Source organism: Streptomyces sp. NPDC107528 (assembly GCF_055639295.1).
The window spans coordinates 225,565-280,432 of record NZ_JBVKAV010000001.1; the positions used below are offsets into that span (position 1 = coordinate 225,565).

A 54,868-nucleotide genomic window follows, 5' to 3' on the forward strand; every position below is an offset into this window, starting at 1 on the left:
CGACGGGGCGTCGCGTCCCGCTGGACCGTGACCGGGTCTACGCGGCGACGAACTACGCAGTTCAGTCGACTGCCCGTGACGTGCTCGGTCAGGCGCTCCTGACGATGCATGACCAGGGGCTGACGGAGTACCTGCTCCTCCCGATCCACGACGAGTGCCTCGGGTCGGCTCCGGTCGATGTCGTGGAGGACGTGGCGCGTCAGGTCGGTCAGGCAATGGCGATGGACTTCTTCGGAGTCCCGCTCGACACAGACCCCGAAGTCGGGGGTCGTTCTTGGGGGTCGCTTTACATGAAGGATTCGAGCGGGAAGTACGACGAGGAGCTCCGTCAGCGCGAAGACGAGTGGTACGCACGAGTGGCGCTTGCCGCATGACGCCCGCCCGACTCACACCAACCCCCATGCGGGCGAGCGGAGTTGTTCGGCTCGTGGCGCAAAACCGCCCCGTCGCCGACCGTGCCGTGACTCGTCCACTCCGCACCACACCCACCTTGCGCCCCCCAACTTCCCCCGACGGCCCGTCGCGTCGTGACGTTCTGCGACTGTGGGAGGAGCTGGATGTCTGGTCCTGTGCCTACTGTGACTCGGACTTTGGGCAAATGGTTGTAGCGGAAGTGGACCACGTTCTCCCACTTGCGCGCGGTGGGCTTCACGAATGGTCCAACTTGGCCCCCGCGTGCCGCACTTGCAACCGTGAGAAATCAGACCTGGACATCGACGTGTGGCTAGCGAACACCACTGGTCAAGGCTTTACCGGGAGCGGCGCCTCCGCTACGGAGCGGTTCACGAGCCACCTCGCGGCCCGTTCACACGGCCTTCACAAGGTAACGAGTTGATAACACCGAAGCACAACGGTGAAACCTGTGTCGACCGACATAACCCCAGGTGAGATTGGGCGGCCGACACAGGCCATACCGCGTGACCGGTTATGAAGGTCGGACAATCCCCCTCAAACACGCCAGTGAACGCGCTCTCTTCCGGTCATCTGGCAATTGCCCGTGGAGGTTCAGTGACTTACAGTCCTGATCACGTCGCAGACGGACAACGTCTGATCGAGTTTGTCGCCGCTCTGGAACGCGGACTGATCGAGCTCCGACAGATGGCGGCTGTATACGACGACGCAGTAACCATGCCAGGCCGCCGACGGCCTGGAGTGGATGCGGACGGAGGCCGGCAGGCGACGCACGGACCATCCCGCCCGACCGAAGCAACGGCATTGGACCCACGTCGTTGTTCTCTTCAAGAAGAACTGAAGAACGGCGCTATATGGCTTCCGCGAGCGATCGCGATCGTCGTCGGCGTCACCGCATCCATGGACCGCGCCCTTTCCAGATGGGAGGGGGAGGACGCGGACGACGGTCCCCGGGGGGCTCATCAGTGATCATCATAACGGGGCCGCAAGGCACTGGCGCACAGCGCGGGCAACTCGACGAGATGGCGGGGTTGTTGGGCGCTCACACCGTGTCCGGTGGGGACGTTCCTTGGGCGGACGTGACTGATCTGTACTGCCTCGACGGTTGGGAAACCTGCCCGCTCGCCGTGGCTGACGTGAAGATTGGCGAGCTCTTCGGCCTGACGGTCACCCGCCTGTCCAACTGACCTCCGTAAGTCGACTTACGGAGCTAACCGCACACGGATCTGTGGCCCCCGTTCCTACGAGGGACGGGGGCTTTCGTGTATCCGCACCCACCTGTAGCGGTGTGGTCCAGGTCACAAACAATCTCGCGTCACATCGCATCCAGATTCCCCCAGAACTCATCTGTAAGCCACTCACGGAGGAGAACGGCATGAGCCGCATCGAAGTTACGGACGAGCAGATCAAAGCTGCGCAGGCTGGCGACTCTGACGCCATGTGGCAGATCGTGAGTGCTTTTGACTCCATGCTGAAGGGCGTCATCCGGAGCGTGGCACCCGGCGCGACCACGGAGGACGCGGAGGACTACCTTCAGGAGGCACGCGCGGTCTTGATCCAGCACATCCGCGACTACGACTCGTCGTCCTCGTCGGCCCAACTCTCCACCTATGTCTACCGTGCCGCCCGCCGTGCCATCGCGGAGGCGGACGTCATGAACCACGCGGCTCTCACCATCGACCCGACGCAGGCACTCCGTGTACGACGCGCGCTCGCTGAGAACGGCGGCGACGTCGAGGCGGCATGGGCGACCTTCCGTGACGCCGACCAGCCGACGAAGCGCATGTCTCGGGAGCTCTTCCTCGCCATGCTCGACGCGCTGATGACCACTGAGCGGCTGGACGCTCCGGTCGCGGGGGACGACGGCGACGGCCTCACTCTGACCGACGTCATTGCCGACCCCTCCGCGGAGGTGAGCGACACCGCGGAACGTCGCGAGCTCACCCGATGGCTCATGGCGAAGATCCCGCAGCGCCAGTCCCTCGCGCTCCGTGCCTTCTACGGCGTCGGCATGACCCGCCAGGACGACGCGGAGACTTGCGCCGACATGGGCATCAAGGCTGCCGCCCTCCGCAAGCTCCGCAGCAACGGCCTTACTTCGGCTCGACGCGTTGCCGATGCACACGAGCTCTCTGCGTAAGTCATTCGCTCTCAACTGAACTGGAGCACCGACCATGAACCGACTTCCCTCTCTCGACGACTACGACGTCCAGGGCGTGAACCTCGACGAGGCCGCTCTTTGGGACGACGACATCAGGTACGCGGTGGAGGCCCGTTCCGACTCAACGTCGCTCGAAGGTTTCTCGATCGAGCAGCTCTGACGGACCTCCGTGAGTCGACTTACGGAGCTACGCGAACCCGAGACACACGAGGAGAGACATGACTGAGTACACCGCGCAGTGCCGTTGGGCGCGCAAAGACCGCATGGTGGCGCGCGTCTGCGGTGACAGCGTCCACATCGACGGCTTCAGTAACGACACCATCGAGTCGGATGTTGCCCTGACCTGCGACGCCGCCCGCACCTTCGCCCGCGGCATCCTCGCCCTGGCCGACGAGATCGACGGGGGAGAGGCGAAGGAGGAGGCGCCGAAGCGGGAGATCGAGGTCGGCGACACCATTCGCATCCTGGAGGACCGCGCGCAGGGCGCTGGGGTGTACGTCGGTGAGACCTACACGGTTCGTGCAGTGACCGACGATGCTGCCAGTGACTTCAACGGCCCGATCAAGGTGGACGGCGAAGGGTGCGACGACTACTGGCACCTGAGCCGCGAGAGTGTCGAGCTCGTCGACGAGCCGGAGCCCCTGGCCGACTGGGAGCGCGAGCTCCTGGAGTCGACGCCGGCCGACGAGCCCGCTCCCGCCCGCAGCTCCCGCGCGAAGTACGTCGAGGAGGCGCGCGAGCTCCTTGGACGCCTCGCCGGCGCCGACGACATCATCCGCCTCGCGGAGTTCCTCGCCGACGGCGAGTAGCGCGAAGCGACCCACGGACCATCAACCACACACGAGGAGAGAACATGACCACAGTCACCCTGAACTGCCGCATCGACGAGGACGACTACGTGAAGGCGTTTGTCGACAGCGACGGCGACGTCCGGATCGAGATGCGATCCGTCGTCGAGAACCACATCTATGCCACCCCCGAGACGGCCGCGGAGTTCGCGCGCGGCATCCTGCGGCTCGTGGGGGAGCGGACCGACAACGACACGGACTTGACGGTCGGTGACCTCGTCGAGGTGACGAAGGACCGCGACTACAACGCGGACTGTGTCGGTAGGCGCGGCGTCCTGAAGGTCATCGACGACGACTCCATTCCCTACCTCGTCGAGGGCGTCGGGTGGGTCATGGAGGTCCGCAAGGTGAAGCAGGCTGACGCCTCGTCGTCTTTCGCCACCCACGTCGACGAGGCGAAGCGGCTCCTCGCCTCCAACTCTCCGACAGCCGCGGACATCGTCGCCCTGGCGCGCGAGCTCGCCGACCGGGCGTAGCTCCGTAAGTCAACTTACGGAGGTTGGCCGATAGGGATTGTGTCGGACGACATAACCGTGCCATAGTCGGGGCAACGCAAGGCACACACGGGGCGCTCCGCACCGGGGCGCCCCAGGGGAGGGGATGAGATGAACAGCATTCGCGAAGCACTGGAGTCCATGGTCGACCGCGAAGGCATCAGCCACGTGTGGCGATTCCGTAAGGGGCTTATTGAGCTCCCGGAGGGTATGCGGGCGGCGAATCACGACACGGTTCTCCGCGAGACGGAGCTGTTCGTCGAAAGCGCGAAGCGCGCAGCGCTGTCCAACTAGCCGAAACGCCCTCCGGGGCGTCGCGCGGGAGATGGCCTCCCGCCCTGATGAGGCAGGCCGCAGGAGGAGAGATGGAAGCCGTCGTCCGAGAGATAAGGCATGAGGTCCGAATAGACCTCACGGAAGCCCCGCCGATTACCAACCTTGTAGGCCGCACGCGAAAGCCTGTCGGCCTGCGGATCACCTACGGTCGGCGGCCGGACATCGACCGCGTGGACCTCGTTGTCGAGTACCGAGATGAAGCGGAGCTGTGGCCTCCTGTGCATCCGACACCGGAATGGGTCTGCGACCTTATCGAGCGGCACCAGCCGGCGGACGTTGACGCGCCCCACGAGTTCCGTAGTTCCGGTATGGGCGGCTGGCGTCAAGCCGCTTGAATGCCCGCCCCGCATAGGCAAGCCCGACCACGAGGTACCCCCAGTACCTCCGGGCGCGCGGTTCGAATCCGCGGCGGGGCACTTCCCACCGACTTCCCTGACTAAGGAGCACTCGTGATCTACAAGCTCACCGACGGCATCCGCGTCCGGACACACCATATGGGCGACGACTACGGGACGGTGGAGTTCGAGCGGTACCGCTACACCCCGGAGAAGGAGACGCTGAGCGTCTCCTACCTCAACGGGGAGGACGCGAAGGCCTACATCCGCGCCCTGGCCGTGCTGGACGCGATCCGCTACGGGCAGGAGTTCAGCTCCCGACCCGAGCAACTCGCCCACACCGGTCTCACCGAAGCCGCCCGCGCGACCATCCTCGGAGCAACCGTCGTCGCCGTTGCAACCGTCGGCCTCGTCGTCGCCCCCGACGCGCATGCGCCGTCCCGTCCACTCCTGCGCGACGTCACCTCTGCTCCCGTCGTGACGCCCTCTCCGAACTCCCCATCGCCGTACCGCCCGGAGCCCCGGGAGACGAGGCGGACGGACCGGAGCGGGGAGCGCGAGACACTGGCGCCGTCGCCCTCCCCGACTGTGGCGAAGCCCTCGACGACGCCGACGACGAAGCGCCCAATACCGAAGCCTCCGGCGGACATTCGGATCAGCTTCTACCGCGACTGCACGGGCTACGCACAGCAGTGCATCGACGCGGGCTCCCTGACCCTGTACGCCGGGCGGATCCTCGCCGGCCACAACTACATGGGTTATCAGTGGCTTTCGCGCGTCGCCGTCGGCCGCACGGTGCGCGTCATCTCCGGTCCGATGGCGGGGACGTACAAGGTGTACGGACACCTGACGATCCCGCGCCAGGGCGGAGCGATCCCGGCGTTCTCCGGTTCGCCTGCGCTCGTCCTCCAGTCGTGCGAGGGGAGCGGGACGGGGTTCTCGCTGCTGCGTCGAGTATGACTTTCCGCTAGTCACTTGCGTTGCCACCTGAACAGAGCGTCGAGGAGGACTTTGAACATGCCTCCAGTGGCGCGGATGATTGCGGGGCGAGCGGCCTCCGATGTGCCGCGTAGGGCGTAGCACGCGACGAGCACAGCGCCGGCGACGACGACGAGGATTACGAAGAGCACCACGATGGCGGCGAACACCCACGGGGCCAGGCTGTCGGCGGACACAACTCTCCTCTCAAAGCTGCTGCCTTCGAGAGGGCACCACCCTTTGGCGGCGCTACAACCTCAACGAAAGACAGTTTCCTGCCGACGCGGTGCCCGCTGAACCGCGCTCCGCCGAAGCGGATGTCGTTGAGGCCGAATGTGTGTTCGACGCTCGGTACTGCTCGGTACTGCTCGTTGCGGGCGAGCCGACACGGCCACCGGGCCGGCTCTCATGGGGCGTTCAGAAGCCCCGCACGTCCCTGAGGTCTCACTAGCACAGGAACGGGATACGTCTCTTACTCGTGACGGCGCCTTGGCGGCGACGCCTTCCTTGTCGTAGAGGAGTTCAGCACGGCGCGGGGGATTGCGCCAACTCCCTGCGGTTGGGGGAGCCGACGCTGTATAAGGCAGGGCCGTCCTCCGTAAGTCGACTCACGGAGCCCACTCAGAGGTGTTGTGTCGGCCGACATGTGTGTGTCATAGTCGCTTCACGCAAGGAACTCACGGAGGGGCCATCATGCAGACGATCCCCACCGCCGAAGACATCAAGGCGCGCCGTGTGGTCCGGTTCGCCCGTGGGCACCTTGCTGAGCACACCGATTGGACGGGCACGCTAGTCGGCTACAACACCCTCTACGACACGGTGCACGTCTATGTCGACGCCCCGGGTAACCCGGAGTCCGGCAGTAAGATCACGTACAGCCGGAAGGATGTCGAGTGGGACTATGCGGCCACCGCTGAGGAGCCGGCTGTCGAGACCATCGCCCCCACCGTTGAGCACCGCGAGACCCTCGTCCGTGCCGCCGGCGTCGAGCGCGTCATCCGCACGGAGATTGGCGGGAAGGTCCGCACCGTCAAGCAGCTGGAGACCGCGCACACGAAGGCCGTGAAGGCGGCCCTCGTAGAGATGCGCCGCGCCAACCTCCCCGCTTTCAAGGAGGCCGCACGTACGGCGGAGGAGGCCGTGAAGCGGATCGGCCGTCGCTGGATCGAGGAGGAGGCCGCGAAGCGGGCGCGCAACATCGTTCGACGCGTGGAGCGCGGAACGCTGCACTCCCACGGCACTTACGACGTCGCTTCGATGTGCAAGCCGCACCCGCCCGTCCGCTTCATGGAGGCCGTTCCGGAGTACCTCGTCGAGGTCGAGCCGGGCCACTACGCGACCGAGGAGGCCGCGGAGTCGCTCGCCCTGTTCTAGTCCCTTGGAGCCCCTGCGAATTGCGGTCGCGGGGGCTCCTCCAATAGCGCTAGTCACGCATGGAGGGGTCATGACTACGTTCACCACCCAGCAGCACATCACCGCCCGTCAGATCCGCGGAGGCGACGTCTTCGTCCTCCACGGTCACGAGCGCACGGCCGCCTGTAGCACCTGGCCGACCGCGCTGCGCGGACACGTGCACATCAGCTTCGTGGGCGGGGGAAACGCCGTCATTCCCGCCGACCGTCCGCTCACCGTCACGCGCACCGTGGCGACGGCATGACGTACCGCATCACGCTCCAGTGCGGAGCGTCCGGTGTCGTCAACGAGCTCACCAGACGCCGGCTTCTGCGTCAGGCGGACGCCGGCGGGTGGGAGCGGACGAGGGTCCGGGGAGGGGACGTGGTGACGCTGCCTGAGGGGAAGCTCGTCGCGATCCTGCGAGCTCCGTAAGTCGACTAACGGAGCTCGCGACGGGGTTGTGTCGGACGACATGGGTGTGCCATAGTCGAGTCACGCAAGTAACTCACGAAGGAGACATCATGACGCTCACGCTCACCCCCGTCGTCAAGTCCATCCCCGCGACCGACCTGAAGAAGCACGACGTCCTGTGCGGAGACGACGGGAAGCCGTTCGCGGCCATCGAGACCGTCTTCGCCGACGCCCTGGGCGGCATCGTGGTGGCGACGTACAGCCTGGACGACGGCGCCACGTGGCTGCCCGTGGACTTCCCGGCGGGTACCACCGTCGTTGTCCTCGACGAGGAGTCCCCGACCTTCACGGACGTCATCCTCGTGACCGGCCAGGATGGCGTGGAGCACGCCTACCCGGTCTGCGCCGACGACGATTGCACGGACACCGTCGTCGAGCAGCAGGAGGAGGCCGACCCCGTGACGGTGAGCGGCGTCGCCCGACGACTCGGTTCGGCCACTTGCACGGTGTGCGGCAAGCGCGCCTAGTACTACCCGCGGAGCCCCTGCCAATTGCGGTGGCGGGGGCTCCTCCGTAAGTCGACTCACGGAGCTCACTCTCAGATGTTGTGTCGGCCGACATATGTGTGTCATGCTTACGGCACATAGAGAGGCACTCACGAAGGAGCCCGACATGAACGCCGCCGACGCCCGCCACTTCCCCCTCAGCTTCCGCGCCTACCGCATGTGCCGGATCATCGTCGACCACTTCTTCGCCATCGGCCACCACGAGGAGATCGTTTACGGCGACCACCCGTTTCTTCACCGCGTGATGATCGACCTCACGAAGGAGCTGGGGGAGTACGACGACTACGAGTCCGACGGGGGCCGTCGCTACGGCGCTCTCTTCTTCGCCGTGGACGCGATGAAGGCGTACCACTCCGACCCCCGCGACATCGGCTTCTTCATGCCGAAGTGCTAACGCTAGGCACCCTCGGAGCCCCTGCCAATTGCGGTGGCGGGGGCTCCGGCTTATCAACCACTCACACCCCACGCACACTTACGAGGAGCCATGTCCAGACTGCGTGACCCGTTGCTGCTCCAAGCCGTCATCGCGGCTGCACTCTCCTTCGCCCACATCCACGACATCGCGGAGGCTGCGGGACAGACCGGTTGGAAGGCGTGGGCCTACCCCGTGTCTGTCGACGTCCTGCTGGTCATGGCCTGGAAGCGTGTCAGAGAGGCAGAGGAGGGCGAGTCCGTCGCGGCTCCGCGCCTGTGGTTTTGGCTGTCGCTTGCAGCGTCCATGAGCGCCAACATCGCGACGGCCGGCGTCATCGACCTGGAGCACCCCCCGACGGCGCTCCGTGTCCTCGTTGCTGCCTGGCCCGTGCTCGCATTCTTCGGTGGCTCGCTCCTCGTCCATTCGCGCAAGCCGCGCGCGGAGGTGGCACTCTCGGAGCCACAGACGGCCCGTCAGGAGCCTGCGGGGGAGCCGGAGGAGGAAGAGGCCCCGGAGCCCGTGAGCGCCGCTCCACGGCCCAACCTCGTGACGTACGCGGAGGCTGCGACTGAAGCCGGCGTCGAGGACACAACTATCCGCGGAGCAGCGAACGGCCCCCGCGCGCGGCTGACGAAGTACAAGACGAACGAAGGCCCGCGCGTCGACCTGGACGAGGTCCGTAAGGTCTACAGCAAGCGCCCCGTGGGCGTGTGAGGAGAGAAGCTTCGAAAGAGATTGTGCAGGACCTTACGAGCCTTTACACGAACGCGCGGGAAGATCAGGGAGAGTAATGCTGAGTCCCGACGGATACCAAACCCTGTCCCTGCTGGAGCTGACGGGTGACGCCCCGGTCACGGCCGTCACCCGACGTTCCGCGGTACTGCTGAGGTACCTCGTCGACGCCGGGTACGTGACCACGTATGGGGGTCCCGACCCCGTCAGCGGCGAGACACACGCCATGATGACGATCACCGACGGGGGACGGTCGGCCCTGGCGGAGTACCGAGCAGCACAGACAAGCGAGTGACACCGAGCCCCCGTCGAACACACTGGCGGGGGCTTCGTTGTGTCCGAAATGACATAATCAAGCGTGTGAACGAGTTGCCCCCGGATCCTGCGCGCCTCCGTCTCATCCTTCGGCACCTGGAAGGGGCGGTAGCCGAGAACGCGACCGTTCACGTGTACCTCGACATTCAGCGGAGCAAGGTCGCTGATGCCCTGAAGGCTGCGGAGGAACCGGACGGGCGGAAGCCGTCACCACCGACGGCCGACGCTTGACACAGCCCCCGTCGGACGTCCCGGCGGGGGCTTTCGTGCGTCCGGAGTCGGACTCATCCACGACTAGATCCGGCCATGCCGCGCACGGAGTTCTATGCACTCTTGACGCCCGGTGTCGTCGGGCTCATGGTCGTAGAACATTGCGCAATCCGCGTGACGACGGAGGACACCATGGCTCTACGATCATTCGGCAAGGACCCCGAGACCAACGGCGACCACTGCCCGACGGTGTGGTTGAACGAGGAGAAGCAAGAGCTCGTGTTCCAGGGATGGAAGGCGGACGAGGCTCTCCAGGCAGAATGCCTTGTGACGGGACCTATCCCCGACAGTGAGGCAGTCGTCCGGCTGCCCGTACGCATGGCGCAGCAGATCAGGGAGGCCCTCGATGCCGCAGAGCGTTCCGCCGTTCGCTGAGCTGCTTGCAGGGTGCTCGCGTTCCGCCGTCCACCTGGAGACGCGGGACGTCTACGGCGTCGTCGAGGAAGACGAGGACTTCGCCGCCTGGCGCGCGGGGCACCGGTACGACCTCGCCGACCGCTCGTCATGGTGGAACGGCTTCCACGACACTGTGGCGGACGCTGTGCGCCGCGGAGTCGTCATGCGTCGTGCTCGCGTCGTATCGGAGCCCGTGAGCGACTACATCCGCTACGAGCACTCGTGTACGCCGCAGAACCTCGCGGCCGGCGAAGACGTCCGGTGGCTCCCGCGCCGTCTCGCGTCGGACCTCCTGCTCCCGGGCAACGATCTGTGGATCTTCGACGACCGACTGATCCGGTTCAGCCTGTTCGCTGGTGACGGCCGGTTTGTCGAAGATTTCATGGAGGACGCCGAAGACGTCGTAAAGCGTCACGCGGAGGCGTTCGAGGCAGTCTGGGACCGCGCCATCCCGCACGAGGACTACCGGATCTGAGCGACGCCCACTGATGCAGTCTCCCTACCCGTCCACGGCACTTGACGCCGCCCGCCGCGCCATCGCGGAGCAACTCCGCGAGATCCGACGTGACGCCGGCTTGTCGGGTAGGGAGGTTGCGTCGCGCGCGGGGTGGCAGCCCTCGAAGGTCTCCCGCCTCCAGAGCGCCACGACGCCCCCGTCCGACGAGGACATTCGCGCATGGTGCCTGGCGTGCGACGCCACGGACCGGATCCCGGATCTCCTCGCCGCGAACCGCACGGCCGATTCCATGTACCTGGAGTGGCGCCGTGTCCAACGCACCGGACTCCGACGGCTCCAGGAGTCCCGCATCCCGCTGTACGAGCGAACGCGACAGTTCCGCGTCTACAGCTCCACCGTGATCCCGGGGTTCCTCCAGACGTATGAGTACGCCTTCGCCCTCCTGGGGAGCATCGCGCGCGTCCACGGGGCACCGGACGACGTAGCCGACGCCGCCTCTGCACGCGTCGAGCGCTCCCACATCATCCGCGAAGGTGACCACCGGTTCGCGATCCTCCTGGAGGAGTCCGTCCTCCGCCACGTCGTCGGCGACTCCGCCACGATGGCGGGGCAACTGGGTTACCTCCTCTCCGTCATGGCGTTGCCAGCCGTGTCCGTTGGCGTCGTGCCCGCGGGGCGGCAACGGGACATGTGGACGCTGGAGACGTTCACCGTGTTCGACGAGGAGCGCGTTCACGTGGAGCTGCTGACGGCAGCAGTGACCGTCAACACGCCCGGAGAGATCGCTCAATACACCCACGCATTCGAAGAGATGACGGCTCTTGCGGTCTATGGGGCGCCGGCCCGGTCACTCATTTCCGCGGCGATTGACTCGCTCGACTGAAGTCGCATAGAACTTCGTAGAACTCTGTGGAATGCGCCCCCGCCGCACGCCTAGTTTCGAGGCATTGAAGCCCGTGGCGGAGGTGGAGGAATGGCGGCACAGACGACGCAAGAGAAACCGGTGGAGCTTCCGTGTCCGACGTCCGTCGAGCCGAATCCGGCCCCCGGGTGCGATGTGTGCGGAGCGTGTCTCCGACAGTGGAAACAGGCTACGGATCCCAACAGCCCGGCCTATGACCCGTCGCATGCCTCGGACCTAGCAGTCGAGATCCGGCGTCATCCGCACGAGTGGAAGAAGGCTCGACGGTGACTCCGCAACCGTTTCCGCTGATTAACTCGCTCCTCGATCTTGACCGCGTTCGCCCGCGAGAGTGGACCGAGTGCGTGAAGTGCGTGGAGATCCAACGCACTGACGACCCTTTGGCACCCGACGTATGGGCGTGGTGGCACCTGAAAGCCAACCCGGGGCACGACAAGTTCCGGACCGTCAGTCAGAAGAACTTCCGCGTGTCGGACGACGGCCCTGTCCCGGGTGTTGAACCTGACGCCTGCGGCGCGACGACCAAACTCCCGGCTGAGTTCGTTGACGTCGAGCGGCGTGTAGTGGGTCTCGACTGGTCCGCTGTCGTGGTGACGTGCAACGCGGAGCCGCACGAGGACGACGAGCACAGCGGGCCACTGACCCTAAGAGGCGCTCCGCACGGGGTCTACTTCTGGTCCGCGCCCACCCCATAGACCCGCGGACTGGCGCCCCGTGCGCCGGCTCGCGGTGGGGCGGCAGGAGTCTGTGAGGTCGGCACTTCGCGACTCCTGCCCGCTCCGAATCCCTCTCCGCCCGGCTCAGCCTCCCTCCATGCCTTCGGAGGGTGCGGGCGGAGGGGGAGACCTCCCGGTCGCAAGCGAACGACCGACGTTGACCAAACTCAGCAGCTTTCCCGAAGGGGGACAGCTATGCGCAGCATGCTCGGAGTCGTCTGGACGTGGCCTCCCCAGCCGAAGCCCGACGACGACCCGCCCACTCCTCCGCCCAACGACTAGGAGAAGGTGCTCATGGCTCCCATCGGCCGCAACCGCATCCCGACTCAGAAGGATCTTGATCGAGAAGACTGGGTCGTCAACCAGGTCGGTGGCCGTAGGTACTGCCTCGCCCACCCGACTCAGGAAATGATCCCGATGGGTGCCGTGGACATGTGCCCGCTGCCTCACGACGAGCACGAGCGGCCAGCCGAACGAAACGCCAGTCAGAAACCGTAAGGCCCCGCGCCCTTGGGTAGTGCTTGTTAGGGTGCGGTTCACGAGCCCCGTTCGCTTCCTCCCCCGTGGAGGCGGACGGGGCTTCGTGGTGTTTTCGCAGGTCAGGTCATATGATAGACTAAAGTAGCAACTAGACCGGATCTTCCGGTCCGACCACTATCTGAAGATGGGCTCCGGGGACGGCCTGCCCGGGCCCACCGACGCCTGGATCACACTTGCCGGTCTCGCACGTGAGACCAAGCGCATTCGCCTCGGCACCCTGATGACCGCCGGCACCTTCCGGCTGCCCGGCGTGCTTGCCATCCAGGTCGCCCAGGTCGACCAGATGTCCGGCGGCCGCGTGGAACTCGGGCTGGGTGCGGGCTGGTTCGAGGAGGAGCACAAGGCGTACGGGATCCCGTTCCCGAAGGAGAAGTTCGCGCGGCTGGAGGAGCAGCTCGCCATCGTCACGGGGCTGTGGGCGACCAAGGCCGGCGAGACCTTCGACTTCCACGGCAGCTTCTACGACTTGACCGAGTCGCCCGCCCTGCCCAAGTCCGCCCAGGACAGGATTCCGGTTCTGATCGGCGGGCACGGCGCCACCCGTACTCCGCGGCTGGCCGGCAAGTACGCCGACGAGTTCAACATGCCGTTCGCCTCGGTCGAGGACAGTGAGCGGCAGTTCGGGCGAGTGCGTGCCGCCGCCGAGGACGCCGGGCGCAAGGGCGACGACCTCGTCTACTCAAACGCCCTCGTGGTGTGCGTGGGCAAGGACGAGAAGGAGGTCGCCCGTCGTGCCGCCGCGATCGGGCGGGAGGTCGACGAGCTCAAGGTCAACGGCCTCGCCGGGTCTCCGCACGAGGTCGTCGACAAGATCGGCCGGTACCAGGAGATCGGCTCCCGGCGGATCTACCTCCAGGTCCTCGACCTGGACGACCTGGACCACCTGGAGCTCATCTCCTCCCAGGTTCAGTCCCAGCTGTCGTAGCGCCTGACCTGCCTGACCCCTTCGCGGCCCCCGAGAGCATGACTTCCGGGGGCCGTCGTGATTCCGCGCCTCACACCTCCGGTGTCGCCCGTTCCTCCAGGGCCGACATGGTGGCCCGGGCCCTCGTGCGCAGTCGTTCGTCGGCGTGGATGATCCCGTCCTCCAACCCGAAGTTCACGACCCGGCGGTCCCCGTCGGCCAGGGCTGCCAGGCGGTTCAGGTGCGCGTCCGTGAGGGTGGGGAGGCCCAGGGACAGGAGTGCGTCGAGTGCCGTGTCCGGGTCGGCGTTGTGTTCCGCCGCGGTCAGGACCGGATCGGGCAGCGTCCTGCGCAGCTCTTCCTCGATGCCGGTCGTCAGCAGGGCCAGCACGCAGGCCGGTGCGTGCAGGGGCGTCGCGAGCATGCGCTCGAGTGGTGGGCGCAAGGGCGCCGCGGCGGGGCCGAGCCGGGCCGCCAGGCGCGCGGCGCGGACTCCCGTCCAGGTGAACCAGGGCCCGTCGGACTCCGCGAGCACCGCGTCGAGGATCCGTACTGGTTCGGTGGCGTCACCGGTGATCTTCCAGAGCGCCTCGGCCAGTTCCACGTCGGCGTCCAGCTGCGGCGTGGTCCGGGGCTGGGCGGGGTCGCTCAGCGCTGCGCGTATGTCCGGCAGCAAATCGGCTGCCCTCGTGCCGAGTTGGGCGCAGCGTCTGGCGGCGTCGAGGACGTCGTAGGCCTTGCCGGCGAGGCCGGAGCGGATGGCGGTGTGGAGCGCGGACGCGTCGCCGGTCAACTCGTGCAGCGCGTGCGCGGCGGCCGGGCGGCCCTCCTCGGGGCCCTTGCGGGCTGCCTTGCGCAACTCGTCCTCGATGCGTTTGCGGATCCGGCCCTCGGTGGGGCACGCGGCTGCCAGTGCCCCCGGTCCGGCGAGCGGAATGCGGGGTAGGGCGTTGAGCAGTTCCGGGACCGCGGGCGAGGCCTGCGTGCCCCAGGAGGTCAGCAGGAGGGCGAGATGGATCGGTTCGTTGCCGCTCACCTTCGGGTCGGCGAGACGTCGGCGGACCGCGTCGAGGAGCGCGGGCTCGAAGGGCAGCGTCGCCTCGCCCGTCGCACCGAAGCCGCGCGCACCGGCCGTGACAGCCAGTGCTCGTGGGCGCCGCGGCAGGTCGGCCGCGAGCAGACGCGCGGCCCGTTCGGGAGCCAGGGGCACGAGTGCCGCCAGGGCGCTGTCCGCCGTGTCGTCGCCGTGGACGGCGAGGCGGGCGAGGGCGTCGGTGAGAGCGGCGTGAGCATCGTGCGCTGTGATCGACGGCACGCCCGTGATCTTGCCCAGCAGGCTCAGGACACGCGGCGCGGACGACGGATCGTCGAGGAGCGGGAGCAGGCGGGGGAGCAGGCGTCCCGGGGCGGCACGCGAGATCATGCAGGCGTGGTCGGCGGCCCACACCGCTTCCGCGCGGATCTCCGGCTCCGGAAGCGCCAATGCGGCGGCCAGGAGACCGAACGCGGCCTCGCGCTCCTCGTCCGTGTCCCGGCGCAGCAGCGTGTCGACCACGGTCTGCAACGGCTCGCGCTGGTTCTCGTCGAACCGTTCGGCGACCAGGTCGTCGGCGGGGAGTATGGACAGGAGCGTGTCGTGGCAGGTCGCCGTCCATGGCAGGCCCGCGTCCAGGCAGGCCAGCACGGCGGCGAGGCGCAGTTGTGCCGGGCCCGTCGGCTCCAGTGCCGCCGTGGCCGTGTCCGCGCTCGCTCCCGGATCCAACCTGGTCATCGCGGCCAGCAGTTCCGCCCGGACGACCGGCTCCCCTTCCACGGCCCAGCGCCGCTCCAGCGCCGGCCAGGTCTCGTCCCGCGCCTCCGTGTGTCCGGCCATCCAGGCCGTGGCCTGGCGCACCTGTGCATCCCCGTCGTCCAACAACGGGAGGAGCAATGGAAGTTGGGCGGCCACCGCGGCACGGCATGCGCCGCGGGCCACCTCGTGCTCGTCCTCGCTCTCGGCTATGGAACCCAGCAGTACCAGCACGTCGGCGCTCCGACACCCGCCCGCTGCCAGCCGCGCCAGGAACGGCACCACCTCCACCGTGGCCTCATACACCGTCCCCTGGTGCCAGATGTTGCCGTAGAGCTCGTGCAGTGCCTGTCCGGCCACCTCCGAGTCGCCGGCCGTCAGCGCACGCAGCACGGCAGGTACGTCCTCCGCGCTGCCGTACGCATGCTGCAAGGTGGCCCAGGGCCGGTCGTCGAGCCCGACGAGAGCATCTGCGAGATCCATGGCCGGATCCTGACATAGGGCACTGACAATCGGGGTCGCGGGGCGACGGGACGAAAACCCCGGGTGGTTGCGGCGTCTGCTCTGTACGTTGTACTGGCGGCGCACATGCGCAGCTCAGACCCTATTCAAAGGCCGACCCACCGTGTTTCTGACCATCACTGCCACCGGCACCCCAGAACGCCCCGCCACCGATCTCGGTTTCCTGTTGCACAAGCATCCCGAGAAGGCGCAGGTGTTCTCCACCTCGTACGGCAAGGCGCACGTCCTCTACCCCGAGGCCGATGCCGAGCGCTGCACTGCGGCGCTGCTGTTGGAGGTCGACGCGGTGGCACTGGTCCGGCGCGGCAAGGGCAAGGGGCGGGGCGGCGCGCCCGACGCGGCGCTCGCGCAGTACGTCAACGACCGGCCGTACGCCGCCTCCTCGCTGCTCGCGGTCGCGCTCAGCGGTGTGTTCTCCAGCGCGATGCGGGGTGTGTGCACCGCCCGTCCTGACCTGCCGGCTCAGCCGCGGCCGCTGCGGATCGAGGTGCCCGCGCTTCCGGCCCGGGGCGGCCCCGATCTCGTACGGGGCCTGTTCGAGCCGCTCGGCTGGGCGGTGACCGCCGAACCCGTGCCGCTGGACGTGCAGTTCCCCGAGTGGGGAGACTCGCGCTATGTGCGGCTCGTGCTGGAGTCGGAAGCGCTGACCCTCGCCGAGGCCCTGCGTCACCTCTATGTCCTGCTGCCCGTCCTCGACGACGCCAAGCACTACTGGGTGTCCTCCGAGGAGGTCGACAAGCTGCTGCGGGCCGGTGAGGGCTGGCTGGCGGAGCACCCGGAGCAGAAGCTGATCACCAGCCGGTATCTGTCGCGCCGCTGGTCGCTGACCCGGCAGGCGATGGAGCGGCTGGAGCTGGTGCGGCTCGCGGAGGCCGACGACAGCGAGGTCGAGGACATCGACAACGCGGTCGAGGCGGAGAGCGAGGCCGAGGAGAAGCCGACGCCGCTCGCCGTGCAGCGCCGGGACGCGATCATGGCCGCGCTGAAGACGTCCGGTGCCGCGCGCGTGCTCGATCTCGGATGCGGACAGGGGCAGTTGGTGCAGGCGCTGCTCAAGGACCCCGCGTACACCGAGATCGTCGGCGTGGACGTGTCGATGCGGGCGCTGACCATCGCCGGGCGGCGGCTGAAGCTGGACCGGATGGGGGAGCGGCAGGCCTCGCGCGTGCAGCTCTTCCAGAGCTCCCTCGCCTACACCGACAGCCGGCTCAAGGGCTACGACGCCGCCGTGCTCAGCGAGGTCATCGAGCACCTCGACCTGCCGCGGCTGCCCGCCCTGGAGTACGCGGTGTTCGGTTCCGCGCGTCCCCGGACGGTTCTGGTGACCACCCCGAACGTCGAGTACAACGTCCGCTGGGAGTCCCTCCCGGCCGGCCATGTCCGGCACGGCGACCACCGGTTCGAGTGGACGCGCGAGGAGTTCCGGGCGTGGGCAGAGGCGGTGGCCGAACGGCACGGGTACGGCGTGGAGTTCGTACCCGTCGGGCCGGACGACCCGGAGGTGGGGCCGCCCACGCAGATGGCCCTGTTTGAGCTCAGCACAGCCGGCATGAAGAGCAGTGTGAACGACGAGAAGGAGGCGAAGGCGGCATGAGCGAGAACACCCAGGCGACCAAGGGACGGGTCCTGCCCGTCACCGACCTCTCCCTCGTCGTGCTCGTCGGCGCCTCCGGCTCCGGCAAGTCCACCTTCGCCCGCCGGCACTTCAAGCCGACGGAGATCATCTCCTCCGACTTCTGCCGCGGCCTGGTCTCCGACGACGAGAACGACCAGAGCGCGACCCGGGACGCCTTCGACGTCCTGCACTACATCGCGGGCAAGCGCCTGGCGGCAGGCCGCCGTACGGTCGTCGACGCCACCAGCGTGCAGCAGGACTCCCGGCGGCAGCTGATCGAGCTGGCCAGGCAGTACGACGTGCTGCCGATAGCCATCGTGCTCGACGTGCCGGAGGACGTGTGCGCCGAGCGCAACGCGGGCCGCACCGACCGGGCCGACATGCCGCGCCGGGTCATCCAGCGGCACACCCGTGAACTCCGCCGGTCCCTGCGGCACCTGGAGCGCGAGGGTTTCCGCAAGGTGCACGTCCTGCGAGGGGTGGACGATGTCGAGAGCGCGTCCGTCGTCACCGAGAAGCGCTTCAACGACCTCACCCACCTCACCGGGCCGTTCGACATCGTCGGTGACATCCACGGCTGCGCGTCCGAACTGGAGTCGCTGCTCGGCAAGCTGGGCTACGTCGACGGTGCGCACCCGGACGGCCGTACGGCCGTCTTCGTCGGCGACCTCGTCGACCGCGGCCCGGACAGCCCGGGCGTGCTGCGCCGCGTGATGTCGATGGTGAAGTCGGGCAACGCGCTGTGCGTGCCGGGCAACCACGAGAACAAGTACGGCCGCTACCTCAAGGGCCGCAAGGTCCAGCACACGCACGGACTCGCCGAGACCATCGAGCAGATGGAGGGCGCGAGCGAGGAGTTCCGCGCCGAGGTGCGGGAGTTCATCGACGGGCTCGTCAGCCACTACGTCCTCGACGGCGGCCGGCTCGTGGTCTGCCACGCCGGTCTGCCGGAGAAGTACCACGGCCGCACCTCGGGGCGGGTGCGCTCGCACGCGCTGTACGGCGACACCACCGGGGAGACCGACGAGTTCGGGCTGCCGGTGCGCTACCCGTGGGCGGAGGACTACCGGGGCCGGGCGGCTGTGGTGTACGGCCACACCCCGGTGCCGGAGGCCACGTGGCTGAACAACACCATCTGTCTGGACACCGGTGCCGTCTTCGGCGGCAAGCTGACCGCGCTGCGCTGGCCGGAGCGGGAACTGGTCGACGTACCGGCCGAGCAGGTCTGGTACGAGCCGACCAAGCCGCTGCGGACGGAGGCGCCGGGCGGGCACGACGGACGGCCGCTCGACCTGAACGACGTCCACGGCCGCAGGGTCGTCGAGACGCGGCACGCCGGGCGGGTGTCGGTCCGTGAGGAGAACGCGGCCGCGGCCCTGGAGGTCATGAGCCGCTTCGCCGTCGACCCGCGCCTGCTGCCGTACCTCCCGCCGACCATGGCCCCCACGGCGACCAGCCACATCGAGGGCTACCTGGAGCACCCGGCGGAGGCCTTCGCGCAGTACGCGGCGGAGGGTGTCGAGCGGGTCGTGTGCGAGGAGAAGCACATGGGCTCGCGGGCCGTGGCACTGGTGTGCCTGGACGCGGAGGCCGCCCGCAAGAGGTTCGGGGTTGGGGGCACCTCCCGCTCGAGCGTAGCCGAGAGTGGGGGAGGTCCCACCGGGTCGCTGTACACCCGCACCGGTCGACCGTTCTTCGACGACGAGTCGGTGACGGAGGCGATCCTGGAGCGGCTCCGGACCGCGGTCACCGAGGCGGGCCTGTGGGCCGAGCTGGAGACCGACTGGCTGCTGCTCGACGCGGAGTTGATGCCGTGGTCGCTCAAGGCGCACGGTCTGCTGCGGTCGCAGTACGCCGCGGTCGGCGCCGCCTCCGGGGCGGTGTTCCCGGGTGCGCTCGCCGCCCTGGAGGGTGCCGCGGCGCGCGGAGTCGACGTGTCCGACCTGCTCGCCCGCCAGCGCGGACGGGCCACGGACGCCGCCGCGTTCACGGAGGCGTACCGCCGGTACTGCTGGACCACGGACGGCCTGGACGGTGTACGCCTGGCGCCGTTCCAGATCCTGGCGGTCCAGGGCCGCAGCCTGGCCGCGCTCCCGCACAACGAGCAGCTCGCCCTTCTCGACCGGCTGGTGGAGCACGACAGCACCGGCCTGCTGCAGACGACCCGGCGCCTCTACGTCGACACCGGTGACCCGGAGTCGGTGCAGGCCGGTGTCGACTGGTGGCTGGAGATGACGGGCCGCGGCGGCGAGGGCATGGTCGTCAAGCCGGTCGGCGCGGTGGTGCGATGGGGGTCCCCCCGCTCGAGCGAAGCCGAGAGTGGGGGAGGGGAAGGGCGCCTGGTCCAGCCCGGGATCAAGTGCCGGGGCCGGGAGTACCTGCGGATCATCTACGGTCCGGAGTACACGCGGCCGGACAACCTGGCCCGGCTGCGGCAGCGGTTCCTCAACCACAAGCGGTCCCTCGCCATCCGCGAGTACGCGCTGGGCCTCGAAGCCCTGGACCGGCTGGCGGAGGGCGAGCCGCTGTGGCGGGTGCACGAGGCGGTGTTCGGGGTGCTGGCGCTGGAGTCGGAGCCGGTCGATCCCCGGCTGTGAGCCGGGGGAGCGGCTTCAGCCGACCAGCCGCAGCCGCTCCCGGCACACGCCGACCCGGACCGTCTGCCCCCAGGTCAGCTCGACCGCGTCCGTCTCCATCCCGTCCCCGAAGGCGACGAGCCGCTCGGACTCGACGGTGAGGTGGAGACGGGCCGCGGCGGCGAGTTCTCCGGCCACCCGTGACGTACCGGTGGCCGGGGACGGCCAGGCCTCGCGGACGTACCAGAGCAGGCGTTCCTCTGTCGGGGAGGGCAGCCGCAGCTGCCCTCCCCGCTCCTGCCACACCGACCGGATCCAGCCGGTCGCCCCCGTCCCGGTGCCGATCAGCACCCCGGACGAGGCCTGGGCCTCGACGACACCCCCGTCGTCCTCCAGGCCCAGGCGGTATCGGGCCGTCTGGTGTCCGACGGCGCCCAGGTAGATCTCGTTCAGCGCCACGAGCCGCTGGGTGTCGTCGGCCACGGCCTCGACCATGGTGAGTTCGTCGAAGGTGCCCCTTGCGGATTGCGCCGCGGCGAGCAGCGGGCCGGTGTTCTCGGGGCGGTGGCGCACCAGGACGCCCGGGTTTCGGCCTGGATCGCTGTTGATGCCCAGCACCGGTTGTCCCGCGAGGTACTTGGCCACGTTCGCGACCAGGCCGTCCTGCCCGACCACGACCACCACGTCCTCCGGTGCGAACAGGAATCGGTCCAAGTCGGCCCGTTCGACCCGGCTCTGACGCCAGGTCAGCGGAATCGCCGACGTCACGTCCGCCAGGGCCCGGCGCGTCCGGTGGTGGCGTTCGGCGACCTCCGCGATGTCCCGGCCCCGGGAGGCGAGGAAGAAGGCGGCCTGGCCGTGCGTGCCGTGCCGGGCCACCAGCTCCTCGTACTCCGTGGTGCGATGGACGAGGACGACCCGGGGAGCGAGGCTCACGCCTGCTCCTGGGTACCGAGCCTGGCGAGCAGCCCCGTCAGCACGTCCGGCGACACCGTCACGCTGTCGATCCGCGGCAGGTTCTCCGCGAGCCGTGTCCCGGTGAGGGCGTGCAGCGTCGCCACGTCGACCTCGCCGTGCACCCGCAGCCAGGCGGCCTGCGCCTGGGCCCGTGCTTCACCGACCTCGCGCGCGCCCTCGGCCTCCGCCCGGGCCAGCCGTACGGAACGAGCCGCCTCGGCGTCGGCCAGTCGTACCGTCCGTGCCGCCTCCGCCTCGGCCCGGACCGCGTCGGCCGCCGCGTGCTCCTCGGCCTCCCGCCGCGCGTTCGTGCCCCGCTGGTCCACCAACTGTTCCTCGCGGCGGGCGAGTTCGATCTGGCTGGCCAGTTCGTTCTCGGCGATCGCGCGTTCCCGCTCGACGGCCACCGCCCGGCGCTCGTACGTCGCCCGGTCCGCCTCCTGCTGGATCTGCTCGCGGGCCGGGGTGCGCAGCGCCCGCTCCACCTCCGGTTCGGGGCGCAGCGCCATGACGCGTACGGCGACCACCTCGATGCCCGTCGACGGGAGCCGCGGCTCGCCGGCCAGGCCCGCCGCGATCCGCTCCCGCACCGCCGTCACGCCGTCGACCAGTGCCGCCGACAGCGGCGTACGGGACAGGACGTCCAGCGCGTGCTGCTGGGCCGTCTCCGTCAGGAGCGTCCCCAACTGCTCCAGCGGCGTGCCCCGCCACGCGCCCGTGTCCGGGTCGATCGAGAAGTCCAGGCGCGACGCCGCCACCGCCGGGTCACTGATCCGGTAGGTGACCGTCGCCTGTACGGCCACGTCCTGGAAGTCGGACGTACGGGCATGGAAGGTCATCGCCAGCTCCCGGTCGTCGACCGGCACTTCGGACAGCGCGGCGGTCAGCGCCCGGAACCAGAAGCTGAGGCCGGGACCGTCGTGCAGCAGCTTGCCGCCGCGGTGGTGGCGGATGTGCGCCGTGGGCGCGCCGCGCAGATGGCGCCAGCCGAGGCGCCGGGTGATGTCGGCCATGGGGACCCCCTCGCTTTTCGTCATGTAGACGATAATCGCGATACCTTCTTGTCGTCAAGAGGACGAAAACGGAAACGGTCAAGCAGGGGGTGAACCCGGTCGGCGATGGTCAGGATGGAGGCATGGGATTCCATGTCGACTCCGAGGCCGGGCGGCTCAGCCGCGTCATCCTGCACCGGCCCGATCTCGAGCTCAAAAGGCTCACCCCCAGCAACAAGGACGCCCTGCTCTTCGACGACGTGCTGTGGGTGCGCCGGGCGCGCGCCGAGCACGACGGGTTCGCCGACGTCCTGCGCGACCGCGGGGTCACCGTCCACCTGTTCGGCGACCTGCTCACCGAGGCCCTGGAGATCCCGGCGGCCCGGAAGCTCGTCCTGGACAGGGTCTTCGACGAGAAGGAGTACGGGGTGCTGGCCACGGATCATCTCCGTGCGGCCTTCGAGGGTCTGCCCTCGCCCGAACTGGCCGAAGCCCTCGTCGGCGGCATGACCAAACGGGAGTTCCTGGAGGCGCACTCCGAGCCGATCTCCGTGCGCTTCCATGTCATGGAGCTGGACGACTTCCTCCTCGCGCCTCTGCCCAATCACCTCTTCACCCGGGACACCTCCGCCTGGATCTACGACGGCGTCTCCGTCAACGCCATGCGCTGGCCTGCCCGGCAGCGCGAGACGGTCCACTTCGAGGCGATCTACCGGCACCACCCGCTGTTCCGCGACGAAACGTTCCACGTCTGGTCCGAGGGGCAGGCCGACTATCCCTCCACCATCGAGGGCGGGGACGTCCTCGTGATCGGCAGCGGGGCCGTGCTCATCGGGATGAGCGAGCGGACCACGCCCCAGGCCGTCGAGATGCTCGCCCACAAGCTGTTCGCCGCCGGGTCGGCGCAGACGATCGTGGCCCTCGACATGCCCAAGCGGCGCGCCCTCATGCATCTCGACACCGTGATGACGATGGTCGACGGCGACGTCTTCACCCAGTACGCCGGGCTCGGCATGCTCCGCTCGTACACCATCGAACCGGGCGCCGGCGACAAGGAGCTCAAGGTCACCGACCATCCGCCGGAGCACATGCACCGCGCGATCGCCGCCGCGCTCGGCCTCAGCGAGATCCGAGTCCTGACCGCCACCCAGGACGTCCACGCGGCCGAGCGCGAGCAGTGGGACGACGGCTGCAACGTGCTGGCCGTCGAGCCGGGTGTGGTCGTCGCCTATGAGCGGAACTCCACCACCAACACGCATCTGCGCAAGCAGGGCATCGAGGTCATCGAGATCCCGGGGAGCGAGCTGGGGCGGGGGAGAGGCGGGCCGCGGTGCATGAGCTGTCCGGTCGAGCGCGCGGCCGTTTAGACCGAGAGCCGACTGTATAGAAATGCCTATAGTCGTATAGACTTCCAAGGTCCCTGTTCACGTACCTCTGGAGCGCCCCCATGGCGACTGTCCCGACCGCCCTCGCCGGCCGCCACTTCCTCAAGGAGCTCGACTTCACCGGGCAGGAGTTCCTCGGGCTGGTCGAGCTGGCCGCCGAACTGAAGGCCGCCAAGAAGGCCGGGGCCGAGACGCAGTACCTGCGGGGCCGGAACATCGCGCTGATCTTCGAGAAGACCTCGACGCGCACCCGCTGCGCGTTCGAGGTCGCGGCCGCCGACCAGGGCGCCTCGACGACGTACCTCGACCCGTCGGGCTCGCAGATCGGCCACAAGGAGTCCGTGAAGGACACCGCACGGGTGCTGGGGCGGATGTACGACGGGATCGAGTACCGCGGGGACAGCCAGGCGAACGTGGAGGAGCTGGCGGCGTACGCCGGCGTGCCCGTCTTCAACGGTCTGACCGACGACTGGCACCCGACGCAGATGCTGGCCGACGTGCTGACGATGACGGAGCACAGCGGCAAGCCCCCGAAGGAGATCGCCTTCGCCTACCTGGGCGACGCCCGCTTCAACATGGGCAACTCGTACCTGATCACCGGGGCGCTGCTCGGCATGGACGTGCGCATCGTCGCCCCCCAGGCGTACTGGCCCGCGCAGGCGATCATCGAGCAGGCCCTCAAGCTCTCCGAGACCAGCGGTGCCCGCATCACGATCACGGAGAAGGTCGACGAGGGGGTCCTCGGGGCGGACTTCGTCGCCACGGACGTCTGGGTCTCCATGGGGGAGCCCAAGGATGTGTGGGACGAGCGGATCGCCGCGCTGGCTCCGTATGCCGTGACCATGGACGTGCTGCGGGCCACCGGGAACCCGGCCGTGAAGTTCCTCCACTGCCTGCCGGCGTTCCACGACCTGGGTACGAAGGTCGGGCGCGAGATCTTCGAGCGGCACGGCCTGGAGTCGCTGGAGGTCACGGACGAGGTCTTCGAGTCGGCGCACTCCGTCGTTTTCGACGAGGCGGAGAACCGGATGCACACGATCAAGGCTGTTCTGGTGGCGACCCTGGCCTGAGGTGGTTACAGCGGGCGGCGCTGAGCCGGCACGACCGGCAGTCTGAACCAGACCGCCTTGCCGGAGTCCGTCGGTCGGTGGCCGCAGGACGAGCTCAGGGTGCGGATCAGGAGGAGGCCCCGGCCGTGCTCCTGCCAAGGGTCGGGCTCGCCCCTGGTGGGGCGGGTCAGGTCGCCGGGCGGCGCCGGGTCCGGGTCGTGGACCTCGACCTGGCAGCCGGACGGCAGCAGCTCCACCACCAGCTCTATCGGGCCTTCGCCCGCAGTGTGCTCCACGGCGTTCGCGACCAGCTCCGCCGTGAGCAGTTCCGCGGTGTCGCTGTCGGCGGCGTGCTGCAGCTCGGCCAGCGCCGTACGGACCAGGGCACGCGCGACGGGCACGGCCGCGACCGTGTGCGGCAGCGCGATACGCCAGGAGGCGGAGGCTGAGGGGCGATCTTGCAAGGCGGGTCCGTTCATGAGCAGGCTGTCCTGCTTTCAACCTTATGAATGGTACGGCGCCACCCGGCGAAGGGCCTGCGAAGGGCACCGTTCGGAACCTTCGGCCCCGACTGCTGGGCGACTTACCCAGGTGAACGGCGGCCCTCGCGCGGTTGATCCCGTCGTTACCGGGGTGTCGACGAGCCGTGACGGATGTGACGGAGCAAGGTCACACCCGGTTGGCTTATTGCGTGCTCGTGACGACGGTCAAAGTTGAGTGATAGTTTCGAGGGGTAGAGCTCGGAGGGTAGAGCTCAGCGAGGCAGTGCCCGCCGTCCGCCCGAGGAGGCCGCACGTCATGAGTCCCTTCACCGGCTCCGCCGCCCGCACCCCCGACTGGAAACATCTGCGGGTCGAGCAGGCCGACGGGGTCGCCACCGTCACCCTCGCCCGCCCCGAGAAACTCAACGCGCTCACCTTCGGCGCCTACGCCGACCTGCGCGATCTGCTCGCCGAGCTGTCCCGGGAGCGGGCGGTGCGGGCCCTGGTGCTGGCCGGGGAGGGCCGCGGCTTCTGCTCCGGCGGCGACGTGGACGAGATCATCGGCGCCACCCTGGCCATGGACACCGCCGAACTCCTCGACTTCAACCGGATGACCGGGCAGGTCGTGCGAGCGGTACGGGAGTGCCCGTTCCCGGTGATCGCGGCGGTGCACGGGGTGGCGGCCGGGGCCGGGGCGGTACTGGCACTCGCGGCCGACTTCCGGGTCGCCGACCCCACCGCCCGCTTCGCCTTCCTCTTCACCCGGGTCGGGCTGTCCGGCGGCGACATGGGCGCCGCGTACCTGCTGCCCCGGATTGTCGGCCTCGGCCACGCGACCCGGCTGCTGATGCTGGGCGAACCGGTCCGGGCACCGGAGGCCGAGCGCATCGGCCTGATCAGCGAGATGACGGACGAGGGCAAGGTGGATGAGGCCGCGCAGGCACTCGCCCGCCGCCTGGCCGAGGGCCCGGCTCTGGCGTACGCCCAGACGAAGGCCCTGCTGACGGCCGAGCTGGACATGCCGTTGGCGGCATCGGTGGAGATGGACGCGTCGACGCAGGCGCTGCTGATGAACGGCGAGGACTACGCAGAGTTCCACGCGGCCTTCACGGAGAAGCGCCCGCCCAAATGGCAAGGGAGGTAGGGGGATGCTCTCGGCATCGGACCCGCGGCCGCCCAAGTCGACCGACCACCCCCAAAGAGTCGCCGTCATCGGCGGCGGCCCCGCCGGCCTCTACGCCGCCGCCCTCCTCAAACGCCTCGATGCCACCCGAGAAATCACCGTCTGGGAACGCAACGCCCCCGACGACACCTTCGGCTTCGGAGTGGTCCTCTCCGACGAAACGCTCGGCGGCATCGAACACGCCGACCCCCACGTCTACGCCGCCCTCCAACAACACTTCACCCGCTGGGACGACATCGACATCGTCCACCGCAACACCCGCCAGACCTCCGGAGGACACGGCTTCGCGGCACTCGGCAGGAAACGCCTCCTGGAGATCCTCCACGACCGCTGCCGCACCCTCGGCGTGGAGCTCCGGTTCCGCGCACACGCCCCGGACCCGGCCTCGCTGGCAGAGACGTACGACCTCGTCATCGCCGCAGACGGTGTGAACAGCACCACCCGCGAGGCCTACGCCCATGTGTTCCGCCCCCATGTGGCCACGCACCAGTGCCGCTACATCTGGCTTGCCGCCGACTTCGCCTTCGACGCCTTCCGCTTCGAGATCGCGGAGACCGAGCACGGCGTGATGCAGCTGCACGGCTACCCCTACGCACCCGACGCCTCCACCGTGATCGTCGAGATGCACGAGGACGTGTGGCGAGCCGCCGGATTCGACGAGCTCGACGAGCAGGAGTCGATCGCCCGCTGCGCCAAGATCTTCGCGGACGCGCTCGGCGGACGGTCCCTCAAGTCCAACAAGTCGGCATGGACGACCTTCCGCACGGTCGTCAACGAGCGCTGGTCGCACGACAACGTCGTCCTGCTCGGCGACGCCGCCCACACCGCCCACTTCTCCATCGGCTCCGGCACCAAGCTGGCCGTCGAGGACGCCCTCGCGCTCGCCGCCTGCCTGGAGGAACAGCCCGACATCCCCGCCGCTCTGAGGGCGTACGAGGAGGAGCGCAAGACCGTCGTGGCCTCCACGCAGCGCGCCGCCCGCGCCAGCCTGGAGTGGTTCGAGAACCTCGGCCTCTACCTCGACCAGCCGCCGCGCCAGTTCGCCTTCAACCTCCTCACCCGCAGCCGCCGCGTCACGCACGACAACCTGCGCCTGCGTGACGCCGGTTTCACCGAGGCCGTGGAGCGGGACTTCGGCTGCCCGGCCGGCACGCCCCCGATGTTCACCCCGTTCCGGCTGCGCGGCCTGACCCTGCGCAACCGGGTCGTCGTGTCCCCGATGGACATGTACTCGGCCACCGACGGCGTCCCCGGCGACTTCCACCTCGTCCACCTCGGCGCCCGCGCCCTCGGCGGGGCCGGCCTGGTGATGACCGAGATGGTGTGCGTCAGCCCGGAGGGCCGGATCACCCCCGGCTGCACCGGCCTCTACACCGGAAAGCAGGGGGAGGCCTGGCGGCGGATCGTCCAGTTCGTGCACACGCAGGCCCCCGGCACCGCGATCGGTGTGCAGCTCGGCCACAGCGGGCGCAAGGGCTCGACCAGGCTCATGTGGGAAGGCATGGACGAGCCGCTGGAGGACGGCAACTGGCCGCTCGTGGCCCCGTCCCCGCTCCCCTACAAGCCGTACAGCCAGACCCCGCGCGAGCTGACGCGGTCCCAACTCACCGACATCCGCGAGCAGTTCACCGCTGCCGCCTGGCGCGCCGCCCGCGCCGGATTCGACCTCCTCGAACTCCACTGCGCGCACGGCTATCTGCTCTCCGGCTTCCTCTCCCCGCTGACCAACCGACGCACCGACGCCTACGGCGGCTCCCTGGAGAAACGGCTCCGCTTCCCGCTCGAGGTCTTCGACGCCATTCGGGCCGTCTGGCCGGAGGAACGGCCCATGACCGTCCGTATCTCCGCCACGGACTGGGCCGAGGGCGGGACGACGGCCGAGGACGCCGTCGAGATCGCCCGCGCTTTCGCCGCGCACGGCGCCGACGCGATCGACGTGTCGACCGGGCAGGTCGTGGCCGACGAACGGCCGGAGTTCGGGAGGTCGTACCAGACGCCGTATGCGGACCGGATCCGCCACGCCACCCGCCTGCCGGTGATCGCGGTCGGTGCGATCTCCTCCTGGGACGACGTCAACTCCCTGATTCTGGCGGGCCGTACGGACCTGTGCGCCCTCGCCCGACCTCACCTCTACGACCCGCACTGGACCCTGCACGCGGCGGCCGAGCAGGGCTACGACGGCCCCGGTGCCGTCTGGCCGGCGCCGTACCGCGCGGGCGGCCGGCGTCCGCAGACGGGGCGCACGGACGCACCCAAACCCCGGCTCAGTCTGGGGAGTTGAGCTCGGCCATACCGGCGGTCAGCGTCGTGCCGTCCACCGGGTCGATCAGGAGGAGCGCGCCGGTGCGCCGGGAGACCGCGTAGTCGTCGAGGGCGAGCGGCTCGGCAGCGCGCAGGGTGATCCGGCCCAGGTCGTTGGCCCTCAACTCGGCTGCCCCGCCGAGATCCTTGACGACGGCCGTCACGGTTCGGGTGGTGTGCCGGACCAGTACCAGGCCGCCGACCCTCAGCGGGCGGTCGGCCAGGTGGCACACGGCCGCCCGGACGTACCGGGTGAGCGTGGGGACGTCGACGCCCGTGGTGAGCAGGTCGCCTCGCGAGACGTCCCGCTGGTCGGCGAGGCGCACGCTGATCGACTGCGGCGCGTACGCCACGTCGACGTCCCGGCCGAGTACGTCGATGCCGGTGATCTCGGACGTCGCGCCGGACGGGTGCACGGTCACCCGGTCTCCGACCCGCAGCCCACCCGACGCCAACTGGCCCGCGTAGTGGCGGGCTTCACCGTGCCGGATCACGTACTGGACGGGGAAGCGGGCAGGGGCGTCGGCGGGATCGGTGCCGACCGGGACGTTCTCCAGAAACTCCAGGAGCGCCGGGCCGCCGTACCAGTCCATGTGGGCCGAGCGGTCCACGACATTGTCCCCGACGAGCGCCGAGACCGGGATCGGAGTGAAGCCGGGCAGCCCCAACTCCGCTGCATGGCCCGCAAAGTCCTCGACGATCGCGTCGAACTCCCGCTCCTCGTACCCGACCAGATCCATCTTGTTGACGGCGAGGACCACATGGGGAACCCGCAGCAGTGCGGCGATCGCGGCGTGCCGGCGGGTCTGCTCGACCACCCCGTTACGGGCGTCGACCAGGATCACCGTCAGCTCGGCGGTGGAGGCGCCGGTGACCATGTTGCGGGTGTACTGCACGTGGCCGGGGGTGTCGGCGAGGATGAACCGGCGCCGGGGGGTGGCGAAGTAGCGGTAGGCCACGTCGATGGTGATGCCCTGTTCCCGCTCGGCCCGCAGACCGTCGGTGAGCAGTGCGAGGTCGGGGGCGTCCTGGCCGCGGTTGCGGGAGGCGTGCTCCACGGCCTCCAGTTGGTCGGTCAGGACTGATCTCGAGTCGTGCAGCAGGCGTCCGACCAGCGTCGACTTGCCGTCGTCGACGGACCCTGCGGTGGCGAACCGAAGCGTGTTCACGGTCATGCTCAGAAGTACCCTTCGCGCTTACGGTCTTCCATCGCGGCCTCGGACATCTTGTCGTCGGCGCGGGTGGCGCCGCGCTCGGTGAGCCGGGACGCGGCGATCTCGGTGATCACCTTCTCGATGGTGTCGGCGTCGGAGTCCACCGCGCCGGTGCACGACATGTCGCCGACCGTGCGATAGCGGACCTGACGCTTCTCGACGACCTCGTGCTCGCGAGGCCCGCCCCACTCACCCGCCGTCAGCCACATCCCGCCCCGCCGGAACACCTCACGCCGATGGGCGTAATAAATCTCCGGCAGCTCGATGCCTTCGCGGGCGATGTACTGCCATACGTCCAGCTCGGTCCAGTTGGAGAGCGGGAACACGCGCACGTGCTCGCCGGGAGCGTGACGGCCGTTGTAGAGGTTCCACAGCTCGGGCCGCTGGCGGCGCGGGTCCCACTGCGAGAACTCGTCCCGCAGCGAGAAGACGCGCTCCTTAGCCCGTGCCTTCTCCTCGTCCCTACGCCCGCCGCCGAAGACCGCGTCGAACCGCTCGCTCTGGATCTTCTCCGTCAACGGCACCGTCTGCAGAGGATTCCGTGTCCCGTCGGGACGTTCGCGCAGCACACCCCGATCGATGTAGTCCTGTACGGAGGCCACATGGAGGCGCAGCCCATGGGCGGCCACCACACGGTCGCGGTACTCGATCACCTCGGGGAAGTTGTGCCCGGTGTCCACATGCAGCAGCGTGAACGGCACCGGCGCCGGCGCGAACGCCTTCAGCGCCAGATGCAGCATGACGACGGAATCCTTGCCGCCGGAGAACAGGATCACCGGCCGCTCGAACTCACCCGCCACCTCACGGAAGATGTGAACCGCCTCGGACTCCAACGTGTCCAGGTGCGAGAGGCCGAACCCGTTCACACCAGCCCCCGTTCCGCCAGTACGGCGTAGACGGCGGCGGCCGATTCCTGGGGTGTCTGGAGCTGTGTGGGAAGGACGAGGGAGGGGGCCTCGGGCGGCTCGTACGGGTCGTCGACACCCGTCAGTCCGGACAACTGCCCCGCGGCATGCCGGGCGTACAGCCCTTTCACGTCCCGCTTGCTGCACACGTCCACCGGGGTGGCGACATGCACCTCGATGTACGGCGTCCCGCTCGCCTCGTGCCGCTTGCGCACCGCCTCGCGGCTGTCGGCGTACGGGGCGATGACCGGGACGACGGACAGCACGCCGTTGCGCGCGAGCACCTCCGAGACCAGACCGATGCGCTGCACGTTGGTGTTCCGGTCCTCCCGGGAGAAGCCGAGGCCGGCGGAGAGGAAGCGGCGGATCTCGTCGCCGTCGAGGACCTCCACGCGATGTCCCTCGCCCTTCAGCCGGTCACCGAGCCGGCGGGCGATGGTCGTCTTGCCCGCGCTCGGCAGCCCCGTGAGCCAGACGGTGGCTCCCTGAGCCCTTGGGCCTGCCTTTCGGGCCGTGGTGGTCATGCGCAACAGTCCTCATCTCTTACCCTCGTCCTACTTCGCGACGACCCGATGGACGCTAGGTAAGAAACTTGAGAGGAGACGCAGAGGAACCTGAGGGTTCTGTTAGTGGCTCATGGTGCGCCCGAGGTCACAGACCGGCGTAGCCGGCTCCCGCGTCCCGCAGACGCTCGTGCAGCCCCCGGAACACGGCGGCCGACCGCGCGCCCGGCCAGTCCGCGGGGAGCAGCCGGGCGGGCAGGCCCGGGTCGGTGTAGGGGAGGTGGCGCCAGGAGTCCAGGGCGAGGAGGTAGTCGCGGTACGCCTCCTCGGCAGGAGTGTCGTGCCGCTGCTCCCAGTCGGCCAGCACGCGCGCGTGGCGGTCGAGGAACGCGTCGTGCTCCTTGGCGATCGCGGCCAGGTCCCACCAGCGGGCGACGGCTTCCGCGGTCGCCGTGAAGCCGAGATGCTCGCCGCGGAAGAAGTCGACGTACCCCTCCAGGCGCAGCCGCTGAAGAGTGTGCCGGGCCTCCTCGTACAGCCGTGCCGGTGCGATCCACACGCCCGGGGCGGCCGTCCCGAAGCCGAGGCCGGCCAGCCGGGAGCGCAGCACATGGCGCTTCTGCCGCTCCGACTCCGGGACCGAGAACACCGCGAGCACCCAGCCCTCGTCGTCGGGCGGCGCGGTGGCGTAGATGCGCCGGTCGCCGTCGTCGAGCAACTGGCGGGCGTCCTTGGAGAGTTCGTAGCCCGCCGCGCCCTGTGCCGTGCGGGCCGGGAGCAGCAGCCCGCGCCGCTTCAGCCGCGACACGGACGAACGTACCGAGGGAGCGTCCACGCCGACCGCGGCCAGCAGTCTGATCAGCTCGGCGACCGGCACCGGGCCGGGCATGTAGCGGCCGTAGGCGCCGTAGAGCGTGACGATGAGAGACCGTGGTGCATGCTGGTCGGACACGTTGATCATCTTAGGTCGTACGGATCACTGCTGGTCACCCGGCGGGTCACCACCGTCGCGCAAACGGAAGCGCTGGAGCTTGCCGGTCGCCGTGCGTGGCAGGGCGTCGAGGAAGACGATCTCGCGCGGGCACTTGTACGGCGCCAGCTCGGCCTTCACGAACGCGCGCAGCGCCTCGGCGTCCTGGCGCGCCCCGTCCTTGAGCACCGCGTATGCCACCACGACCTGTCCGCGCGCCTCGTCGGGCCGGCCCACGACCGCCGTCTCCAGCACGTCCGGGTGGCGCAGAAGCGCCTCTTCGACCTCGGGACCCGCGATGTTGTAGCCGGCCGAGATGATCATGTCGTCCGCGCGGGCGACGTAGCGGAAGTAGCCGTCACTCTCCCGGACGTAGGTGTCGCCGGTGATGTTCCAGCCGTGGCGCACGTACTCGCGCTGCCGTGGATCGGTGAGATAGCGGCAGCCGACGGGCCCGCGCACGGCGAGCAGACCGGGCTCCCCGTCGGGCATCTCCCGGCCCTCGTGGTCGACCACACGTGCCTGCCAGCCCGGCACCGCCACCCCTGTCGTCCCGGGCCTGATGTGCTCGTCGGCCGCGGAGATGAAGATGTGCAGCAGCTCGGTGGCCCCGATGCCGTTGATGACGCGCAGCCCGGTCCGCTCCTGCCAGGCCTGCCAGGTGGCGGCGGGCAGGTTCTCGCCCGCCGAGACGCAGCGGCGCAGTGAGGAGATGTCGTGCGAGTCGAGTTCGTCGAGCATCGCGCGGTACGCCGTCGGCGCGGTGAACAGCACGGACACCCGGTGCTCGGCGATCGCGGGCAGCAGCTGCTTGGGCCCGGCCTGTTCGAGGAGCAGGGAGCTGGCGCCGGCCCGCAGCGGGAAGACGACGAGGCCGCCGAGGCCGAAGGTGAAGCCGAGCGGGGGGCTGCCGGCGAAGACATCGCCCACATGTGGTCGCAGCACATGTTCCGAGAAGGTGTCGGCTATCGCGAGCACATCCCGGTGGAAGTGCATACAGCCCTTGGGGCGTCCGGTGGTCCCGGACGTGAAGGCGATGAGGGCCACGTCGTCGGCCGCGGTGTCGGCGGCGTCGTACGGCGTGTCGGGCGCCGGGCGGTGCAGCAGGTCGTCGGGGGCGTCGCCGCCGAACGTCGCGATCCGCAGCCCGGGTATCTCGGCCTTGGCGAGGTCGTCGACGGCGCGGATGTCGCACAGCGCGTGCCGCACCTGCGCTATCTCGCACATGGTCTTCAGCTCGTGCGGCCGCTGCTGGGCCAGCACGGTGACGGCGACCGCGCCCGCCTTCAGCACCGCCAGCCAGCAGGCCGCCAGCCAGGGCGTGGTCGGGCCGCGCAGCAGCACCCGGTTGCCCGGGACGACGCCGAGGTCGCCGGTGAGCACATGCGCGAGCCGGTCGACGCGGGCGCGCAGTGTGCCGTACGTCCATGTGTCGCCGGACGGGGTGTGGAACACGGGTCGCTCGTCGGGCGGGCCGGCGAGCAACTCGGCTGCCGCGTTGAGCCGATCGGGGTAGTCCAGCCCCGAAAGGTCGAAGCGGAGCTCGGGCCACTGGTCGGGCGGTGGCAGGTGCTCGCGGGCGAAAGTGTCGACGTGGGCGGAGCGGTGCAGACCGGCCATTGCGGTTCGCCCCCTTGCCTTGTGGGCTGCCTGTGGGCGTCGTGGTGGGGTGAGCGGGTCCCAGCACAGGGAGCGTATCGTGTTGGTGACGACAGTCAATGGTGCGCGATATCGTCGGGAGGGTCCGTCGAGTACGGCCCCGCAGGGAGGTCGGCAATGCCCGCATTCTCGCTCGATCCGGCGCAAACCGCCTGGTGTGCCGAGCTGCGCACCCTGGCCGACGACCGGCTGCGCCCGCTCGCGGAGAAGGGTGAACCCAGGCACGTCAACCGCCCGCTGGTCGCCGAGCTCGGCCAACTGGGGCTGCTGCGGCGGCTGTTCACCGCCGGAGCGGTCGACCTGTGCCTGATGCGGGAATCCCTCGCGTACGCCTGCACGGAGGCGGAGACCGCACTCGCCCTCCAGGGGCTGGGCGCGCATCCCGTCCACGCCCACGGCACCCCGGCTCAGCGGGAGCGCTGGCTGCCCCGGGTGGCCGAGGGCAGCGCGGTGGCGGCCTTCGCGCTGAGCGAGCCGGGCGCCGGGTCGGACGCGGCGGCGCTGGAGCTGCGGGCGGAACGAGACCCCTCGCGGCCGGGAGGACCGGGAGGACCGGGGGAGACACTTGCCGCCTCGGTCGCCGCCGAAGCCGACGGCCCCGCCCGCTGGCGCCTCACCGGTGAGAAGTGTTGGATCTCCAACGCCCCCGAGGCCGACTTCTACACCGTCTTCGCCCGCACCACCCCCGGCGCCGGCTCCCGTGGCGTCACCGCCTTCCTGGTCCCCGCCGACCGGCCCGGCCTCACCGGAGCGGGCCTGGACATGCTGTCCCCGCACCCCATCGGCGCCCTCGACTTCGACGCCGTCCCCGTCACCGCCGATGACGTCCTGGGCGAGCCCGACCGCGGCTTCAGGGTCGCGATGGGCACCCTCAACCTCTTCAGGCCGAGCGTCGGTGCCTTCGCCGTCGGCATGGCCCGTGCGGCCCTGGACGCCACCCTCATCCACACCGCCCAACGGGATGCGTTCGGGGGCAAGTTGAAGGACCTCCAGACGGTCGCCCACGAGGTCGCCGAGATGGCCCTGCGCATCGAGGCGGCCCGTCTCATGGTGTACGCGGCGGCGACGGCGTACGACGAAGGCGCCCCGGACGTCCCGAAGCGGGCCGCGATGGCGAAGCTGCTCGCGACGGAGACGGCGCAGTATGTCGTCGACAAGGCGGTCCAGTTGCACGGTGCCCGTGCCCTGCGCCGCGGCCATCTGCTGGAGCACCTCTACCGCGAGGTGCGTGCCCCGCGCGTCTACGAAGGCGCCAGCGAGGTCCAACGCGGCATCATCGCCAAGGAGTTGTACACGAACATGGAGGCCGGTCAGTGACTACCGAGCGTGTCAACCCGCCCGACCTGTCCCCGCCCACCGGCTTCTCCCACGCGGTCGTCGCCACCGGATCCCGGGTTGTGTTCCTGGCCGGGCAGACCGCACTCGACACCGACGGCAAGGTGGTGGGCAAGACGCTGCCGGAGCAGTTCGAGCGAGCGCTCACCAATCTGCTGGCCGCGCTGGCGGCGGCCGGCGGCAACCCGGCCGACCTCGCGCGGGTCACCGTCTACGCCACGGACGTCGCGGCGTATCGCGTCCACGTCGCCGAACTGGGCCGCATCTGGCGGCATTTGGCGGGGCGGGACTACCCGGCGATGGCGGTCGTGGAGGTCGTACGCCTCTGGGACGAAGAGGCCATGGTGGAGCTGGACGGGTTCGCGGTACTGCCGTAGGCCGCGCTCACGCGGCCATCGCGAGCCGCTCTGCCGGCACCCGCTGCGGGGCGACGACACGGCCGTCGGGCAGCAGCTCACCGCTGTCGTCGAAGACGATGGCGCCGTCACACAGAAGGCTCCAGCCCTGCTCGGGGTGGGCGGCCACCACATGTGCGGTGCGGTCGTCGGAGGAAGGGCACGAAGGCTGGTAGGAACACATGGCGCACCTCCACGTCGGGCGGACGAACCGTATGCGTCGTCCATATGGGTAGACCATGCTCCCGTCGCGAACTCATCGGAACGGGCCGCTGTGAACCGTGACAACACGCGGACAACTCTCTGACCGATCCACGAAGGTCGCAGCGGACTCGCCACCGAAGGGGTGACGGTCACGCCCGCGGGCACACCCGCCGGGTACCAGTGGAAGCCCCCACTCCGCCCACCGGGAGGTCATCCCATGCCCCTTCGCCCCGCTCTCGCCACCGCCGCCGGCGCCGCCCTGTTCCTGCTGCTCGCCGCGCCCTCGGCGCCCGCCGACTCCGACGCTCCAACGGAGCCCGAGGAGACCGTGAGCGTCGGCACCAAGACCCCCATGGCCGCGGACGGCACCATCACCGTCTCCGGCACCTACCGCTGCATCGACAGCACGGGACCCACGTTCGTGAGCGCCTCCATCGGACAGAAGGACTCCACCACCCGGTACGCCATCGGCGGCACCCTCGCCGAGTGTGACGGCAAGCAGCACCGCTGGGAGAACAAGAGCAAGGCCCCCGCGGACGCCACCCTCAAGCACGGCAAGGCGAACGTCGAGGTCACCGTCGTGGAGCTGCGCCCCGTGGACGGCCTGGGCGGGCTGCCCCTGCCGCACTTCCACGCGGTGGTGAAGAAGGACATCACCCTGTCGAAGCCCAAGGCGTGACGGCTGCACTGCCTGCCGTCGCCCCCCATTGACCGCGCCCCTTCCGGTCGACCGGAAGGGGCGCGGTCGCGTCGCTCAGGCGCGAGCGACCAGGTCCAGCACGATGTCGGTGATCATGTCCTCCTGGCCGCCGACCATGCCGCGCCGGCCGACCTCGACGAGGATGCTGCGGGTGTCCGGACCGTGGCGGGCGGCGGCGGTCTCGGCGTGCCGCAGGAAGCTGGAGTACACGCCCGCGTAGCCGAGGCTGAGGGTCTCGCGGTCCACCCGCACCTCGCGGTCCTGAAGGGGGCGTACGAGATCGTCGGCCGCGTCCATCAGGGGGAACAGGTCGCAGCCGTGGTCCCAGCCCATCAGGTCGGCGACCGCGACGAATGCCTCCAGCGGGCAGTTGCCGGCGCCCGCCCCCTGCCCCGCGAGCGAGGCGTCCACCCGGGTCACGCCGCTCTCGACGGCCACGACGGTGTTGGCGACGCCGAGTGCGAGGTTGTGGTGGGCGTGGATGCCCAGCTCGGTGGCCGGGTCGAGGACGTCGCGGTAGGCGTGGAAGCGGTCGCGGACGCCGTCCATGGTGAGGCGGCCACCGGAGTCGGTGACGTAGACGCAGTGGGCGCCGTAGGACTCCATCAGCTTGGCCTGGCGGGCCAGTTCGGCCGGTTCGGCCATGTGGGACATCATCAGGAACCCGGCGACGTCCATGCCCAACTCCCGCGCGGCGCCGATGTGTTGCGCGGAGATGTCGGCCTCGGTGCAGTGGGTGGCGACGCGGACGCTGCGGACGCCCAGGGCGTGCGCCTGCCTGAGGTGGTGCAGCGTGCCGATGCCGGGCAGCAGCAGAGTGGTGGGCACCGCGTGCTGCGCGGCGTCCACCACGGCCTCGATCCATTCCCAGTCCGTGTGGGCGCCGACGCCGTAGTTGACGCTGGAGCCGGCGAGGCCGTCGCCGTGGGCGATCTCGATCGCGGCGACCCCGGCGGCGTCCAGCGCGGCGGCGATGGCGCGGGCCTGGTCGACGGTGTAGCGGTGCCGGACGGCGTGCATGCCGTCCCGCAGGGTCACGTCCTGGACGTACAGCCGGGTCATCGGGAGGCCACCTCCGTGGCGTGCGGGAGGGCGGCCATGCGTTCCGCGGTGCGCAGCGCGGCCGAGGTCATGATGTCGAGGTTCCCGGCGTAGGCCGGGAGGTAGTGCGCGGCGCCCTCGACCTCCAGGAGGACGGACACCTTCAGGGCCTCGCCCGCGCCGGGGACGAGAGTGCGCATCGGGTCGTCGGACGGCACCCGCTCGAACTGCACCTTCTGCTTGAGCCGGTAACCGGGCACGTACGCCTGCACCCGCCCGGCCATCTCCTCGACCGACGCGGTGACCGCCTCCGTCGCGCAGTCGGAGACCAGGCAGTGCACGGTGTCCCGCATGATCAGGGGCGGTTCGGCCGGGTTGAGCACGATGATCGCCTTGCCGCGCGCGGCACCGCCGACCCGTTCGATGGCGGAGGAGGTCGTCTCGGTGAACTCGTCGATGTTGGCCCGGGTTCCGGGGCCGGCCGAGCGGGAGGCGATGGACGCGACGATCTCGCCGTAGTGGACCGGCGTGACGGCGCCCACGGCGGCGACGATCGGGATGGTGGCCTGGCCGCCGCAGGTGACCATGTTGACGTTCGGGGCGTCGAGGTGGGCGTCGCCGTTGACCGGCGGCACGACGTACGGACCGAGTGCGGCCGGGGTGAGATCGACCAGGGTGCGGCCGAGCGGGCGCAGTACGTCGTCGTGGTGACGGTGGGCGCCGGCCGAGGTGGCGTCGAAGACGATCTCCACATCGGCGAACTCGTCCAGCGCGACGAGCCCTTCCACGCCGTCGTGGGTCGTGGCGACCTTCAGCCGGCGGGCGCGGGCCAAGCCGTCGGAGGCCGGGTCGATGCCGGCAAGCGCGGCGATCTCAAGGGACTCCGAGAGCCGCAGAATCTTGATCATGAGGTCGGTGCCGATGTTGCCGGACCCGATGACGGCGACCTTGGTGCTCACAGCTCGCCCCCCTCGTGCGCGAAGCCGACTTCGTGCGCGAAGCCGACTGCGGGCGCGAAACCGACCCGCACGGAACCCAGTCCGCGGACATCGGCCTCGAACACGTCGCCCGGCGCGGCGGGCGTCATCGGACCCAGCGCACCGGTCAGCACCAGGTCGCCCGCGCGCAGCGGATCGCCCCGTTCGGCGAGCGCGCAGGCCAGCCACACGGCCGCGTTGAGGGGACTGCCGAGGCAGTCGGCGCCGGTGCCCTCGGACACGGTCTCGCCGCCCCGCGTCATGGTCATCGTCACGGTCCGCAGATCGACGGCGGTGAGCGGCACGGGAGTTGCGCCGAGGACGTACAGGCCGCAGGAGGCGTTGTCGGCGACGGTGTCGACCAGGGAGATGTCCCAGCCCCGCACCCGGCTGTCGACGATCTCCAGCGCGGGCAGCGCGAAGTCGACCGCGCGCAGGACGTCGACGACCGTGCACGCGGGGTGCGGCAGGTCGCGCCCGAGGACGAGCGCCACCTCGGCCTCCACCTTCGGCTGGAGCAGCCGCCCGGCGGGCACCTCGCCGCCGTCCGGTACGGCCATGTCCGCGAAGAGCGCACCGAAGTCGGGCCGGTCCACGCCGAGTTGGCGCTGTACGGCAGCTGAGGTCAGGCCGGTCTTGCGGCCCACGATCCGGCGCCCGGCGTCCAGCCCGCGCCGCACGTTCAGCTGCTGCACGGCGTACGCGGTCTCCAGATCCGCGCCGGCGTCGAACAGATCACGCACCGGAGCACAGGCGGTCCCGGTGCGGGCGGCCTCCGCAAGCAGGTCGGCGGCCTTGACCACGGCCGGCGGGGCGGCGTCCGGACGGACACCGTCGGGTGGGGTCGACACGGGATACCTCCGGGGAAGGTGCAGCGGCGGGCGAGCGGATGGGAAGGAGCCGGTCGGCGCCGATGGCGGTTCGACACCGATATAGACACGCCCCGCCGCGAGGGGACAAACTTTGTTCCGTGACACGGAACAGCGCGGGCGGCAGCATGCTGGAGAAGGCCGCGATCATCTTGGAGTGCTTCAGTCCGAGCGGCGGCCCGTACCGCCTGTCGGAACTTTCGGAGCGCACCGGCCTGCCCAAGCCCACGGTGCACCGGCTGGCCGCGGACCTCGTCCGGCTGGGCTGGCTGGAGCGCTCGGGGCCCCAGTACCGGCTCGGGGCGAAGCTGTTCGAGCTCGGCTCGCTGGTGCCGCACCGGCTCGATCTGCGCGAGGCGGCCCTGCCGTTCCTCCAGGACCTGTTCGAGGCCACCCGCGAGACCGTCCACCTCGGGGTGCGGGACGGCATGGACGTCGTCTACCTCGAACGCATCCACGGCCACGAGGCCCTCCAGCTGCCCTCCCGCATCGGCGGCAGCCTGCCGTTGACCTGCACCGGTGTCGGCAAGGCCCTGCTGGCCTTCTCCGGCGCCGAGCTGACCGAGGAGGTGCTGTCCCGGCCGCTGCCGAGCCTCACACCGCACTCCCTCACCGATCCGAACCGGCTGCGCATGGCCCTGGAGAAGATCCAGGTCTCCGGCCTGGCCTACGAGGAGCAGGAGGCCGCCCTCGGCGTTGCCTGCATCGCGGCTCCCGTCTTCGCCGGCGGCACCACGGTCGCCGCCCTCTCGGTGGCGGTGCCGCGCTCCCGTTTCAGCCCCGCCCAGTTGGCGCCCGCCGTACGGACCGCGGCGCTCGGGCTGTCCCGGGTGCTGCGCGGGGGCGGCTGACAACCGGCCGGCGCCCATCCCGCCGTACGGACTGAGGCGCCCGCGTGAGCGGCGTACCGTCGACTGTGTGGAGCCCACGGCCGGCCGTCTTGTGTCGCGCGCGGCGCGCGAGCTCAGTTCGCGAGCGGACGAGCTCACCTCCGACGTGCAGCGGCGCCTGCTGCGCGAACTCCCCGCGCTGTGGGACGACCCGGACGTGGCCCGGATGGCCGGTGAGAATGTCGCCGAGCACATCGGCGCGGCCCTGTTCGGCCTGGAGCACGCCATCGAGGCGAGGCTGATCGAGCTGCCGCCCGCCGACCTGGAACGCGCGCAGATGCTGGCCCGGCACGGCATACCGCTCAGCGCGATGCTCCGCGCCTTCCGGCTGGCGGAGGAGATCGTCCTCGACCGGCTGCTCGCGGAGCTGCCCCGGCTGAGCGACGACGCCAAGCAGGTCAGCGAGGCGGCCCGGCAGCTGAACGCGATGTCGACGATGTACGTGGACCGGGTCTCCGAACAGGGCGTCGTCGCGTTCCAGGAGGAGCGGGACCGGCGGTTGCGGTGGCGATCGGCGATGGTGAACGAGGCGGGCATGCGCATCGGCACCACCCTCGACATCGCCCGCACGGCACAGGAGCTGGCGGATCTCGCCACCGACCACTTCGCCGACGTCGTCACCGTCGACCTGCTCGACACCGTGCTGCGAGGCGAGGACGTCGCGGAGGGACCGCCGGTGCTGCGCCGGACGGCCCGGGGACCGGCGGACGGGCCCGACCCGCAGGACGCGATCGCACCGCAGCAGCTCCACATCCCGGCGGACGGCTCGCCGTCGGCGCAGGCCCTGGCCAGTGGGCGTCCCTCCCGGCACCAGCACGGCAGGGGCCGGGGCGTCCCGCGAGCTCACTCGTCCCTCGCCGTCCCGCTGCGCGCCCGCGGCACCACGCTGGGCGTCGCCGAGTTCCACCGCCTCGCCAACCCCGCCCGCTACGACGACGAGGACCTGCTCCTCGCCCAGGAGATCGCCGCGAGGGCCGCCGTCGCCGTCGACAACGCCCGCCGCTACACCCACGCCCGGGCCACCGCCGTCACCCTCCAGCGCAGCCTGCTTCCCCAGGAGGTGCCGGAGCAGTCGGCCGTGGACGTCGCCTACCGGTACCTGCCGGCCGGCTCCGGCTCCGGCGTGGGCGGCGACTGGTACGACGTCATTCCGCTGTCCGGCGCCCGGGTTGCCCTCGTGGTCGGCGACGTGGTCGGCCACGGCATCCGTGCCGCCGCCACGATGGGCCGGCTGCGGACCGCCGTACGCACCCTGGCCGACATCGATCTGCCGCCCGACGAACTCCTCACCCACCTGAACGACGTCGTCGTGCGCGTGGCCACCGAGGCGTGCACGGACCCGGATGCCGAGCCCGGCGCCGACGTCGGCGGAGTCAACGGCGCCACCTGCCTCTACGCCGTCTACGACCCCGTCTCCCGCCGCTGCACCCTGGCCCGCGCGGGGGATGTGCCCCCGGCCGTGCTGGTCCGGGACGGCACGGCGGAGCTGCTGGATCCGCCGCCCGGCCCGCCGCTCGGACTCGGCGGACTGCCCTTCGAGACGGTGGAGGTCGACCTGCCCGAGGGCAGCCTGCTCGCCCTGTACACCGACGGTCTGATCGGGGCCCCCGACCACGACGCCGACGCGGGGCTCACCGCGCTGCGACAGATCCTCGCCCGGTCGGCGACCTCGTTGGAAGCGGCCTGCGACACCGTGCTGGAAGCACTGCGGCCCGGCCGGGGCGACGACGACATCGCCTTGCTCCTCGCCCGCACCCGCGCGCTCGGGGCCGACCGGGTCGCCACCTGGGACCTGGAAGCCGACCCGGCGGTGGTGGCCAAGGCCCGTTCGGACGTCTCCCGTCAACTGGCCGCCTGGGGCCTGGAGAACCTCGAGTTCACCGCCGAACTGGTGGTCAGCGAACTCGTCACCAACGCCATCCGCTACGGCCGTTCCCCGATCAGCCTGCGCCTCATCCACGACCGCACCCTCCTGTGCGAGGTCTCCGACGCCAGCAGCACCACCCCACACCTGCGCCGGGCCCGCGTCCTCGACGAGGGCGGGCGGGGCTTGCTGCTGGTCGCGCAGCTCGCCGGGCAGTGGGGGACGCGGCACGCCCGGCGCGGCAAGACGGTCTGGGCCGAGCTGGACGACTCGGCCGAGTTCCCGGCCCTGGCCTTCGGGTAGGCGGGCGGCTGCCGGGAGCTCAGTCGGTTCCGGGCTGGACCAGCTTGAAGACGAGGCGGGCGGCGGCTCGCCGGGCGGACCGGCGCAGGCGTGCCGGGAGGGGGCGGGGTGAGGTCGGGGCGGAGGTACCGCCCGCCAGGCGGGGGAACAGGGCCTCGGCGTTGGCGCGGTTGATCGCGGTGAGCGTGCCCGGGTCGACGCCGGAGTCGAGGCCGCTCGCGAAGTACTGGCCCGCCGGTGCGGGCGCGAACGGCCAGTCGCTGCCGAACAGGACGTGCCCGGGGCGCGCGAACGCCAGCAGGGTGGGCAGGGCGGCGGGGCTGGAGGACAGCGCGGTGTCGAAGTAGAAGCCGCGGAAGTCGTCCAGGACGTCGAGGGGGCTGCGTCCGATGTCACTGGCGAGGGCGACGGCCATGCGGTGGGAGGCGTACGGCAGGAAGCCGCCGCCGTGGCTCAGCACGAACCGGATGTTCGGGTGGCGGCGCGGGATGCCGTTGCGTACCAGGAGGTGGGCGGCGCGGGTGGTGTCGAGGAGGAAGTCGGCGGCGAACGGGGGGATCCCGTCGACGGCTGGGGCGGGGAGGTCGGCCGGGTGGACGAACACGACGGCGCCGTGTTCGTCGAGGACCCGCCACAGGGGGGCCTGGCCGTCGGCGCCGAGGTAGGTGCCCTGGCTGTTGGCGAGCAGGGTGACCCCGTCGGCGCCCAGCTCGGTGAGAGTCCGCTCGGCCTCCTGCGCCGCCGCCTCGACGTCGGGCATCGGCAGGGTGGCGAACCAGCCGAGGCGGGCGGGGTGTTCGGCGGCGAGGGCGGCGGAGAAGTCGTTGAGCGCTCGGGCCAGTCCGGCCGCCTCGCCCGGGTTGCCGAGGAAGCCGGTGCCGGGGGTCGAGACGGAGAGGATCGCCGTCTCGGTGCCCAGCAGATCCATCGCCTCCAGCGCGGCTTCGGCGCTCCAGCCGGGCAGGGCACGGCCGCCCGCCTCGGTGATACCGGCCTTGGCGAGGGCGTCGCGGTAGAGGGGCGGGACGAGGTGCTGATGGACGTCGATCCGGCGGGGTGCGGTGGTCATGGGGCGGCTCTCTCGGGTTCGCGGCTTTCTCGGGTTTCGCGGGTTTTTCGGCTTTCAGGGTTTCTTGGGCTTCTTGGGTTTCGTGGGTTGCTCGGGTTTCTCGGGGAGCGGGTCCATTTCGTAGGCCTGGACGCATTCCTCGGCCGTCGGAGGAAGTTCAACGGCCGGTCACACGAAGGTCACCGACACCGGCCCCAGGACGTCGAACCGCGCCTCGACCTTCTGGCCGGCCCTGACGAAGGAGGCCTGGGTCATGGCGCCGGACAGCACGACGTGGCCGGGCTCCAGAGCGGAGCCGAACGCGGCGAGCGTGTTGGCCAGCCAGGCGACCGCGGCCGCGGGGTGGCCCAGCACCTCGCGGCCGCTGCCCGACCCGGCCGGCTCACCGTCCACGATCAGGTCGGCGGTGACGGCGGCAAGGTCGGGCGCGTCCCGGACCGGGATCCAGGGGCCGCGGACGAGGCCGGCGGAGGAGGCGTTGTCGGCGACCGTGTCGACGAGCGTGATCCGCCAGTCCCGGATCCGGCTGTCGACGATCTCCAGGGCGGGCGCGACGGCGTCGGTCGCCCTGAGCACGTTCTCGACCGTGACGCCGGGGCCGGACAGCCGCTCGCCGAGGTGGAAGCAGATCTCCGGTTCGATCCGGGGTCGGCAGTAGTGCGCCGCGAAGACCGGCGCGCCGTCACGGTGGACCATGTCGTCCAGCAGATGCCCGAAGTCGGGTTGGTCGGCGCCGAGGAGCCCCCGCATGGCCGGGGACGTCAGGCCGATTTTGTGCCCGATGACCGTAGCCCCGTCGGCCAGCCGCCAGGAGACGTTGTCGCGCTGGACGGCGTAGGCGTCGGCCAGGTCGAGGGCGGGCAGCAGGGCCGACAGCGGGTCGATCGGCACCGCGCGGTGCTCCGCCTCCCGCAGCAGCCGGGCGGCCTCCTCGCGCTGGACGTAGGTCAGGCTCATCCCTCGCTCCTCCCTGCCATGCGGACCGCCGCGTCGTGGACGAGCCGCGCGTGCAGCTCGAACATCGCCACCAGGTCGACACAGTCGCCGCCACCCACCTCGCGCTCCACGAACAGCCCGTCGGCACCGGCCACGGCGTATGTCGTCAGGGTGCGGACGGCTTCCTCGTCCAGGGCCGGGAAGAGGGTGCCGATCATGTCCGATATCCGCTGCCGGGAGAGGGCGCGGACCTGGCGGAACACCGTCCGCCCCCGTCGCTCGACAGGCCGTCGCTCCAGGGCGAGCATCAGGCCGAGGCGCAGAAAGTCGGGGGCGTCGACCAGGGACTTCGCCACGTTCGCCGCCATCGCTGTGACCCGCTCCAATGGTGTGCCGGTGTCCTCGCCGGGCAGTTCGACGGCGGTGAGCCAGGCCGTGAAGCTGCGCTCGATAACAGCCGCGATCAGGTCGTCCTTGTCCTCGAAGTGCCAGTAGATCGAGCTCGCGGGCAGCCCGCACCGGGCACTGACCGTGGCGATCGACGTGCCCTCGTACCCGCGCTCACCAGCGATCTCGACAGCGGCGTCGAGGATGCGCTGCCGCGACTCCAATCCGTTCGCACGCTTCTTCCGCGCCGTCTGAGGCCCGGTGTGAGAGCCGGTGTGGGGCCGGGTGTGCGGCCTGGTCATGGGAGACGCCCTTTCCCGTCGTGCCGGCCCTTGACCGACCCGGACGCCGAGCTTACCGTAGCGGCCATTCCAATTGGAGTGAACGCTACAACAAAGAGCCGCAGCAACAGGGACGACAGTGAGGTGGCCTGGTGAGTGGGATCAGTGCCGGGAGCAGGGCCGAGGACGAAGCCGAGGACAGAGTCGACCAGGACACGTACGACGTGGCGGTGATCGGGTACGGGCCGACGGGGGTGACCGCGGCGAACCTGCTGGGCGCCGCCGGCCTTCGGGTCGTCGTGCTGGAGCGCGACGCCGAGATCTACGCCCGGGCCCGGGCGATCTCGACCGACGAGGAGGTCCTGCGGATCTGGCAGCGCGCCGGCCTGGCCGAGCGGCTGAAGCTCGACATGCTCGCCGACCGGCCGCTGGACTTCGTCGACGCGCGGGGCCGTACGATCCTCAGCGCACACCCCACCCCGCGCGGGCACGGTCACCCGCCGCAGATGTTCCTCTACCAGCCCGCGCTGGAGCAGGTCCTGCGCGACGGTGTCGACCGCTACCCCAACGTCGAGGTGCTGCTGCGGCACGAGTGCCTGCGGCTGCGTCCGACCGCGGACGGCGCCGGGGTGGAACTGACGGCGGCCGGGACCGCCGACGACTCCGTACGACGGCTGCGCGCCAGGTACGTCATCGCGGCCGACGGCGGCTCCAGCCTCACCCGCGCACAGCTCAACGTGGGCTACGAGGGGCGGACGTACGAGGACCGCTGGGTCGTCATCGACACGAAGATGATCGAACCGTGGCAGGACCACGACCGGCTGCGCTTCCGCTGCGACGCGGGCCGCCCGGCGGTGGACTGTCCGACTCCGCTGGGGCACCACCGGTGGGAGTTCCCGATCCTGCCGGGCGACGACGAGGAGTACCTGACCAGCGACGAGGCGATTCACGCGCTGGTGTCCCGGTACGGGATCGGCGAGCACCAGATCAAGATCCTGCGGGCCACCGTCTACAGGCACCACGTCCGCTTCGCCGCCCGCTTCCGGGTGGGCCGGGTCTTCCTCGCCGGCGACGCGGCCCACGCGATGCCGCCGTGGATCGGCCAGGGCATGGCGGCCGGAGTGCGTGACGTGGCCAATCTGTGCTGGAAGCTCGACGCCGTGCTGCGTGGCGAGTTGCCCGAATCGGTGCTCGACACCTACGAGGCGGAGCGCAAGCCGCACGTCAAGGAGATCACCAAGCGGGCGGTGTTCGTCGGCCGGATCATCACCGAACGGCGGCTCGCCGTCACCCGGGTCCGGGACGCCGTACTTCCGCTCCTGAACCGCGTCCCCCGCTTCGCCCGCCTGCTGCAGGACTCCAACTGGATCCCCGCCGCCCACTACGCCGAGGGCCTGCAGGCCCGCCCCCGCACCAAGGCCGCCGGGCACCAGATACCCCAGCCCTGCGTGACCGGCCCGGACGGCACCCGGGTCCGCCTGGACGACGTACTCGCCGGACGCTGGCTGCTCCTGCACGCCGAACCGCCCACCCCGCAGACCGCGTGGGACCGCTGCGGCGTCCCCTCCCTGACCGTCCTGCCGGCCGGCTCACGTCCGGGGCCGGGCGTGGTCGTCGACGACGAGGGCGTGCTGCTGCCCTGGATGACCGAGCGCCGCGCCACCACCCTCGCCCTGCGCCCCGACGCCTACGTCTACGCCGCCGCCCCCTCGGCCGCCCAACTCCCGCCGCCCCCGGCCGGGTTCGCACCGGCATCGCGCACGGCCACCTCGACCGCCACCCAAGGAACGCCATGACCACTCACACCGCGCCCCCGCCGATGCGGGAACGGCTGCTCGACGTCCACGGCAGGAAGATCTTCGTCGCGGAGACCGGCGAAGGACCGCCCGTTCTGCTGCTGCACGGCGGCGGCCCCGGTGCCTCGGGTGTCTCCAACTACACCCGCAACATCGCCGCGCTGGCCAGGGAGTACCGGGTCGTCGTCCCCGACCTGCCCGGCTACGGCCGCAGCACCAAGGGCGTGGACGGCACCGACCCGTTCGGGCACCTCGCCGCCGGCATCCGCGGCCTGCTCGACGAACTCGGCCTGGACAAGGCCCACCTGGTCGGCAACTCCTACGGCGGCGCCTGCGCGCTGCGCCTCGCCATGGACACACCCGACCGGGTCGACCGCCTGGTGCTGATGGGCCCCGGCGGCATCGGCACCACCCGCGCCCTGCCGACCCCCGGTCTGAGCAGCCTCCTCAGCTACTACGCCGGGGACGGCCCTTCGCGCCTGAAACTGGAGCGGTTCATCCGCACCTACCTCGTCTTCAACGCCGCCGACGTCCCGGACTCCGTCATCGACGCCCGCTACGAGGCGAGCATCGACCCCGAGGTGATCGCGGCACCGCCGCTGCGCCGGCCGTCCGGCCCGAACGCGCTGCGCACGCTGTGGAAGATGGACTTCACCCGCGACGCCCGCCTGTCCCGGCTGCCCGTGCCGACCTTGGTGCTCTGGGGCGCCGCCGACAAGGTCAACCGGCCCACGGGCGGCCGGATGCTGGCCGACCGCATGCCCAACTGCGACCTCTATGAGGTCGCCAACACCGGGCACTGGGTGCAGTTCGAGCGGGCCGAGCTGTTCAACCGGATCTGCGCCGACTTCCTGGCCGGCGGGCGATGAGCACGTATCAGGGGCATGACGCCCCGTCCGTCTTCGGCGCGGTCCACCTCGGCCACCTCGTCATCGAGACCAACCGGTTCGCCGACTGGCGCCGCTTCGGCACCGACGCCATCGGCATGCACCTCGACGAGCTGGACACCGGCCTGATGCGCTTCCGCATCGACGACCACGAGTGCCGCTTCCTGCTGCGCCGGGGCCCCGCCGAGGACGTCGTCGCGATCGGCTGGCACCTCGACGACCACACCACCTTCGAGCAGATCGAGGCCCGCGTCCGCGCCCACGGCGTCCCCGTCGCGGAGGGCACCGCCGAGGAGGCGAGGCTGCGCGGCGTCGAACGGCTCCTGCGCTTCCCCGGCCCCAAGGGCATCACCCAGGAGATCTACACCACCCCGGTTCTGTCCCCGGAACCCCTGCGGATGCTCACGTCCGGCTGGACAACGGGCGATTCGGGCCTGGGCCATGTCGCCATCACCTCGACCCGGCCGACCCTGATGCGCGGCTACTTCAACACCGTCTTCGACGCCCGCCTCACCGACTACATCGACGAGACGATCAGCGGCGTCAAGCTCAAGATCCGCTTCCTGCGCGTCAACGCACGCCACCACTCCATCGCCATCGCCGCCGTCCGGGGCCTGCCCATCGACCCGGTCCGCACCCGCGTCCAGCACCTCAACGTCCAGGTGGCGACGCTGGACGACCTCGCCCGCAGTTACGACCGCGTACACGAACTCGGCTTCGACATGGCCCTGTCCGTCGGACAGCACACCAACGACAAGGAGCTCTCCTACTACGCCTGCACCCCTTCGGGCTTCGAGTGGGAGGTCGGCTGGAACCCCGTCGTCATCGACGAGACCACCTGGCAGCCCACCACCCACCAGGGCATCAGCCTCTGGGGCCACACCCCGGTCGGCCGGACGATCGTCGACAAACTCGCCCGGTTCCGCCTCGGCGCCCGCTCCCTGGCCCACCCGGAGCGGACGGTTCCAGGCCTCAGTGGCGCCGGGATCCCGGACGACTGAGCACGGCAGCGGACGGGGGCGCACGCGTCATGAGCGCCCCCGTCCGGATCCGGTTCGGACCGGGCCGACGGCGTTGTACGTGCCGGTCGTTCCCGTCTCCGCTGAGTCGAGCAGCCAGGAGGTGCGGTCCCGCACGCCGACCACCTGGGTGGGCATGGCCGGTGTGTCGGGGAGCAGCATCGGCCCTCGCGGATCGCGTGCGGCGCGGGCGACTCGGTAGCCGGAGCGCCCGCTGTGATCGCCCGGCCCGCCGATGAGCCCGGCTCGTGCGATGAGGAGGCGGTCGCCCTCAGTGGCCGTCGACGGCGGCCACTACCGCGTGACGCTGAGCACGGCAGCCCGGCAGCTGGGACCGCCCAACCGCAGCTGGCTCTAAAGGTGCCGGGCGAGCCGGTCGGCGAGAACTTGCGGCGCGCCGATCCGGCGGACGAACCCGCTCACCGTGCCGGCTCGGAGCAGGCGGCGGCCGGGCTGTTTCTTCGAAGTCGCCTTCCTGCTCGCGGCATTCTTCTTCGGCAGCTCGTGCAACCTCGCCCGGCCTTCTGCGCCGCGGGAGGACTTCGCTTGCGCCACGGACTCGTTGGGGGCGGCCGTCAGGTCGAATGGCTCCGGCTGGGCGAGCCGCCGTCCCCTGTTCCCGAACCGCTCGCTGAACTCGTCCTCCGTAGGTAAGACACTGCGCCCCAGAACACCAACTGCCGGGGGCAACCCGGCTCTCTGCGTCAGCCGCTGCTACGGAGGTCCAGAGCCGTTGAGCCAAAATGCCCCGTACGAGGCGGAAACCAAGCACATCGAAATAACCACCGAGACGCGCACCACCCTTGCCTTCCGGCCCAGGAATACCGCAAGTGGGATGAGCAGGCTGAATGCTGGAATCAAGAGACGCGGTTTCGATCCAAAGAACCCCGACGAACCCAAAGCGAGCAGGACTACGATTCCAGAATAAACCTGAACGGGAAGCGGGTATTTTCCCGGGAACCCCAGCACGTAGGACCATATCGCAAGACCTACAGCGACGATGAGTGCGATGCCCCCCACGTACGGAGGGGTGACTGTGAGAGCACCTACGAACTTCAGGAAGGTGGCTCCGCCATCGAATCCGTTGCCCCATTCCGACTGGACGTCGAGATAGCCGAGAATAGAGCCCTTCTGGGCTCCCACCCACAAGATATACGAGGAGAAACCGGCAGGCGAGACAATAAGAGAGGCCGTCTTTGATGCACTCCATCCCTTTTTGTGTACGCTGACGGCTACAGCGCTCCATACGCCCAGAGCCACGGCAACACCTACGGGACGCGTCAACCCTGCCGCGCACGCGAGAAGGCCGGCAAACAGCCATTTTTCCTTGAGTGCACAGTACAGAGCCCAGGAGGATACGGCTGTGAAGAGTGACTCGCTGTAGGCCATGCTCTGCACGATGCTCACTGGAAGAGTTGCCCAGAGGACGACCACCAGGAGAGCTGTCCTGTAGTCGGTGAACAGCCCAACGAGCCGGTATATGCCGGCCGCAGCAATCAATGATGACACCGCACTGATCACTAGCCCGGCATCTGCTGGAGAAATGAGCAGGAGGTGTGAGAGCACTCTCTCAAGCGCCGGATACAGCGGAAAGAAGGCCATGTCGGACAGGATTCGCCCATCCTGAGCCGTCACGGTGAAGCTGTATCCATGTTCTACAACTCTGACGTACCAGAGTGAATCCCACCGAGCAGATAGCAGGATGTGGGCGCTCTTACCGTTCAGTGAGGACCACAGAGCAAGGACCGCCAGCCCGATGACCTTGACTAATGCCATCGCGGCAATCGGGTGTGCGTCGTGCGGGCGGTCGGAGCTCGGTGCAGACAGGCTCCGCAGCGATTCGCGCCAATTGAGGGTAGACATGAGTAGCAAACCTTAGCGATGACACACTGCACCCAGTCTTTCGATGGGGAAGTGTGTGCAGAAAAAGAGACGGACCCGACATGATATGTGTGTACCGGGGCGGATCCGTCTCCTTGAGTACTGTATCCCAGTTCCCTGGTGGTCATGCAAGGAAGACCGCGCACCATCCGGCCCTGGAAGGGTGGTGAACCGGCCGTACTTGCCGATTTCGAAGATGGCGCCGTGCGCTGCTTGGTTTCGACATAGACTCGATCGATCGAGAAAGTGAAGTCGGCTGCGTATTGCTGTGTCTTCTCGGTCGTTGTGATCCACTGGGCGACGACTCAAAACATCAGGGACGGCCATAATCAGCCGCCGGCCGCCGGCCGCCGGCACTCCGGCACTCCGGGCAGCCCTCACTCGGTTCGTCGGCCGTGAGTCGCCTAGATGTCCCGGAAGATCTCGATCTGCGCCCCGATGGAGTTCAGCCGCTCCGCGAGGTCCTCGTAACCGCGGTTGATCACATAGACGTTGCGCAGCACGGACGTGCCCTCCGCCGCCATCATCGCCAGCAGCACGACTACGGCGGGCCGCAGTGCGGGCGGGCACATCATCTCGGCGGCGCGCCAGCGGGTCGGGCCCTCGACCAGGACGCGGTGCGGGTCCAGCAACTGCAGCCGGCCGCCGAGGCGGTTGAGGTCCGTCAGATAGATCGCGCGGTTGTCGTAGACCCAGTCGTGGATCAGCGTCTTGCCCTGCGCGGCGGCGGCGATGGCCGCGAAGAACGGGACGTTGTCGATGTTCAGGCCCGGGAACGGCATCGGGTGGATCTTGTCGATCGGCGCCTCCAGCTTGGAGGGCCGGACGGTGAGGTCCACCAGCCGGGTACGGCCGTTGTCCGCGAAGTACTCGGGCGTACGGTCGTGGTCGAGCCCCATCTCCTCCAGGACCGCCAGCTCGATCTCCAGGAACTCGATCGGCACCCGGCACACCGTCAGCTCCGACTCGGTGACCACGGCGGCGGCCAGCAGGCTCATCGCCTCGACCGGGTCCTCGGAGGGGGAGTAGTCGACGTCCACGTCGATGTTCGGTACGCCGTGGACCGTGAGCGTCGTCGTGCCGATGCCCTCGACCCGGACGCCGAGCGTCTCCAGGAAGAAGCAGAGGTCCTGGACCATGTAGTTGGAGGAGGCGTTGCGGATGACCGTGACGCCGTCGTGCCGCGCGGCGGCCAGCAGGGCGTTCTCGGTCACGGTGTCGCCGCGCTCGGTCAGCACGATCGGCCGGTCGGGACGTACGTCACGGTCCACCACGGCGTGGTACTGCCCCTCGGTCGCCGCGACGTCCAGGCCGAACCGGCGCAGCGCGATCATGTGCGGCTCGATGGTCCGCGTGCCGAGGTCGCAGCCACCGGCGTACGGCAGCTTGAAGTGGCTCATGCGGTGCAGCAGCGGGCCGAGGAACATGATGATGGAGCGGGTGCGCACGGCCGCCTCGGCGTCGATGGCGCCCATGTCCAGCTCGGCCGGCGGCACGATCTCCAGGTCGACGCCGTCGTTGATCCAACGGGTGCGCACACCGATGGAGTTGAGCACCTCCAGAAGGCGGTACACCTCCTCGATGCGGGCGACCCGGCGCAGCACCGTGCGCCCCTTGTTGAGCAACGAGGCGCACAGCAGGGCCACGCAGGCGTTCTTGCTGGTCTTGACATCGATGGAACCCGACAGCCGACGTCCGCCGACGACCCTCAGATGCATCGGGCCCGCGTAGCCCAGCGACACGATCTCGCTGTCCAGGGCTTCACCGATTCGGGCGATCATCTCAAGGCTGATGTTCTGGTTGCCGCGCTCGATGCGATTGACGGCGCTCTGGGAGGTGCCGAGCGCCTCGGCCAGCTGCGTCTGTGTCCAGCCCCGATGTTGCCGGGCGTCACGGATGAGCCTGCCGATGCGTACGAGGTAGTCGTCTGCCATGAGGTTGAGGCTATCTCAGATATGAGATGGCACCTTCCAAGGGGGGCCATTCGGGTGACGAGCCGTCAACGCCTCCTGGCGCTACGGGTGCGACGCCACCCGAAAGGTCCGGGCAAATCCATCGATGTCGTACGACGTCCGGTGCTGCTGTGTGTGCGGCGCGGCCCGTGCTTGCCACCGGTGGTGATGGACCAGGAGTGCCGGTTGATGTTCAGCCGCACTCCGGGCAGGATCCGGAAACTCTTACGGAATGTGAGGGGCATGGACGCCTCCCGTCGGGGTCGTGATGCGTACCTCCCGGTTACCCCGACTTGGCGAACTGATGGCATGTCGGGAAGAGCCGGATGCGGGAAGAGCGGGGCAGCGAAAAGGCCGGCTCGGCGCACACAGCGCCCAGCCGGCCTTCCCGGTGGTCCGTTTCCCTCGTGCTCGATCAGTCCGTGCCGGACTCCATCGCGGCGCGGTCCAGCAGCGCGTCCTCCTCGGAGACCTCGCCGCGCGAGGCGATGGCCTCGGCGCCGCCCTCCGGCATGCTGCCGATCAGACCGGTCGCGGCCGCCTGGGCGGCGCCGACGGCGGGGCTGCCGGTGCCGATCAGGCCGATCCCGGCGTACTGCTCCAGCTTGGCGCGCGAGTCGGCGATGTCGAGGTTGCGCATGGTGAGCTGGCCGATCCGGTCCACCGGGCCGAACGCGGAGTCCTCGGTGCGCTCCATGGACAGCTTGTCCGGGTGGTAGCTGAAGGCCGGGCCGGTGGTGTCGAGGATCGAGTAGTCCTCGCCGCGCCGCAGGCGGAGGGTGACCTCGCCGGTGACGGCCGCGCCGACCCACCGTTGCAGCGACTCGCGGATCATCAGCGCCTGCGGGTCCAGCCAGCGGCCCTCGTACATGAGGCGGCCCAGGCGTCGGCCCTCGTTGTGGTACTGGGCGAGGGTGTCCTCGTTGTGGATCGCGTTGACCAGGCGCTCGTACGCGGCGTGCAGCAGGGCCATGCCGGGCGCCTCGTAGATGCCGCGACTCTTGGCCTCGATGATCCGGTTCTCGATCTGGTCCGACATGCCCAGGCCGTGGCGGCCGCCGATCGCGTTGGCCTCCATCACCAGGTCGACGGGGGAGGCGAACTCCTTGCCGTTGACGGTGACCGGGCGGCCCTGCTCGAAGCCGATCGTCACGTCCTCTGCGGCGATCTCGACCGACGGGTCCCAGAACCGCACACCCATGATGGGCTGGACGGTCTCGATGCCGGTGTCCAGGTGCTCCAGCGTCTTGGCCTCGTGGGTGGCGCCCCAGATGTTGGCGTCCGTGGAGTAGGCCTTCTCCGTGCTGTCGCGGTAGGGCAGCTGGTGCGCGACCAGCCACTCCGACATCTCCTTGCGGCCGCCGAGCTCGGTCACGAAGTCCGCGTCGAGCCAGGGCTTGTAGATCCGCAGGTTCGGGTTGGCGAGCAGGCCGTAGCGGTAGAACCGCTCGATGTCGTTGCCCTTGAAGGTCGAGCCGTCGCCCCAGATCTGGACGTCGTCCTCGAGCATCGCGCGCACGAGCAGGGTGCCGGTGACCGCGCGGCCGAGCGGCGTCGTGTTGAAGTACGCCCGTCCGCCCGAGCGGATGTGGAACGCGCCGCAGGTCAGCGCGGCCAGCCCCTCCTCGACCAGCGCCGCGCGGCAGTCGACCAGGCGCGCCACCTCGGCGCCGTAGGTCTTCGCACGGCCGGGCACCGAGGCGATGTCGGGCTCGTCGTACTGGCCGATGTCGGCGGTGTAGGTGCACGGGACGGCGCCCTTGTCGCGCATCCAGGCGACCGCGACCGAAGTGTCGAGGCCGCCGGAGAAGGCGATGCCGACGCGCTCGCCGGTGGGGAGGGAGGTGAGGACCTTGCTCATAGGAAGAGTATGCACCAAGACGCATTTTCATGCAATGGGTGCCTGCGGAACCCGGGGAAACCCAAGGAAAGGAGGCATGCCGAAGCCCGGGCATGACCATCTCGGCCCCATGTACTAGAGTTATCTCGACATCGAGATATCTGCCGAGGTGCACCGCAGCCGCGCGGCGCCACCGGTCTGGCGGTAAGGGTTACCTAACTTAGCCTTACCTTAGCGGATCGGCCAAATAGCCGTGGCGGCAGGATCGTGGTGGTACGCGCACATCAATGAAGGAGACTGTCGTGTCGGCGAACAGCTTCGACGCCCGCAGCACGCTGCAGGTGGGCGACGAGTCGTACGAGATCTTCCGGCTGGACAAGGTCGAGGGCTCCGCGCGCCTCCCCTACAGCCTGAAGGTGCTGCTGGAGAACCTCCTCCGCACCGAGGACGGCGCGAACATCACCGCCGACCACATCCGCGCCCTCGGCGGCTGGGACTCCCAGGCCCAGCCGTCGCAGGAGATCCAGTTCACGCCGGC

58 protein-coding genes, 1 other RNA gene and 2 pseudogenes (2 of these 61 running past the window's edge) are annotated in these 54,868 nt (G+C 69.7%); 39 read left to right on the plus strand and 22 right to left on the minus strand.

Annotated elements, in window-relative coordinates:
* The 12 genes from ACZ7L5_RS01090 to ACZ7L5_RS01145 form a co-directional block, all read left to right on the plus strand.
* Positions 1-374, plus strand: partial view of a DNA polymerase gene (locus ACZ7L5_RS01090; RefSeq protein ID WP_471513314.1) — the final stretch only. 1,546 nt of this gene lie to the left of the window's left edge; only the last 374 of its 1,920 coding nucleotides appear in the window; its start codon lies off the left edge, out of view; the stop codon is at positions 372-374.
* 26 nt (positions 375-400) lie between these two features.
* On the plus strand, positions 401-835 hold the full coding sequence (locus tag ACZ7L5_RS01095) for an HNH endonuclease (protein WP_471513315.1): 435 nt from the start codon (positions 401-403) through the stop codon (positions 833-835).
* A gap of 92 nt (positions 836-927) precedes the next feature.
* Complete coding sequence (locus ACZ7L5_RS01100) at positions 928-1,380, plus strand: DUF7169 domain-containing protein (RefSeq protein WP_471513317.1); 453 nt, start codon at positions 928-930, stop codon at positions 1,378-1,380.
* On the plus strand, positions 1,377-1,598 hold the full coding sequence (locus ACZ7L5_RS01105; RefSeq protein ID WP_471513319.1) for a hypothetical protein: 222 nt from the start codon (positions 1,377-1,379) through the stop codon (positions 1,596-1,598). Before ACZ7L5_RS01100 ends, ACZ7L5_RS01105 begins: the two co-directional genes overlap by 4 nt.
* 188 nt (positions 1,599-1,786) lie before the next feature.
* The gene (locus ACZ7L5_RS01110; RefSeq protein ID WP_471513321.1) at positions 1,787-2,551 is read left to right on the plus strand and encodes a sigma factor; all 765 of its coding nucleotides are present in this window, start codon (positions 1,787-1,789) and stop codon (positions 2,549-2,551) included.
* 34 nt (positions 2,552-2,585) lie between these two features.
* Positions 2,586-2,732 carry a hypothetical protein gene (locus ACZ7L5_RS01115; protein WP_471513323.1) on the plus strand — a complete coding sequence of 49 codons (147 nt, stop codon included), beginning with the start codon at positions 2,586-2,588 and terminating at the stop codon, positions 2,730-2,732.
* A gap of 58 nt (positions 2,733-2,790) precedes the next feature.
* Complete coding sequence (locus tag ACZ7L5_RS01120; RefSeq protein ID WP_471513325.1) at positions 2,791-3,381, plus strand: hypothetical protein; 591 nt, start codon at positions 2,791-2,793, stop codon at positions 3,379-3,381.
* A gap of 44 nt (positions 3,382-3,425) precedes the next feature.
* On the plus strand, positions 3,426-3,896 hold the full coding sequence (locus ACZ7L5_RS01125; protein WP_471513327.1) for a hypothetical protein: 471 nt from the start codon (positions 3,426-3,428) through the stop codon (positions 3,894-3,896).
* Between the two features lie 129 nt (positions 3,897-4,025).
* Positions 4,026-4,208, plus strand: coding sequence for a hypothetical protein (locus ACZ7L5_RS01130; RefSeq protein ID WP_471513329.1), 183 nt, complete (start codon positions 4,026-4,028; stop codon positions 4,206-4,208).
* An RNA gene (locus ACZ7L5_RS01135) (hammerhead ribozyme type II) lies at positions 4,207-4,270 on the plus strand. Before ACZ7L5_RS01130 ends, ACZ7L5_RS01135 begins: the two co-directional genes overlap by 2 nt.
* A 9-nt stretch (positions 4,271-4,279) precedes the next feature.
* Positions 4,280-4,585: a hypothetical protein gene (locus ACZ7L5_RS01140; RefSeq protein ID WP_471513331.1), complete on the plus strand. Its 306-nt coding sequence runs from the start codon at positions 4,280-4,282 to the stop codon at positions 4,583-4,585.
* A gap of 114 nt (positions 4,586-4,699) precedes the next feature.
* Complete coding sequence (locus tag ACZ7L5_RS01145) at positions 4,700-5,545, plus strand: hypothetical protein (protein ID WP_471513333.1); 846 nt, start codon at positions 4,700-4,702, stop codon at positions 5,543-5,545.
* Positions 5,546-5,556: 11 nt separating this feature from the next.
* Here the strand turns inward: ACZ7L5_RS01145 and ACZ7L5_RS01150 are convergent, their stop codons facing one another.
* Entirely contained in the window at positions 5,557-5,760 is a 204-nt protein-coding gene (locus ACZ7L5_RS01150) for a hypothetical protein (protein WP_471513334.1), read from the minus strand.
* 496 nt (positions 5,761-6,256) lie between these two features.
* Between ACZ7L5_RS01150 and ACZ7L5_RS01155 the strand changes: the two genes are divergently transcribed.
* The 12 genes and pseudogenes from ACZ7L5_RS01155 to ACZ7L5_RS01210 all read left to right on the plus strand — a co-directional run.
* Positions 6,257-6,937, plus strand: coding sequence for a hypothetical protein (locus ACZ7L5_RS01155; RefSeq protein ID WP_471513336.1), 681 nt, complete (start codon positions 6,257-6,259; stop codon positions 6,935-6,937).
* Positions 6,938-7,007: 70 nt separating this feature from the next.
* Positions 7,008-7,220: a hypothetical protein gene (locus ACZ7L5_RS01160; protein WP_471513338.1), complete on the plus strand. Its 213-nt coding sequence runs from the start codon at positions 7,008-7,010 to the stop codon at positions 7,218-7,220.
* Complete coding sequence (locus ACZ7L5_RS01165) at positions 7,217-7,390, plus strand: hypothetical protein (protein WP_471513339.1); 174 nt, start codon at positions 7,217-7,219, stop codon at positions 7,388-7,390. Before ACZ7L5_RS01160 ends, ACZ7L5_RS01165 begins: the two co-directional genes overlap by 4 nt.
* A gap of 89 nt (positions 7,391-7,479) precedes the next feature.
* On the plus strand, positions 7,480-7,896 hold the full coding sequence (locus ACZ7L5_RS01170; RefSeq protein ID WP_471513340.1) for a hypothetical protein: 417 nt from the start codon (positions 7,480-7,482) through the stop codon (positions 7,894-7,896).
* Between the two features lie 145 nt (positions 7,897-8,041).
* Entirely contained in the window at positions 8,042-8,329 is a 288-nt protein-coding gene (locus ACZ7L5_RS01175; RefSeq protein WP_471513342.1) for a hypothetical protein, read from the plus strand.
* A 90-nt stretch (positions 8,330-8,419) separates the two neighbouring features.
* Entirely contained in the window at positions 8,420-9,064 is a 645-nt protein-coding gene (locus ACZ7L5_RS01180; protein ID WP_471513344.1) for a DUF2637 domain-containing protein, read from the plus strand.
* Between the two features lie 76 nt (positions 9,065-9,140).
* A complete protein-coding gene (locus ACZ7L5_RS01185; RefSeq protein ID WP_471513346.1) occupies positions 9,141-9,377 on the plus strand; it encodes a hypothetical protein in 237 nt (78 codons plus the stop codon).
* A 422-nt stretch (positions 9,378-9,799) separates the two neighbouring features.
* Positions 9,800-10,042 carry a hypothetical protein gene (locus tag ACZ7L5_RS01190; RefSeq protein WP_471513347.1) on the plus strand — a complete coding sequence of 81 codons (243 nt, stop codon included), beginning with the start codon at positions 9,800-9,802 and terminating at the stop codon, positions 10,040-10,042.
* Positions 10,014-10,538: a DUF6879 family protein gene (locus ACZ7L5_RS01195; protein ID WP_471513348.1), complete on the plus strand. Its 525-nt coding sequence runs from the start codon at positions 10,014-10,016 to the stop codon at positions 10,536-10,538. The genes ACZ7L5_RS01190 and ACZ7L5_RS01195 overlap by 29 nt, the downstream gene beginning before the upstream one ends.
* Before the next feature lie 13 nt (positions 10,539-10,551).
* Complete coding sequence (locus ACZ7L5_RS01200) at positions 10,552-11,403, plus strand: helix-turn-helix domain-containing protein (protein WP_471513350.1); 852 nt, start codon at positions 10,552-10,554, stop codon at positions 11,401-11,403.
* A gap of 383 nt (positions 11,404-11,786) precedes the next feature.
* Positions 11,787-12,137, plus strand: coding sequence for a DUF7848 domain-containing protein (locus ACZ7L5_RS01205; protein WP_471514463.1), 351 nt, complete (start codon positions 11,787-11,789; stop codon positions 12,135-12,137).
* Positions 12,138-12,789: 652 nt separating this feature from the next.
* Positions 12,790-13,623: pseudogene (locus tag ACZ7L5_RS01210) on the plus strand (LLM class F420-dependent oxidoreductase); the annotation flags it as partial.
* Between the two features lie 70 nt (positions 13,624-13,693).
* Here ACZ7L5_RS01210 and ACZ7L5_RS01215 read toward each other — a convergent pair.
* A complete protein-coding gene (locus ACZ7L5_RS01215; protein WP_471513352.1) occupies positions 13,694-15,874 on the minus strand; it encodes a hypothetical protein in 2,181 nt (726 codons plus the stop codon).
* A gap of 142 nt (positions 15,875-16,016) precedes the next feature.
* Here ACZ7L5_RS01215 and ACZ7L5_RS01220 point away from each other — a divergent pair, with 142 nt between their 5' ends.
* Together ACZ7L5_RS01220 and ACZ7L5_RS01225 are read left to right on the plus strand one after the other, a co-directional pair.
* Positions 16,017-17,507: a 3' terminal RNA ribose 2'-O-methyltransferase Hen1 gene (locus ACZ7L5_RS01220; RefSeq protein WP_471513353.1), complete on the plus strand. Its 1,491-nt coding sequence runs from the start codon at positions 16,017-16,019 to the stop codon at positions 17,505-17,507.
* Positions 17,504-20,125, plus strand: coding sequence for a polynucleotide kinase-phosphatase (locus ACZ7L5_RS01225; RefSeq protein WP_471513354.1), 2,622 nt, complete (start codon positions 17,504-17,506; stop codon positions 20,123-20,125). Before ACZ7L5_RS01220 ends, ACZ7L5_RS01225 begins: the two co-directional genes overlap by 4 nt.
* A gap of 15 nt (positions 20,126-20,140) precedes the next feature.
* Here ACZ7L5_RS01225 and ACZ7L5_RS01230 read toward each other — a convergent pair whose 3' ends face one another.
* Positions 20,141-21,040, minus strand: a complete 900-nt coding sequence (locus ACZ7L5_RS01230) for a diacylglycerol kinase catalytic domain-containing protein (protein WP_471513356.1) — start codon at positions 21,038-21,040, stop codon at positions 20,141-20,143.
* Positions 21,037-22,074: an SPFH domain-containing protein gene (locus tag ACZ7L5_RS01235; protein ID WP_365057099.1), complete on the minus strand. Its 1,038-nt coding sequence runs from the start codon at positions 22,072-22,074 to the stop codon at positions 21,037-21,039. Before ACZ7L5_RS01235 ends, ACZ7L5_RS01230 begins: the two co-directional genes overlap by 4 nt.
* A gap of 122 nt (positions 22,075-22,196) precedes the next feature.
* Between ACZ7L5_RS01235 and ACZ7L5_RS01240 the strand changes: the two genes are divergently transcribed.
* A complete protein-coding gene (locus tag ACZ7L5_RS01240; RefSeq protein WP_471513358.1) occupies positions 22,197-23,420 on the plus strand; it encodes an arginine deiminase in 1,224 nt (407 codons plus the stop codon).
* Positions 23,421-23,500: 80 nt separating this feature from the next.
* The gene (argF, locus tag ACZ7L5_RS01245; protein WP_469405178.1) at positions 23,501-24,508 is read left to right on the plus strand and encodes an ornithine carbamoyltransferase; all 1,008 of its coding nucleotides are present in this window, start codon (positions 23,501-23,503) and stop codon (positions 24,506-24,508) included.
* Positions 24,509-24,513: 5 nt separating this feature from the next.
* Here argF and ACZ7L5_RS01250 read toward each other — a convergent pair whose 3' ends face one another.
* Positions 24,514-24,966 carry an ATP-binding protein gene (locus ACZ7L5_RS01250; protein ID WP_328878616.1) on the minus strand — a complete coding sequence of 151 codons (453 nt, stop codon included), beginning with the start codon at positions 24,964-24,966 and terminating at the stop codon, positions 24,514-24,516.
* Positions 24,967-25,285: 319 nt separating this feature from the next.
* On the opposite strand from ACZ7L5_RS01250, the gene ACZ7L5_RS01255 reads away from it, so the two are divergent.
* Together ACZ7L5_RS01255 and ACZ7L5_RS01260 are read left to right on the plus strand one after the other, a co-directional pair.
* Positions 25,286-26,113 carry an enoyl-CoA hydratase family protein gene (locus ACZ7L5_RS01255; RefSeq protein WP_384186803.1) on the plus strand — a complete coding sequence of 276 codons (828 nt, stop codon included), beginning with the start codon at positions 25,286-25,288 and terminating at the stop codon, positions 26,111-26,113.
* Between the two features lie 4 nt (positions 26,114-26,117).
* A complete protein-coding gene (locus ACZ7L5_RS01260; RefSeq protein ID WP_471513360.1) occupies positions 26,118-28,433 on the plus strand; it encodes a bifunctional salicylyl-CoA 5-hydroxylase/oxidoreductase in 2,316 nt (771 codons plus the stop codon).
* Here ACZ7L5_RS01260 and ACZ7L5_RS01265 read toward each other — a convergent pair.
* From ACZ7L5_RS01265 to ACZ7L5_RS01285, 5 genes are all read right to left on the minus strand, one after another.
* Positions 28,417-29,628: a sulfate adenylyltransferase subunit 1 gene (locus ACZ7L5_RS01265; protein ID WP_471513362.1), complete on the minus strand. Its 1,212-nt coding sequence runs from the start codon at positions 29,626-29,628 to the stop codon at positions 28,417-28,419. The two genes, ACZ7L5_RS01260 and ACZ7L5_RS01265, sit on opposite strands and share 17 nt — an antisense overlap.
* A 2-nt stretch (positions 29,629-29,630) precedes the next feature.
* Positions 29,631-30,533: a sulfate adenylyltransferase subunit CysD gene (gene cysD, locus ACZ7L5_RS01270; protein ID WP_471513364.1), complete on the minus strand. Its 903-nt coding sequence runs from the start codon at positions 30,531-30,533 to the stop codon at positions 29,631-29,633.
* Complete coding sequence (cysC, locus tag ACZ7L5_RS01275; RefSeq protein ID WP_471513366.1) at positions 30,530-31,096, minus strand: adenylyl-sulfate kinase; 567 nt, start codon at positions 31,094-31,096, stop codon at positions 30,530-30,532. The genes cysD and cysC overlap by 4 nt, the downstream gene beginning before the upstream one ends.
* 127 nt (positions 31,097-31,223) lie before the next feature.
* Positions 31,224-32,036 (minus strand): PaaX family transcriptional regulator, encoded by an 813-nt coding sequence (locus ACZ7L5_RS01280; RefSeq protein ID WP_471513368.1) that lies wholly within the window; start codon positions 32,034-32,036, stop codon positions 31,224-31,226.
* Between the two features lie 15 nt (positions 32,037-32,051).
* Complete coding sequence (locus ACZ7L5_RS01285) at positions 32,052-33,665, minus strand: AMP-binding protein (protein ID WP_471513370.1); 1,614 nt, start codon at positions 33,663-33,665, stop codon at positions 32,052-32,054.
* 156 nt (positions 33,666-33,821) lie between these two features.
* On the opposite strand from ACZ7L5_RS01285, the gene ACZ7L5_RS01290 reads away from it, so the two are divergent.
* Positions 33,822-35,021: an acyl-CoA dehydrogenase family protein gene (locus tag ACZ7L5_RS01290; protein WP_471513372.1), complete on the plus strand. Its 1,200-nt coding sequence runs from the start codon at positions 33,822-33,824 to the stop codon at positions 35,019-35,021.
* Entirely contained in the window at positions 35,018-35,416 is a 399-nt protein-coding gene (locus ACZ7L5_RS01295) for a RidA family protein (protein WP_471513373.1), read from the plus strand. Before ACZ7L5_RS01290 ends, ACZ7L5_RS01295 begins: the two co-directional genes overlap by 4 nt.
* Positions 35,417-35,423: 7 nt before the next feature.
* Here the strand turns inward: ACZ7L5_RS01295 and ACZ7L5_RS01300 are convergent, their stop codons facing one another.
* Positions 35,424-35,618: a DUF5999 family protein gene (locus ACZ7L5_RS01300; protein WP_362386732.1), complete on the minus strand. Its 195-nt coding sequence runs from the start codon at positions 35,616-35,618 to the stop codon at positions 35,424-35,426.
* A 237-nt stretch (positions 35,619-35,855) separates the two neighbouring features.
* Between ACZ7L5_RS01300 and ACZ7L5_RS01305 the strand changes: the two genes are divergently transcribed.
* Positions 35,856-36,317, plus strand: a complete 462-nt coding sequence (locus tag ACZ7L5_RS01305) for a DUF6299 family protein (protein ID WP_328878605.1) — start codon at positions 35,856-35,858, stop codon at positions 36,315-36,317.
* Positions 36,318-36,392: 75 nt separating this feature from the next.
* Here ACZ7L5_RS01305 and dmpG read toward each other — a convergent pair whose 3' ends face one another.
* Genes dmpG through ACZ7L5_RS01320 form a run of 3 tightly spaced genes read right to left on the minus strand, consistent with a single transcriptional unit; the run spans position 36,393 to position 39,207 of the window.
* Positions 36,393-37,400: a 4-hydroxy-2-oxovalerate aldolase gene (gene dmpG, locus ACZ7L5_RS01310; RefSeq protein ID WP_471513375.1), complete on the minus strand. Its 1,008-nt coding sequence runs from the start codon at positions 37,398-37,400 to the stop codon at positions 36,393-36,395.
* Positions 37,397-38,338 (minus strand): acetaldehyde dehydrogenase (acetylating), encoded by a 942-nt coding sequence (locus tag ACZ7L5_RS01315; protein ID WP_471513376.1) that lies wholly within the window; start codon positions 38,336-38,338, stop codon positions 37,397-37,399. Before ACZ7L5_RS01315 ends, dmpG begins: the two co-directional genes overlap by 4 nt.
* The gene (locus tag ACZ7L5_RS01320) at positions 38,335-39,207 is read right to left on the minus strand and encodes a 2-keto-4-pentenoate hydratase (RefSeq protein WP_471513378.1); all 873 of its coding nucleotides are present in this window, start codon (positions 39,205-39,207) and stop codon (positions 38,335-38,337) included. Before ACZ7L5_RS01320 ends, ACZ7L5_RS01315 begins: the two co-directional genes overlap by 4 nt.
* A 146-nt stretch (positions 39,208-39,353) precedes the next feature.
* On the opposite strand from ACZ7L5_RS01320, the gene ACZ7L5_RS01325 reads away from it, so the two are divergent.
* Both ACZ7L5_RS01325 and ACZ7L5_RS01330 read left to right on the plus strand, forming a co-directional pair.
* A complete protein-coding gene (locus tag ACZ7L5_RS01325; RefSeq protein ID WP_471514465.1) occupies positions 39,354-40,076 on the plus strand; it encodes an IclR family transcriptional regulator in 723 nt (240 codons plus the stop codon).
* A 67-nt stretch (positions 40,077-40,143) separates the two neighbouring features.
* Complete coding sequence (locus ACZ7L5_RS01330; protein ID WP_471513380.1) at positions 40,144-42,282, plus strand: ATP-binding SpoIIE family protein phosphatase; 2,139 nt, start codon at positions 40,144-40,146, stop codon at positions 42,280-42,282.
* 19 nt (positions 42,283-42,301) lie between these two features.
* Here the strand turns inward: ACZ7L5_RS01330 and ACZ7L5_RS01335 are convergent, their stop codons facing one another.
* From ACZ7L5_RS01335 to ACZ7L5_RS01345, 3 genes are all read right to left on the minus strand, one after another.
* Entirely contained in the window at positions 42,302-43,351 is a 1,050-nt protein-coding gene (locus tag ACZ7L5_RS01335; protein WP_471513382.1) for an amidohydrolase family protein, read from the minus strand.
* A gap of 168 nt (positions 43,352-43,519) precedes the next feature.
* Entirely contained in the window at positions 43,520-44,308 is a 789-nt protein-coding gene (locus ACZ7L5_RS01340) for a 2-keto-4-pentenoate hydratase (protein ID WP_471513383.1), read from the minus strand.
* Positions 44,305-44,976, minus strand: coding sequence for a TetR/AcrR family transcriptional regulator (locus tag ACZ7L5_RS01345; protein WP_471513385.1), 672 nt, complete (start codon positions 44,974-44,976; stop codon positions 44,305-44,307). Before ACZ7L5_RS01345 ends, ACZ7L5_RS01340 begins: the two co-directional genes overlap by 4 nt.
* A 140-nt stretch (positions 44,977-45,116) precedes the next feature.
* Between ACZ7L5_RS01345 and ACZ7L5_RS01350 the strand changes: the two genes are divergently transcribed.
* Genes ACZ7L5_RS01350 through ACZ7L5_RS01360 form a run of 3 tightly spaced genes read left to right on the plus strand, consistent with a single transcriptional unit; the run spans position 45,117 to position 48,639 of the window.
* Positions 45,117-46,751 (plus strand): bifunctional 3-(3-hydroxy-phenyl)propionate/3-hydroxycinnamic acid hydroxylase, encoded by a 1,635-nt coding sequence (locus ACZ7L5_RS01350; protein WP_471514467.1) that lies wholly within the window; start codon positions 45,117-45,119, stop codon positions 46,749-46,751.
* Positions 46,748-47,620: an alpha/beta fold hydrolase gene (locus tag ACZ7L5_RS01355; protein WP_471513386.1), complete on the plus strand. Its 873-nt coding sequence runs from the start codon at positions 46,748-46,750 to the stop codon at positions 47,618-47,620. Before ACZ7L5_RS01350 ends, ACZ7L5_RS01355 begins: the two co-directional genes overlap by 4 nt.
* Complete coding sequence (locus ACZ7L5_RS01360; protein ID WP_471513388.1) at positions 47,617-48,639, plus strand: VOC family protein; 1,023 nt, start codon at positions 47,617-47,619, stop codon at positions 48,637-48,639. The genes ACZ7L5_RS01355 and ACZ7L5_RS01360 overlap by 4 nt, the downstream gene beginning before the upstream one ends.
* Before the next feature lie 57 nt (positions 48,640-48,696).
* On the opposite strand, the pseudogene ACZ7L5_RS01365 reads toward ACZ7L5_RS01360, so the two are convergent.
* The 5 genes and pseudogenes from ACZ7L5_RS01365 to argG all read right to left on the minus strand — a co-directional run.
* A pseudogene (locus ACZ7L5_RS01365) lies at positions 48,697-48,942 on the minus strand (oxidoreductase); the annotation flags it as partial.
* 429 nt (positions 48,943-49,371) lie between these two features.
* Entirely contained in the window at positions 49,372-50,433 is a 1,062-nt protein-coding gene (locus ACZ7L5_RS01370; protein WP_471513389.1) for a hypothetical protein, read from the minus strand.
* A 509-nt stretch (positions 50,434-50,942) separates the two neighbouring features.
* The gene (locus ACZ7L5_RS01375) at positions 50,943-52,472 is read right to left on the minus strand and encodes a helix-turn-helix domain-containing protein (RefSeq protein ID WP_362386749.1); all 1,530 of its coding nucleotides are present in this window, start codon (positions 52,470-52,472) and stop codon (positions 50,943-50,945) included.
* A gap of 65 nt (positions 52,473-52,537) precedes the next feature.
* A complete protein-coding gene (locus ACZ7L5_RS01380; RefSeq protein WP_328878589.1) occupies positions 52,538-52,735 on the minus strand; it encodes a DUF4236 domain-containing protein in 198 nt (65 codons plus the stop codon).
* A 170-nt stretch (positions 52,736-52,905) separates the two neighbouring features.
* Positions 52,906-54,351, minus strand: coding sequence for an argininosuccinate synthase (gene argG / locus ACZ7L5_RS01385; RefSeq protein ID WP_328878588.1), 1,446 nt, complete (start codon positions 54,349-54,351; stop codon positions 52,906-52,908).
* A gap of 281 nt (positions 54,352-54,632) precedes the next feature.
* Here argG and acnA point away from each other — a divergent pair, with 281 nt between their 5' ends.
* A protein-coding gene (gene acnA, locus ACZ7L5_RS01390; protein ID WP_471513391.1) for an aconitate hydratase AcnA crosses the window boundary here: on the plus strand, positions 54,633-54,868 show its start. The gene runs 2,482 nt beyond the window's last position; only the first 236 of its 2,718 coding nucleotides appear in the window; it begins with the start codon at positions 54,633-54,635; the stop codon falls past the right edge of the window.

Coding starts and splice junctions, on each gene's coding strand:
- ACZ7L5_RS01375 (WP_362386749.1), bottom strand. CDS start 52,472: ATGGCAGACGACTACCTCGTACGCATCGGCAGGCTCATCCGTGACGCC.
- ACZ7L5_RS01260 (WP_471513360.1), top strand. CDS start 26,118: ATGCTCTCGGCATCGGACCCGCGGCCGCCCAAGTCGACCGACCACCCC.
- ACZ7L5_RS01215 (WP_471513352.1), bottom strand. CDS start 15,874: ATGGATCTCGCAGATGCTCTCGTCGGGCTCGACGACCGGCCCTGGGCC.
- ACZ7L5_RS01380 (WP_328878589.1), bottom strand. CDS start 52,735: ATGCCCCTCACATTCCGTAAGAGTTTCCGGATCCTGCCCGGAGTGCGG.
- ACZ7L5_RS01255 (WP_384186803.1), top strand. CDS start 25,286: ATGAGTCCCTTCACCGGCTCCGCCGCCCGCACCCCCGACTGGAAACAT.
- ACZ7L5_RS01180 (WP_471513344.1), top strand. CDS start 8,420: ATGTCCAGACTGCGTGACCCGTTGCTGCTCCAAGCCGTCATCGCGGCT.
- ACZ7L5_RS01300 (WP_362386732.1), bottom strand. CDS start 35,618: ATGTGTTCCTACCAGCCTTCGTGCCCTTCCTCCGACGACCGCACCGCA.
- ACZ7L5_RS01285 (WP_471513370.1), bottom strand. CDS start 33,665: ATGGCCGGTCTGCACCGCTCCGCCCACGTCGACACTTTCGCCCGCGAG.
- ACZ7L5_RS01325 (WP_471514465.1), top strand. CDS start 39,354: ATGCTGGAGAAGGCCGCGATCATCTTGGAGTGCTTCAGTCCGAGCGGC.
- ACZ7L5_RS01175 (WP_471513342.1), top strand. CDS start 8,042: ATGAACGCCGCCGACGCCCGCCACTTCCCCCTCAGCTTCCGCGCCTAC.
- ACZ7L5_RS01360 (WP_471513388.1), top strand. CDS start 47,617: ATGAGCACGTATCAGGGGCATGACGCCCCGTCCGTCTTCGGCGCGGTC.
- ACZ7L5_RS01290 (WP_471513372.1), top strand. CDS start 33,822: ATGCCCGCATTCTCGCTCGATCCGGCGCAAACCGCCTGGTGTGCCGAG.
- cysC (WP_471513366.1), bottom strand. CDS start 31,096: ATGACCACCACGGCCCGAAAGGCAGGCCCAAGGGCTCAGGGAGCCACC.
- ACZ7L5_RS01190 (WP_471513347.1), top strand. CDS start 9,800: ATGGCTCTACGATCATTCGGCAAGGACCCCGAGACCAACGGCGACCAC.
- ACZ7L5_RS01130 (WP_471513329.1), top strand. CDS start 4,026: ATGAACAGCATTCGCGAAGCACTGGAGTCCATGGTCGACCGCGAAGGC.
- ACZ7L5_RS01100 (WP_471513317.1), top strand. CDS start 928: ATGAAGGTCGGACAATCCCCCTCAAACACGCCAGTGAACGCGCTCTCT.
- dmpG (WP_471513375.1), bottom strand. CDS start 37,400: ATGACCCGGCTGTACGTCCAGGACGTGACCCTGCGGGACGGCATGCAC.
- ACZ7L5_RS01240 (WP_471513358.1), top strand. CDS start 22,197: ATGGGATTCCATGTCGACTCCGAGGCCGGGCGGCTCAGCCGCGTCATC.
- ACZ7L5_RS01140 (WP_471513331.1), top strand. CDS start 4,280: ATGGAAGCCGTCGTCCGAGAGATAAGGCATGAGGTCCGAATAGACCTC.
- ACZ7L5_RS01280 (WP_471513368.1), bottom strand. CDS start 32,036: ATGATCAACGTGTCCGACCAGCATGCACCACGGTCTCTCATCGTCACG.
- ACZ7L5_RS01250 (WP_328878616.1), bottom strand. CDS start 24,966: ATGAACGGACCCGCCTTGCAAGATCGCCCCTCAGCCTCCGCCTCCTGG.
- ACZ7L5_RS01235 (WP_365057099.1), bottom strand. CDS start 22,074: ATGGCCGACATCACCCGGCGCCTCGGCTGGCGCCATCTGCGCGGCGCG.
- ACZ7L5_RS01305 (WP_328878605.1), top strand. CDS start 35,856: ATGCCCCTTCGCCCCGCTCTCGCCACCGCCGCCGGCGCCGCCCTGTTC.
- ACZ7L5_RS01345 (WP_471513385.1), bottom strand. CDS start 44,976: ATGACCAGGCCGCACACCCGGCCCCACACCGGCTCTCACACCGGGCCT.
- ACZ7L5_RS01265 (WP_471513362.1), bottom strand. CDS start 29,628: ATGACCGTGAACACGCTTCGGTTCGCCACCGCAGGGTCCGTCGACGAC.
- ACZ7L5_RS01225 (WP_471513354.1), top strand. CDS start 17,504: ATGAGCGAGAACACCCAGGCGACCAAGGGACGGGTCCTGCCCGTCACC.
- ACZ7L5_RS01160 (WP_471513338.1), top strand. CDS start 7,008: ATGACTACGTTCACCACCCAGCAGCACATCACCGCCCGTCAGATCCGC.
- ACZ7L5_RS01170 (WP_471513340.1), top strand. CDS start 7,480: ATGACGCTCACGCTCACCCCCGTCGTCAAGTCCATCCCCGCGACCGAC.
- ACZ7L5_RS01200 (WP_471513350.1), top strand. CDS start 10,552: ATGCAGTCTCCCTACCCGTCCACGGCACTTGACGCCGCCCGCCGCGCC.
- ACZ7L5_RS01120 (WP_471513325.1), top strand. CDS start 2,791: ATGACTGAGTACACCGCGCAGTGCCGTTGGGCGCGCAAAGACCGCATG.
- ACZ7L5_RS01115 (WP_471513323.1), top strand. CDS start 2,586: ATGAACCGACTTCCCTCTCTCGACGACTACGACGTCCAGGGCGTGAAC.
- ACZ7L5_RS01125 (WP_471513327.1), top strand. CDS start 3,426: ATGACCACAGTCACCCTGAACTGCCGCATCGACGAGGACGACTACGTG.
- ACZ7L5_RS01165 (WP_471513339.1), top strand. CDS start 7,217: ATGACGTACCGCATCACGCTCCAGTGCGGAGCGTCCGGTGTCGTCAAC.
- argG (WP_328878588.1), bottom strand. CDS start 54,351: ATGAGCAAGGTCCTCACCTCCCTCCCCACCGGCGAGCGCGTCGGCATC.
- argF (WP_469405178.1), top strand. CDS start 23,501: ATGGCGACTGTCCCGACCGCCCTCGCCGGCCGCCACTTCCTCAAGGAG.
- ACZ7L5_RS01335 (WP_471513382.1), bottom strand. CDS start 43,351: ATGACCACCGCACCCCGCCGGATCGACGTCCATCAGCACCTCGTCCCG.
- ACZ7L5_RS01095 (WP_471513315.1), top strand. CDS start 401: ATGCGGGCGAGCGGAGTTGTTCGGCTCGTGGCGCAAAACCGCCCCGTC.
- ACZ7L5_RS01355 (WP_471513386.1), top strand. CDS start 46,748: ATGACCACTCACACCGCGCCCCCGCCGATGCGGGAACGGCTGCTCGAC.
- ACZ7L5_RS01185 (WP_471513346.1), top strand. CDS start 9,141: ATGCTGAGTCCCGACGGATACCAAACCCTGTCCCTGCTGGAGCTGACG.
- ACZ7L5_RS01195 (WP_471513348.1), top strand. CDS start 10,014: ATGCCGCAGAGCGTTCCGCCGTTCGCTGAGCTGCTTGCAGGGTGCTCG.
- ACZ7L5_RS01340 (WP_471513383.1), bottom strand. CDS start 44,308: ATGAGCCTGACCTACGTCCAGCGCGAGGAGGCCGCCCGGCTGCTGCGG.
- ACZ7L5_RS01155 (WP_471513336.1), top strand. CDS start 6,257: ATGCAGACGATCCCCACCGCCGAAGACATCAAGGCGCGCCGTGTGGTC.
- ACZ7L5_RS01370 (WP_471513389.1), bottom strand. CDS start 50,433: ATGGCATTAGTCAAGGTCATCGGGCTGGCGGTCCTTGCTCTGTGGTCC.
- ACZ7L5_RS01110 (WP_471513321.1), top strand. CDS start 1,787: ATGAGCCGCATCGAAGTTACGGACGAGCAGATCAAAGCTGCGCAGGCT.